We start from the raw sequence: 57,671 nt of genomic DNA, 5'->3' as shown, positions 1-57,671 counted from the left end.
CGCGATGGTATCGGCCTCGAACAGGTCGCTGGCGTAGGTCAGCGCGGCGTGCAGCTTGCCGCCCTTTTCCCAGGTGTCGAGGGTCAGGTCGAACTGGGTGGTGCGGCTTTGCCAGTCGATGCTGCCCAGCTCCAGGCCGGACGCAGTGCTGACCGAGGCCATGTCGGCCACATGCGGCTGGTGGTTGTACATCACCTGGAACAGCGGCGTGTGGCTGAGGCTGCGCTCCAGTTTCAGCGCTTCGACCAGGCGCTCGAACGGCAGGTCCTGATGGGCCTGGGCGCCAAGGGCGGTTTCCTTGATGGCGCGCAGCAGGTCGTCGACCCGGGTCTGGCCGTCCAGTTGGGTGCGCAGCACCTGGGTGTTGACGAAGAAGCCGATCAGGCCTTCGATTTCCGCGCGGTTGCGGTTGGCGATGGGCACGCCGACGCGGATGTCGGTTTGCCCGGTGTAGCGATGCAGTAAAGTGTTGAAAGCGCCGAGCAACAGCATGAACAGGGTGATGTTGTGCTTCTGTGCGGTGCTGCGCAGTTGCTCGGCCAGTTGCGCCTGGACCGCGAATTCGTAGCGGGTACCGCGATAGCTCGGCATCGCCGGGCGCGAATGATCCAGCGGCAGTTCCAGCACAGGATGTTCATCGCCCAATTGCGCCTGCCAGTACGCCAGTTGCCGCGCCTGCTCACCCGCCTCCAGCCAGCGGCGCTGCCACAGGGCGTAGTCGCTGTACTGGATAGGCAGCGGCGTCAGCTGCGGTTGCGTGCCGGCATCGAAGGCGTCGTAGCAGCGGATGAATTCGTCGATCAGCACGTTCATCGACCAGCCGTCGGAGACGATGTGGTGCAGGGTCAGCAACAGCACGTGCTCTTGTCCCGCGAGCTTGAGCAAGGTGACCCGCAGCAGCGGACCGGTCGACAGATCGAACGGCAGTACCGATTGCTGTTCGGCGGTTTCAGCCACGGCACGTTCGCGCTCCTCGGCGGGCAGTGCGCTGAAATCCACCTGCTCGATGACCAGCGGCGCGGTGGCCGGGACTTGCAACAGGCTGTCATCGGCCTGACGAGCGAACACCGTGCGCAGGGTTTCATGCCGCGCCACCAGGCTGGCGAACGCCTGCTCCAGCGCCGACAGGTTCAGGCACCCGGTCAGCCGCACCGCGCCCGGCAGGTTGTAGGCACCGCTGCGGGGATCCAGTTGCCAGAGGAACCACATGCGTTGCTGGGCGTACGACAGCGCCTGGCGATCCTCAGCCTCGATGCTGGCCGGAATCGGAAAACGGGCGAAATCCACGCCCTCCTTGTGCAAGGCCGCAAGGAACATTTGACGCTTTTCCAGGGGCAACCCGATAAACCGGCGAGCGAGTTTCAAGGAGTCTTCAGCATTCATCTATCGGCATCCGCATCAGTAGGCAGCAGGCGCAAGGGCGCGTCGTCCCTATAAAACGAATGCAGGCGGGAAAAATTAGCGGATGGGGACAAGTATCAGGAGGGGATGAAACGCGAAATTCTTGGCCGCTGAAAATCAAAAATGTGGGAGCGAGCTTGCTCGCGATAGCTGTGTGTCAGGCACCATTATTGCCGGCTGACACGACGCCATCGCGAGCAAGCTCGCTCCCACAGGGATCGGGTAGAATTTTGGAGTGGTGTTAACCCACGGCAGCCATGGAAAGCCGCCGATGATGCACCTCAAGCTGATCCTTGATCACCCGCAGCACCTTCGCTTCCTGCTCATGGATGAAGAAGTGCCCGCCAGCCAGCATGTCCACCGAAAAACTGCCTCGGGTTTCCTGGCTCCAGCCGATCAACTGTTCGGTGGTGGCGCGGTCGGCCTTGCCGCCGAGCACGTGCACCGGGCACCTGAGCAACGGGCGCTGCACCGGCTCGAAACGCCCGCACAGCAGGAAGTCCGCGCGCAGCACCGGCAGGGTCAGGCTCATCAACTCTTCATTGGCCAGGATCTCTTCGCTGGTGCCGTTGAGGGTGCGCAATTGCTCGATCAGTTCGGCGTCGGTTTTCGGCTCGGCATACTGACGGTCGTAATCGGCGCGCAGCGTCGGTGCGGCGGTGCCCGAGGCGAACAGCGCCACCGGTTCCGGGCAACCCAGCGAGCGAAATGCATGGGCCATCTCGCAGGCCAGCAGCGCCCCCATGCTGTGGCCGAACAACGCATACGGCGCCTTGAGCGTGGCTTTCTGTTCCTGGGCCAGTTGCAGCGCCAGACGGCGCATGTCGGTGTGCAAGGGCTCGCCGTAGCGCGCGCCCCGCCCCGGAAGTTCCACCGGTTGCAGCTTGAGCCACTCCGGCAGTTTTCGCCGCCAACGGCTATAGACCATGGCACTCGCGCCCGAATAGGGCAGGCACAGCAATGTCAGCGGGGTCACCGGGCTTTCCTCGAGAGTTGTCTGCTAAGAGAACGGATGAGGTGCCCAAAGAATTAGCCATGTGAGTAACCCTGTGGGAGCGAGCTTGCTCGCGATAGCGGAGTGTCAGTCGACATCATGAGTGCCTGACACACCGTCATCGCGAGCAAGCTCGCTCCCACAGGAGGCTGTTTCCAGCATTGAATCTCTATTTCAGATGACGATAGCTCGGGATCGCAGAACCGAGCACCACTGCCCCCGCCGCAATCGCCAGCCAGAACCCGCTGCGCGCGCCGAAGGCGTCCACCAGCCAGCCGGAGCCGGCGGCGCCGATCGCCACGCCGATGCTCAGGCCGGTGACCAGCCAGGTCAGGCCTTCGGTGAGTTTGGCCGGCGGTACGATCTGCTCCACCAGGGCCATGGCGACAATCAGCGTCGGCGCGAAAAACAGGCCGGCGACAAACACCGCCAATGACAAACCGAAAATGTTCGTCGCCAGCAGCAACGGCAAGGTGGTTACCGCCGTCGCCACCCCGCCGTACAGGAACAGGCGCGCCAGCGGCACTTTCGAGCGCAGTGCGCCGAACGCCAACCCGGCCAGGCACGAGCCGATGGCGTACACCGACAGCACGATGCTCGCCGCCGCCGGTTGGCCCTGATGCTGGGCGAAGGCGACGCTGACCACGTCCACCACGCCGACAATGGTGCCCATGGCGACCATCAACAGCATCAGCAACTGAATGTCGCGGGAACGGATGATCGAGCCCTGGTGATGCTCTTCATGGGGATGCACCGGCGGCTCCGTGCTGCGCTGCAGGACGAATGCGGTGACGCCGATGGCCAGCGCCAGCAAGGCCGCCAGCGGACCGGCCTCGGGGAATGCCACCACGCACAACCCCACCGACAGTGGTGGCCCGACAATGAAGCAGACTTCGTCCAGCACCGACTCCAGGGCGTAGGCGGTTTGCAACTCGGGGCGGCCGCGATACACCTCAGTCCAGCGTGCCCGCACCATCGCCGACATGCTCGGCATGCAACCGGCCAGCGCGGCGAAGAAAAACAGCGTCCAGTGCGGCGCCTGCAACCGCGTGCACAGCAACAACAGCAACAGTGCCCCACCGCCCAGCAATGCCGATACCGGTAGAATCCGCCCCTGGCCAAATCGATCCACCAGCCGCGACACCTGAGGCGCACAAAACGCCGTGGCCAGAGCGAACGTCGCCGCCACCGCGCCGGCCATTGCGTAGCCACCCTGCAACTGCGAGAGCATGGTGATCAGGCCGATGCCGGTCATGGAAATCGGCATGCGCGCGATCATTCCGGCCAGCACGAATGCGCGGCTGCCGGGGGCTTTGAATAACTCTCGATAGGGGTTTGCCATGGGACGGGTCTCATCAGGGGACTGCACGTTGCCATAACGGCTGATTGCGGGGGAAGCGTGGAATTGTTGGTTGAATGTGAAGGCCCCATCGCGAGCAAGCTCGCTCCCACAATGGCCGGCGTACACCAATCAACTGTGGGAGCGAGCTTGCTCGCGAAGAGGCCCTCACAGACACCTCACCCTCCCGCCAAATGAACTCTCGGCCACCCAAACCAGTCAGCTTATTAGGCCCCAGGTTCCCGGAGTTTCGCGACAATGGCTGATCACCCCGAACGCCAAAGCCCCATCGACGCCCACGGCATCATCGGCGATATGCGCAGCGCGGCGCTGGTCAATGACAAGGGCAGCGTGGACTTTTTCTGCTGGCCGGAATTCGACAGTCCGTCGATCTTCTGCTCGCTGCTGGACACCCCCGAGGCGGGGATTTTTCAGTTGTCACCGGATTTGCCCGACGCCCGTCGCGAACAAATCTACCTGCCCGACACCAATGTGCTGCTGACCCGCTGGCTCAGTGATCGCGCCGTGGTCGAGGTCACCGACCTGCTGCCCGTCGGTGACACCGAGGATGACCTGCCGCTGCTGATGCGGCGGATCCGTGTGGTCAGCGGCCGCGCCACCTTCCAGATGCGCTGCGCCGTGCGTCATGACTACGCTCGCGCCAAAACCCGCGCCCGCATGGATGAAAAAGACGTCACCTTCGACGCGGTCGATCAGCCGTCCCTGCGCCTGTCTTCGGATCAGGTTTTGCATATCGACGGCAATGCGGCGGTGGCCGAATTCACCCTCGAACAAGACCAGACCAGTCAATTCCTGCTCGGTGCCCTCGACGATCCGCGCTTAAAGGAAGGCGCCGCGCAACTGTGCCTGGAGCGCACCCTGAAATTCTGGCGCGACTGGATCGGCCAGTCCAACTACCGCGGCCGCTGGCGCGAAATGGTCAACCGCTCGGCCCTGGCGATGAAGCTGCTGACCTCGCGCAAGCACGGCGCCATTCTCGCCGCCGCCACCTTCGGCCTGCCGGAAAGCCCTGGTGGCTCGCGCAACTGGGACTATCGCTTCACCTGGATCCGCGACGCCTCGTTCACCGTCTATGCATTCATGCGCCTGGGCTTCGTCGAAGAGGCCAACGCCTACATGCGCTGGTTGCGGGGGCGGGTCAGCGACTGTCAGGGCAAGCCGATGAAACTCAACATCCTGTATGCCATCGACGGTCGCCAGGAATTACCGGAGATCGAGCTGACGCACCTGTCCGGCCATGGTGGCGCACAACCGGTGCGCATCGGCAATCAGGCCTATGAACAGGTCCAGCTCGATATCTTCGGCGAGCTGATGGACGCGATTTACCTGGTCAACAAATACGGCGAAGCCATCTCCCATGAAGGCTGGAAACACACGGTGGAGGTGGTCGATCAGGTCTGTGAAACCTGGGAGCAGAAAGATGTCGGCATCTGGGAAATGCGCGGCGAGCAATACCATTTCCTGCATTCACGGCTGATGTGCTGGGTCGCCCTGGACCGCGCCATCCGCCTCGCTTCAAAGCGCTCGCTACCGGCACCGTTCGCGCGTTGGGACCAGACCCGCCAGGCGATCTACACCGACATCTGGGAGAACTTCTGGTGCGAGGAACGCGGGCACTTCGTCCAGCACATCGGCGGCACCGGCCTGGACGGTTCGATGCTGCTGATGCCGCTGGTGCGTTTCGTCAGCGCCCGCGACCCGCGCTGGCTGGCGACCCTGCAAGCCATCGAAAGAAGCCTGGTACGCGACGGCATGATCTACCGCTACCGCAACGACGACAGCCAGATCGACGGCCTGCCCGGCAGCGAAGGCGCCTTTGCCGCGTGCTCGTTCTGGTACGTCGAATGCCTGGCCCGCGCCGGCCAGCTCGACAAGGCCCACCTGGAGTTCGAACAGTTGCTCAGGTACGCCAACCCGCTGGGGTTGTATGCCGAAGAGTTCGACAGCCATGGGCGGCACATGGGCAACACGCCGCAGGCATTGACGCACCTGGCATTGATCAGTGCGGCTTGCTTTCTGGATCGGAGGTTGAGTGGGGAGAAGAGGTTTTGGCAGCCGTGAATACGGCTAAAACAATGTTCGAACTCAGGCAAAAGGTGGCTCAGGACACCAGTGGATCTGCGCCGGCACTGACCGAAAACCGCTCCCGATAAGCCTGTGGCGTCACGCCCATGGCCCGCAGGAAACTGCGGCGCAGGGTTTCTTCGCTGCCGAAGCCGCATTGCACCGCTACTCGTTTGATCGGCACGCCGGTATCGCTGAGCAAACGTCGCGCGGTTTCGACGCGGATCAGTTCGATGGCCCGGGCCGGGGTCTGGCCGGTGTCGGCGCGGTAGTGGCGCACGAAGCTGCGTTCGCTCATGCCGGCCTGCAAGGCCAAGGTCGGAATGCCAAGGTCGTGGGCCAGATTTTCGCTGATCCACGCGTGAAGTTCATCGAAACGGTTGCCTTCCTGTTGCAGTGACAGGGTCACGCTGAATTGCGACTGGCCACCCGGACGTTTGAGAAACACCACCAGTTGCCTCGCGACTTCGAGGGCCATGGTGCGCCCCAGGTCTTCTTCGACCATGGCCAACGCCAGGTCGATGCCGGCGGTCACCCCGGCCGAGGTCCAGACCGGGCCGTCGTTGATGAAGATCGGGTTGGGCTCGACGTGCAGTTGCGGATGCTGCTGCGCCAGTTGCTCGCAACGGGTCCAGTGGGTGACCACGCGCCGGCCGTCGAGCCAGCCGCTGGCCGCCAGCAGGAACGCACCGGTGCATACCGAGGAAACCCGCCGGCAGCCACGGGCATGTTCGCGCACCCAGGCGACCAACGGCGCATCTTGCGCCGCTGCGTAAACACCCCAGCCACCGGCGATGATCAGGGTATCAGTGCCCTCATCCGGCAACGGTTCGGCCAACAGCGCCAACCCCGCCGACGACATCACCGCCCCGCCGCCACTGGTAATCACCGTCGGCGCATAGGGTGGCGGCAGGCCTTGCTGGCGGGCAATGTCGTTGGCCGAAGCGAAAACCTGCAACGGCCCGGTGACGTCGAGTATTTGCACGTTGGCGAAAGCGAGTACATGGATGGTTTTCGACATTTGGCGTAATTCGTGGGGATATTGGCGTATGCGCCAAAGCCTACGAGCCTAGAGTCAAACCGTCCACCCACTTCACGAGAAAAAACACCATGACGTTGCAGATCGGTTTTCTGTTGTTTCCACAGGTTCAGCAACTGGACCTGACCGGCCCTTACGACGTACTGGCCTCGCTGCCGGATGTGAAAGTGCATCTGATCTGGAAAGACCTGATGCCGGTCACCGCCAGCACCGGCCTGCTGTTGAAACCGACCACCACCTTCGATGATTGCCCGGCACTGGACGTGATCTGCGTGCCCGGTGGCAGTGGTGTCGGACCCTTGATGGAAGATGACCAGACTCTGGACTTTCTCAAGGCCCAGGCCGCCAACGCGCGGTACATCACGTCGGTGTGCACCGGCTCGCTGGTGCTGGGTGCGGCGGGATTGCTCAAGGGCAAACGCGCCACCACTCACTGGGCCTATCACGAACTACTCAAGCCGCTGGGCGCAATCGCGGTGCAAGACCGGGTGGTTCGTGACGGTAATCTGTTGACCGGTGGTGGCATCACCGCCGGTATCGACTTCGCCCTGACCCTGGCCGCCGAGCTGTTCGACCAGGCCACCGCCGAGTTGGTGCAACTGCAACTGGAATACGCCCCGGCCCCGCCGTTTACCGCGGGCAGCCCCGAGACGGCCCCGGCCAGCGTGTTGGGAGAGGCTCGCCAGCGGGCTGCCGGCTCGTTGAAACTGCGGGCGCAGATCACCGAGCGCGCGGCGGCGAAACTCGATCGACAGTGAAAAAATGGCGGCGGGAACCCGGTTCCTGCCGCCACGACTTTTCATGCGCGCAAAAAAAACCCGCCGAAGCGGGTTTTTCCAAGACCATGACGACTCCTTGTCGTAGCGTTCCTTGCATATGGTCGATCATCCATGATCCTGAGCACATCCTGTGCTTCAGTGGGTGAGGCCAGATTACGCTTCGGATCCAATTTGTAACAGGCGATATCGCTACCATCGCGTGTAAGACATTCGCTATAAACCACCCTCCGAAAACCCTTAGACGCCTCAGGTTTCGGGCCGACTTCAGCCACTCTGTTGCTCGTGGGCTTTGGCATTGTCGATCAAAAACTGCTCGATATTGTTCATTTGCTCTTCCCAGCCACGACTGTCCATGCGGAAAGCCCTTTCGCGACGGGCCTGGGGAATGTGATCGAAACCGGACTCGGAGACCTTGAGCAACGTGCCGTTGTCCATGTCTTCGAGCTCGAATTTCACCAGGGTGGTGGGTTCCTGGGAGTAATCGACTTCAGGGTTCACGGCATACGGGTGCCAGCGAAACGAAAGCAGCCGCTCCGGCTCGACCCGCTCTACCAGTACATTCCAGCGCAAATGTTCATAACCGGGATAGGTAACCTGCCCCTGGGTCCATTCGCCTGCCACAAAGCGCTTGCCTTCCAGCGCCACGCCAAACCACTGTCCGAACACTTCGGCATTGGCCAGCACACGCCAGACCTGTGAACGCTTGGCCTTGAGCAGGATTTTCCTTTCGATGCGATCAGATGCTGGGTTCATAAGTCACCTCCTGTACTTGAACAGTAGGTCAGTAAGACCACAAGACCAACTCTAAAGTTGTACCAATCGGGATAAGCAATCAACCATACCTGAGATATTCGGTTGCATTTGCGTGGATAAGTTCTGGGCAATCGCAAAGTCAGCGGGTCGAAACTGCTAACGTTCGCCCTCGAAACAGCATGGAAAAGGATAGCGACATGAAAAATCTGCGCGGCAGTTGCCTGTGCCCCTCAGCGCTACACTGCACCTCTCTTTCGGTCACAGCGAGCACTCCAGCATGAACCCACGCTTCTTATTGGCGCTGACACCCTTGTTGTTCACCTCCATGGCGTTCGCCGTGGACTGCGACAACGCCAGCGATCAGGCGACGATGAACCAGTGCGCGGCGCAGCAGAACGCGGCCGCCGACAAGGAATTGAATGCGCTGTACCAGCAAATCACTTCGCGGCTCAAGAGCAACCCGGACAGCAAGAAGCAGTTGGTGGGTGCGCAGCGGGCGTGGGTTGCGTTCCGCGATGCCGAGTGCAAGTTTTCGGCATCCGGGGTGGAAGGCGGGAGTGTGTATCCGCTGATTTACAGCAACTGCACCACGGAACTGACCAAGGCACGGGTTCAGACGTTCAAGAACTACCTGAAATGCCAGGAGGGGGATATGAGTTGCCCGGTGCCGGGGGTTTGATTTTTGCTGTTTTTGCGGTGTTTTTGAGGGCCCCATCGCGAGCAAGCTCGCTCCCACAGGGGATTAGGGTGTACTCGCAATGCCGGCGTCACCACAAAAACTGTGGGAGCGAGCTTGCTCGCGATGAGGTCGGCACATTCAACATTGATGTTGCCTGACATGCCGCTATTGCGAGCAGGCTCGCTCCCACAGGGTTCAGTGGTGTTCACACAATAGTGACCACACCAAAAATCCACTGTGGGAGCGGGCTTGCCCGCGAAGGCGTCAGTTCAGGCTCCGCAATTACCGGACAAAAATCTGCGCCGTGGTAATCGCCATGTCTCCGCCCGGCAACTTGATGCTGCCCGTCTGCTTCAGGCTGTCGGCATCAAAGATCGCCACGTCGTTGAACGTCCCCGCCAGGTAGATCTTGCTGCCGTCCTTGTTGAAGGAAATGCAGTAGTAGGAATGATCGAGCGTGGCGGACTGGAGCATTTTCTTCTGCTTGATGTCGTACTTGGCCAAGCGGTTGAGTACGCCAAACATCAGGTTCGGGTCCTTGGGCGAGCGCATACCGCTGAAGTAGATTTCGGTCAGAGGCCCGAAGTCGGTGGTTTCGGTCTTGCCGGTCTTCAGGTCGACGCTGAACAGGCCGTACAGGTATTCGGCGGTGGCCGGGTTCTGTTTCTTGTCCTTGAATTTCGCCGCGGTGTAGAGCAGCGAGAAGTCATGCCGGTAGGTCTGCTGGCTCCAAACGTAGAGCACGTCCGGCGCGCTGTAGTTCGGGCGCTTCCAGTGCCGGCTGGGGATCAGCACATCGAACTTGCCGGTCTGCACGTTGACCTTGTAGACATCCGCCCCCGCCACGTACAGCGTGCCGTCGTCACCGCTCTGCATGATGGTCAGTTGGCGCGGCGCCGGGAAACTGCGCAGCGGCTTGGCGTCCATGCCGGCATCGGTCGAATACACGTCGAGCCGGGGCTGCTGCACTTCGTAGCGATCGTTCATCATCAGCGTCGGGTTGGCGACGGTGTACAGCTCCTTGCCGTCGTGGCTGACCGTGAAGGCGAACATGGACCTGGCCTTCTCACCTGGCTTCTGGGTGATGCTGGCGTGGAACACCTGCTTGCAGTTGTCCAGTTCGACACCGTAGACATCCGCATAGTGATTGTTCAGCACGTAGGCGGTCTTGCGGTCCGGCGACAACTGCACGGAGCCGGGACCGAAGGCATCGGGCATCTTGCAGGTCTTGAACAGCGTGTCGGTGGCCAGGTCGATCACGTGCAGGTTGTTCGGGTAGTTGGTGGTCACCATGTATTCGTGACCGACTTGCAGCGCGGTATTTTCATCGGCCAGAACACTGACAGAACAGCTGCTGAGGACGGCGAACGCGGCCAGGCCGCAGGCTTTGATGTTACGCATGCTGGAATCCTTCTTCTGTGATCACTTGTCTTTGGGGAAGACAGTGCCGAGGTTGCGCCAGTTGTCGTTGGACGCCTGGGCATCCTTGTTCCAGTCCGGGTAGGTGCTCATCATGTCGGGCACCTGGGCCGGCCACCAGCAAGGGTCGGAGCACCCGTAGAGGTCGGCCTCCATCGGCTGGCACAGCGACGACACACCGCCAAACGCATCGATTTCCCAGCCCGGGTCGGTGGTCGAGGCACAGCCCGCCACGGAACTCATGGCCACCACTTCTTCTATGCGGTTTTCATCCGCGGCCTGATCCAGCTTCAATGCTTTGTTATTGATTGCCTTGAGATGTTTCATATCAGTGAGCCTTGCGCGGAGTGATGTAACTGCTGATGAACGCAGGGTTATTGGCCATGATCCGGGTGTAGACCTCGATGCCGAAGTCGACCCAGTCACGCATCAGTTCGCAGTAGTGATAGGTTGGGTGGGTCGGATCGCCATAGCGGGCGTAGCTCTCGTGGTAGCAGCCGCCGGAACACAGGTTGCGGATCTGACAGTCTTCGCAGCCGGTGTTGGTACGGTCCAGGCGCTGGGACAGGAAGTCGTTCAACTCCACCTGTTTCACACCGCTATGGACGTTGCCGAAGGTCGGCAGGCTCGAACCGGTAAAACGGTGGCACAGGTTCAGCTCGCCCTTGTGATCCACCGCCAGCATCTTCAGGCCCGCGCCGCATGGCAGGGCTTTCTTGTGGCCTTCGTGGATGTCGGTGATGAGCTGGTGCAGGTTGGAGAAACCGATGTTGCGGTGTTCCAGCGCCGCTTCCAGGTAACGACGACCCAGCGCCTTCATGTTGGCGAACACCTGCACCAGTTCATCGCTGGTGAGGTTGAAGCTGCTGATGTCGCCGGAGGTCACCGGGGCAAAGCCGACTTCGGCAAAACCCAGTTCGTTGAACAGGTGATCCCAGATGGTTTCGACGTCGGTCACGCCGGTGGTGAGCGTTACGCGAGCTCCGACCGGACGGCTGTTGTAGCGCGACAACAGCATCTCGGCCTTGCGCCGCACCACGTCATAGGTGCCCTGCCCGCCCACGGTGATGCGGTTGCGGTCGTGCACGGTCTTCGGCCCGTCGATGCTCACCGACAAACCGAAACGATGGGCATTGAGGTAATCCACCGTTTCTTCGGTGAGCAACGTGGCGTTGGTGGTCATGACAAATTCGACGAACTTGCCCGCCTCGCGAAAACGCTTCTCACAATAGTCGACCATGTACTCGATCAGCTTGCGGTTGCTCAGCGGTTCGCCGCCGAAGAACACCACGGTGAAACGCTCTTCGTCCGGGGATTCGCGCAGCAGCATTTCCACCGAGGCGATCGCCGTTTCGACGTCCATTTTCTTGCCCGCCGACGGCTTGTCGAGGTCTTCCTTGTAGCAATACGTGCAGCTCAGGTTGCAGCCGGTGTTGACGTTGAGCACCACGGTATTGATCGCCGTACGCTCGACCCGCTTGGTGGCGATGTCCGGGGTCAGCGGCGAGCCGTCGCTGACCAGTTCCAGGGCCATCAGCTCGCGCAGGGTCTCGGTGATTTCCTCGCCGTTGAAACGCGCGGCCAGGCGCTGGATCAGGTCGTCCGAGGAACAACCTGGCCCGCGCAAGGTGTCGATGATGGTGCCCGTCAGTTCATCGCTGGCGAACAGCGAACTGCTGGGGATGTGAAACAGCATGCGGTCAGCATCGACCTGCACTTCGTGCAGGTTGCGTTCGACCAGATTCAAGATAGCGCCCATGGCAAACCTCCTGTGCAGGCCCCGCTTGGCGGGGCTTGCGGTCATTCCGAAAAGTGTCTGAAGCCTGTGCCGTCAGCCAACTCACGGAATGGGTGGATTGTTCCAGCGTTGCACGGTCACGATCAGGTGGCCTTCGCCGGTCAGGGATTTCCCTGCGTCGTCGACGGCGGCGATCACCTTGAGGTTGCCGGCATTGTTGGTGGACATCTTGCGTGCCGGGTTCGGCCCGGCATCGCCCGGAGTGAACACGCCGGTGTCGGCCTGCATGGTGCCGGCGAACTTGACGTCTTCGTCTTCCCTGGCGCGGTCGTCGAAGGCCTCGACTTTCCACTGTGCCGGGAACACACCGATGCGGTACGGCTTGCCATCAGCGCCCTTGCCCCAGGCTTCCGCGTCGAAACGGCCCTGGACTTTCGGCGTCGAACCACCGCCCTCGCCGATCCGTGCCACCGAGAATTCCGGCACAACCTTGACCGAGGCGATCTTGCTGTACACCGACAGGCTCGGGCCCTTTAGCGTGCCGACGCTGACCGCGCGCACGCCCGGTTGGGCATTGGCCGCCGCCTTGAGCTTGACCTTGATCCGCTCAGGGCTCTGCTCGACCACTTCGAGCACTTCCACGCCTTTGCCGAAGTCCGGCTTGCCGGTCAGGCCGCTGCCGATCAGGGTCACTTCGGTTTCACTGCCGGCCTTCAGATAACCCGGCTGCACCGCCAGCAAACGGTTGGAGCCTTGCCTGGCGGCGACGAAGTCCAGGCCACGCTCGTCGTGCTCGGCCTCGAACATCCGGCCCTGCATCGCATTGCCCTGGGCGGCGAACACCTGGCGCATGGTCACGCCATCGATGGTCACGTTGCCGCGCCATTCGTAGCCGGTGTAGAGGATTGCACTGCCGTCGCCGTTGAACGGCGTGCCGTCGGCGTACTGGCCTTTGACGCTGACCTTGAAGGTGTCGCTGCCATCGGCACTCACGGTCATTACACCCGCCAGCTCACCCTTGCCCGGCAAGTGGCCGCTGAAGCTCCAGTCGCCCACCAGGGCATCGGCTTTCGGCGCGGCGCTCTGCCATTTTTTCCAGGCCGGGTTGTCCAGCGGATAACGCTTGGCCAGCAGCGGCACCATTTCTTTGCGGGCCATATCGAACCAGTCGCGGTCCCGGGACAGCGCCTGGTACTCCAGGGACGGCCACTGACCGAGGTGGAAATTCACCAGGCGTTCCCACTCCTGGGCCGGACGCCGTTGCAGGGCAACCCGCGCACCGGAGTGGCAGCGGCCGCACATCTGGCTGGTCTGGTCGTCGAACTGCTCGACGGTATTGAGCCGTCGTTCCAGCGCATAACGCACGCCGTCGGTTTCGCTCGGCGCCAGGCCCTGGGTGTCGGCCAGGTATTTGACCAGCGTGCGACGGTCGTCATCGCTGATCTGCAAACCGTGCATTGTCTGCATCCGGGCAATGCTCATCAGCCAGCCTTCCGGCGTTTTGCGCTGGTGGCTGATGCGGCTGAGGGCGTTATCGGCTTCGGGGGTGTGACAGCCCTGACAGGTTTCCTTGAGGATGGTCTGGGCGTCGCGGGCTGCCAGGCTATGAGGCGAATGCAGCGCTACACAAGCGGCTACGGCCAGCAGGCTGGCGCTCATGCCTGATCGGAGTTTTCTCTTCATCAACGTCGAACCTCGCACGGTGCGTTCTTATTGTTGTGGCTTATCGTTTTTATGGTTTCTGCCGCCGGCGTTGATCCGCTGACGGAGGCAAGAGAAACGTCTGCGATGAGCAATACACGGAGCGTGCCAGCTTATGAATATTTCAATGAATCAATGACTTGTGATTAATAACCGGTTTTTTTCGGGAGACGTCATGGGCGTTGCACGTTTAATTTCGCGACAACTGTTTCACTCTGAGACAAGCATAGTTTTCTGTAGGAGCGAGCCTGCTCGCGATGGTCGTTAACGATATCGCGTGCTTACAGGCTAAACGTGGTGCTCTTTCGTCCATCGCGAGCAGGCTCGCTCCTACAGGGTGTTGTGTTCGGGGCGTCTCACGTCGTCGCAATTTGCGACGTTTATCGATCTCACGGTGACCCGGAAAATATCTGTCACCCCACTAGATCGGGCCTTCGGGCCGAAAAAACACAACTGGCACAGGCATTGCGAAAGCCCGGTTCTCACGAACAACAAGAGGCCTCGCCAATGTCGCTCCCAAACCTGCTTCCCGCCACTTCGGCATTCATCCAGCGCGCCCCGCGCATGCTTATCGGCGGTGACTGGGTCGAGGCCGCCGACGGCCAGACCATGCCCCTGCACAACCCGGCCACCGGTGAGGTGCTGTGCGTGGTGCCACGGGCAACACCGGAAGATGTCGACCGTGCGGTGCTCGCCGCCCGCCAGGCGTTCGACGATTCGGCCTGGACCCGCACCCGTCCCCGGGAGCGGCAGAACCTGCTGTGGAAACTCGCCGACCTGATGCAGCGCGACGCCGAACTGCTGGCGCAGCTGGAATGCCTGAACAACGGTAAAAGCGCGGCGGTGGCCCAAGTGATGGACGTGCAACTGGCCATCGACTTCCTGCGCTACATGGCCGGTTGGGCGACCAAGATCGAAGGTTCTACGGTTGACGTGTCGGCACCGCTGATGCCCAACGACCAGTTCCACAGCTTTATTCGACGTGAAGCGGTGGGCGTGGTCGGTGCCATCGTCGCCTGGAACTTCCCGCTGTTGCTGGCCTGCTGGAAACTCGGCCCGGCCCTGGCCACCGGCTGCACCGTGGTGCTAAAACCCGCCGACGAAACCCCGCTGACCGCACTTAAACTTGCCGAACTGGTGCTGGAAGCCGGTTATCCCGAAGGCGTATTCAACGTGGTCACCGGCACCGGCATCACCGCAGGTTCTGCCTTGACCCACAACCCGCTGGTGGACAAGCTGACCTTCACCGGCTCCACCGCCGTCGGCAAGCAGATCGGCAAGATCGCCATGGATTCCATGACCCGGGTCACCCTGGAGCTAGGCGGTAAATCACCGACCATCGTCATGGCCGACGCCGACCTGAAAACCGCCGCGGCCGGGGCTGCCAGTGCGATCTTCTTCAACCAGGGCCAGGTCTGCTGCGCAGGCTCGCGGCTGTATGTGCAGCGCAAGCACTTCGACAATGTGGTGGCGGACATCAGCGACATTGCCAACGCCATGAAACTCGGCAATGGCCTGGACCCAAGCGTCGACATGGGGCCCTTGATCTCGGCGCGCCAGCAGGAACGCGTCTACGGGTACATCGAAAAGGGCCGGGAAAGCGGCGCGACCATCGCCTGCGGTGGCGAGCAGTTCGGGCCTGGGTTCTTCGTCAAGCCAACGGTAATTGTCGACGTCGATCAGAAGCACTCACTGGTGCAGGAAGAAATCTTCGGCCCGGTGCTGGTGGCCATCCCGTTTGATGACGAAGCCGATGCCCTGCGCATGGCCAATGACAGTCCGTATGGATTGGGCGCGAGCATCTGGTCCAATGACCTGGCGGCGGTGCACCGGATGATTCCGCGCATCAAGTCAGGATCGGTGTGGGTCAACTGCCACAGCGCCCTGGACCCGGCGCTGCCGTTCGGAGGCTACAAGATGTCCGGGGTCGGGCGTGAGATGGGGTATGCGGCAATCGAGCATTACACCGAGCTGAAGTCGGTGTTGATCAAGTTGTGATTCGTAGCGTCCTTCAGGCCGCCTTCGCGAGCAAGCCCGCTCCCACATTGGAATGCGTTCCCCTGTGGGAGCGGGCTTGCCCGCGAAGGCGCCCCCACAGCCACTACGCCACTGTTTCGCGGCCCTGTGGTTGACCCACCCCATATTTTGCGCCGGCCCGAAGCGCGTGACGAAGCTTCAGGGCCGGCCGTTCGACGCAGTAGTACGAAACGCCGCTGAGCAGCAACGACAAGGCCAGCACTGTTGCAACAACGGCCCCATCGTAGGCAACCGACCAGACAGCGTGCAGGAAGTACATCACCACATAGTGATTCAGGAACACGCCGTAGCTGATATTGCCGAGGAACTCGTCAATCCGGTGAAACCTGAGCTTTGTCAGCAGGTACACGGCGGGCACACCCAGCGCTATGCCGGCGGTCACTTCGGCATTGAACGGTCGGCGCTCTATCCATCCCGCCATGATGGCCGCAAACATCAGGGCCGCCACCACGGCGGTGCTGGCACCGATCGCCAAATCCTTCGGCTGCGCTTTGTACAGGTAGCTGCCGCACAGGAACATGAACAGCACACCCGGCAATAGACGGTAGCCGTACAGGTCGGTGTTGATGAAACCCAGGCACGCGGCCATGAAGACGACGACGGATAGAGCAAACGCAACGCCCCGCGCCCTATAGATGATCAGGAAAGGGATCATCAGGTAGAAGCACATCTCAAGCCCCAAAGACCAGGCCGGCGGCAAGATCCACGATCCCGCCGCGCCGAACATGTAGAAGCCGAGTGGCACGATAGCCAGGCTCGCGGCGATGTTGCGCAGCGTCAGCTCGGCGGCTTGAGGCGTGCCGGGCAGCAGGAAATAGATCACCGCACAGGAAACCACGAAGTAGAACAGGAATTGAGGATAGAGCCGCAGGGCGCGGTCCAGGTAGAACAGACCAACTTTCTCCGGCGCCTTGTAGTTGCGTTCGATCAGCGAAGTCATCACGAAACCGCTGATGATCAGGAAGGAAATCACGGCAATCACGCCGGGGTTTAGCCCCATGAACGTCTTGCCCATATGAGAAACGGCCACCAGAACGGCCAATAGCAGACGATAAGCTCCCACTTACACCCCAAAATTCCTTGTCGTTATGGCGCGTAAATTACGATGCTTTACGCTGGGAGAACAGGCTTTTTCGCCGTATCCGGACGTTCTTCATTCAGGGTTTGAAACCCTGGCCCAGCAACCAGCTGCGAACCATCCGCCCCTGCTCCACCGTCAGCCCGGCCAATACCCGATCCGCCGGCTCTCCCTGCTTTAACCTCTGCACCAACGCCGCCACCTCAACCCCATGCACATGCCAGATACCCAGCGGTTGATCCACCGTGATCACCACCTCGGCTTCATCGACCAGTCCATCACGCAACACCGGCGCCCGTTCAATCCTCAGCGCATTGAAATCCGCCTCGGCATGGGCCACCTCGGCATCCGGCCAGCTCCGCCGTGCCTGCCAGAACGGCTGGTCCGGCCAGCGTTGCTCATCGGCATAAAAATCCCGGCCGATCCGCGCAAACCGCAAAAACAACTGCCCCACCCGCTGCTGGTGGAAACGCTGGGCCAGAGTCGCTCGTTCGGGTTTGCACAGCAGCGTGTTGATCACCGCGGGCGCCTGCAACGCCGAAGACAAGGACTGAAAGATGCCATTGCCTGACAGAGGATCGACGGCCATTGCCGCATCGCCGACCCGAATCCAGTTTTCGCCACACACCTGCGGGCTCAGAATCGCCGTGCTACTGCGGGCGTGCAGTTGCAGATCAGATTCCGCTTCGCCCGCAAAAAATACGGCGGCCAACTTCGAACCCTGGCGCCGCTGTCGACAGTAATCGAGCAACATAGCCTTGCCCGGCAAGCCGGCACTGGCCACATCCACCGTCCATTGCCAGTAACACTGGCCGTCGGCGCGCCGCGCCATCCACGCCCAACCGTCCTCAAGGCTTTCCACGGCGCTGGCGGTGCTGCCCGGCGAACCCTGCCAGCGATTGAGCAAGCTGACAGTCTCGGGGCCACGCAAGCCTTTGCCGAAAGCGGGGGCCTGACGTCCACGGGCCTCTACGAGAAACGGCGCCAGCAGCGGTTCGCGGCCGTCGATTTCGATTCGGTGGCCATTGGTCGATGACTGAACCGTCAGCACCCGGCCTTCGATCAACTTGACCCCCGCCAGGCGCAAATCCTCACGCAGGCCTCGGTCAAACAGCGGACGGTCGAGCAAGTATTCGATGTTCTGCGCATGGTGCTGACCATTCCAGTTCACCTGGCGTTGAGAAGGCAGCGTCGCCTCCGCCAACGCCTGGTGCAGACCCGCGCTGCGCAAGGCTTCCAGAACCCGCACGGACACGCCTTCGAGCGCCGCAAACCGGCGCCATTCGCTGATCAGCGTGACGCCATGGCCCAGCCGCTTCAAACCCAACGCGACCGCGGCCCCCGCCGGGCCGGCGCCTAGAATGACGATGTCGTTCATGGCCCGAAGCGCCGTTCAGGGCCACGGTAACGGGCATGCTCGCGCAACCACTCGATGACTTGCTCATTGCTGGCACCAGGCTGTTCGACGAGGAACCCGGCAATGTGTCCGCTCAAGGCGGCACAACCGAGGCTCGCCCCGGATTGCCCCGGGTAGGTGCCATGCACACACGCGGCGAAATCCGCCTGGGCGCTGTTGAGCCACGACCATTCCTGCTCGGCGCACCGCGCATCGCCGGTCACCCGCAATACCTGCGGATAGTTCGCCGGAAACACCCCTTCCCCCTGGGCCGGGCTCGACGCACACAGCAGCACGCCCTGCGCCACCGCCGCCGCGCAGGCCGCGCGCAACAGGCTGCGATCCTGGCGCAGGCCAAGGCTCAAATTGATCAGTCGAACGTCCTGCGTCAGCAGCCAGTCAATCGCCGTGGCGATCTGCAAGGCGCTGGTGACACCCCGCTGGTCGAACACCTGAGCCACGCAAAACAGCGCCGAGGGTGCACGCCGGCCGATGGCCTCGATCACCGCACTGCCATGCCCCAGCGGGTCTTCGCGCAAGTCGCCCTCGGCCAGGCCGTCTTCGAGCAATGAAAAGCGTCGACCGGCGATCACTTGCACCCGTTGTGCCGCCGAGTGACCGCTGTCCACCACACCAATGCGCAACTCAGGTTTCATGCAGCACCGTTTTCGAGGTCAGTACGCCGTCGAGCAATTCGAAGCGCAGGTCGGCGTCGGCCAGGGTTGAAGGGCGATGGCTGATCAGGATGCGCGTACGCCCGGCAAACAGGCGGTCGATGGCGGCGATGACCTCGCGTTCGGTGGCTTCATCCACTGCGGACGTGGCTTCATCGAGCACCAGGATCAGTGGGTCCTGCAACAGTGCCCGGGCAATCGCGATGCGTTGTTTCTGCCCGCCGGACAACTGCTGGCCCCGCTCGCCCAAGGGACTGTCGAGACCTTCGGGCAAGGACTCGATCAGGCTGTCGAGTTGCGCCAGTCGCGCCACGTCGGCAATCGCCTCGCGGCTGGCGTCCGGTGCCGCGTAGGCCAGGTTGTCGGCGAGGCTGCCGCGAAACAGCACGATGTCCTGGCTGACGATGGCGATGCGCCGACGCAACTGGAACAGATCCAGTTCGCGCAGATCAACGTCACCCAGCAGTACCCGGCCCGATTGCGGATCGTGATGACGTTGCAGCAGGTCGATCAGGGTGGACTTGCCCACGCCCGAGCCGCCGCTGAGGGCCACTTTCATACCGTAGGGAATCCGCGCCTCGATGCCGCGCAGGGTCGATTGGCGGCCGGGATGGGCGAAGTGCACGTTGTCGAACCAGAGATCGCCGCCAGTGGGCATTGCCCTTGGCGTGGCGGGCGTCAACACCGTCGGTTGTTCGCCGCGCAATTCCATGACCCGGCCGAGGCTGACAGTCATCCGCTGGATCGCGACGTAGAGCCCGAGCAGGCTTTGCACCGGCCCCACGGCCATGCCCAGGTAGGTGGAAAAGGCAATCAGGGCGCCGAGCTGCCAGGTGCCCTGCACCACCCAGTAACCGCCGATCAGAAATGCGCAGGCGCGGGACAGCGAGGTCAGGGTACCGGGCACGGCCTGGGTGAAAAATTCGGTGACTTGCAGGCGCAGCAACTGGCTCATGTAGCCCTGCCCCAGCGTCTCGAGGCGCCGCGCTTCGCGCTGTTGCTGGCCGGCGGACTGGATGAATTTCATCACCGGCAATGTCTCGACCATGAACGACGACATGTCCGCCGAACGCTCGCGCAACTGCCGCACATCGCGCTCCACCTTGCGCCGCATCCAGCGCAGCCAGAGCACGTCGAGGGGAATCAGCACCAGCGCCAGCAGCGACAGTTTCCAGGACAAGGTCAACAGCATCGCTACCGCGACCACCAGGCCGATCACGCTGGACACCGCCGAGAACAGCGAGTCCACGGCGAACCGCTGGATTTCCGCGACATCGCCATCGAGGCGCGACATCAGGTCGCCGATGCGCCGCTGGCCGTAAAAGCTCGGCGACAGGGTTTGCAAATGCCGGTACAGGTCATCGCGCAGGGCAAACAGCATGCGCCCGGACAGTCGCGTGTGCAGGTAGCGGTTGATGCCCGAAAGCGCCGTGCCCAGTAACCCGGCAACGATCATCAGCCCGGCGATCATTACCAGCATCGGGAAATTGCGCGCCAACAGGCCATCGTCGATCAGCAGTTTGGTCAGCCACGGCTGCACCAGCACCAGCGCCGAGGCGCAGACCGACAAACCCAGCAGCCCGGCAATCGCCAGGCGATGAGGTCGCACGAAGCTGTACAGCCAACGCAATGCCGCTTGCAGGGCCTCGGGGTTCTGGCTGTCGATCAGCCGAACGATCAAGCGCTGCATCACGAACGCAACTGTTTGAGCTTGCGATAAAGCGTCGCGCGGCTGATGCCCAGAGCGTCGGCGGCGGCCGAGACATTGCCCTGGTGCGTGTCCAGGGACTGACGGATCAGCTCCAGTTCGTTTTCCCGGATGCTGCCGGCCTGGGGCCGTTCGCTGGTGGTCAACTCGTCGAGCATGCTGTCGGGCAAGTGGTCGAGGGTCAGCACGGTTTCGCCCGGTTCGCGCATGGCCAGCGCGGTGCGCAGGACCATCTCCAGTTGGCGGATGTTGCCTGGCCACTGATAACCGTTGAGCAAGCGATCGAGATCATCGTGCAGGACCACGGCGGGTGCGCCCAATGTCGTCAGCATGCGAGTGACGAGCGCGCCGAAATCTTCGCGTTCGCGCAGGGCCGGAAGCATCACGCTGATGCCATTGACCCGGTAGAACAGGTCCTCGCGAAAGTGTTTTTCTTCCACCAGACGCTTGAGGTCGCGGTGGGTGGCGCAGATCAGCGCGACGTCGATGTCCTGCTCTTCGCCTGCACCCAGGGGCGCGACCTTGCGATCCTGCAGCACCCGCAACAACCGGGCCTGCAAAGCCAAAGGCATGTCGCCGATTTCATCGAGGAACAAGGTGCCGCCATGGGCCTGCTGCAAACGCCCGACCATGCCGCCCCGGCGTGAACCGGTGAACGCGCCTTCACGATAGCCGAACAGTTCGGACTCGATCAGGCCTTCGGGAATGGCCGCGCAGTTCACCGCCACGAAGGGTTTGTCGCAGCGCGCTCCGGCCATGTGCAGGGCACGGGCGATCACCTCTTTACCAGTGCCGGTTTCGCCCAGTAACAGGACCGGCAGTTCATTGGCCAGGCCTTGGCGGGCCATGCGCAAGGCACGGGCGTAGCGCGTATTGCTGCCGGCGAGCGCTTCCAGGTCCGGTTGCGCCTTGGGCGGTTTCGCGACTGTGCGCGGCGGGCTGCTGACGTTGATCGAGCGTTGCGGCGCGCGCAGGGTTTTGTAGAAGAATTCACCCTTGGCGGTTTGCAGGCTGCCGACTCCACCCTGATGCAGACGCGCCAACAATTGCAGGCCGTCGACTCCGAGAAACTCTTCGCAGCGCCGACCGACCAGGGCCGAGCGCTCGGCGTGGAGCAACTGGCAGGCCTGGGCGCTGACCGCCAGGATCTGCCCGCCGAGGCTCACGGCCAGCAGGCCTTGCCACGGGGATTCCAGATATTGCCGACGGCTGTGGAAGGCCAGGACGATTTCGTCCGGATAACTGGCGTTGAACACCCGGCTTTCGATCTGGCTGACCGCCATGGCCAGCAGCGCAGTGCTGTCGTGGGCACGGCCGAGGGGGCCTTCGCGGGTCAGGTCGAGAACGCCGAGAATGTCGCCCTGGGGGCAATGAATCGGCACCGAAGTGCAGGAAAAATCACTGAGGCGATCCAGATAATGTTCGCCGCAATCGATCAGGGTCGGCCGGGCTTCCACCAGTGCCGTGCCCAGGGCGTTGGTGCCGCGAACCGCTTCGCTCCAGCAGGTGCCGAGGGTGATGTCCTGCAGGCCGCTGCCTTTGAGACGGTCGGCGCGGCCTTCGACGGCGAGGATGGTGGCGTCGGAGTTGGCGAGGATGATCAGCCCTTCCTTGCCCTGACGCTCGGCCAGGTAATCGATGGCCGGCAACGCAGCGTCGATCAACAAGCGGTTGCTGGACAGCAACACGTCGAGGCTGGCACTCGATTCCAGCGCCAGCTCATGCTTGGCATTGAAATGCACGCCATGGCTGAGACTGCGTCGCCACGAGGCATCGATCTCCGCACGCAGGACGCCATCCGGCACTTCGCCTTCCAGGTGCAACTTTTCCCGGGCCAGCCGGGCTTCGCGATGCAGTTTGGGGGAGTTTGTTTTTATTGGCGTCATCAAGCGCTCCGGGTCATCCACCCTGCGCCTTCATACGTCGGCGCCCTGGAGCAATCTTTACGTTAACGTCAGGGCTATGGCAAGTGCCGTAGGGCGCTTGTGTTCCGTCAGGTGGACCCCGTTATCGTTCATCGCGAGCAAGCTCGCTCCCACACTTGACCGAGGTGAACCGCATATTTGTGTTCAACACTGACCAGTGTGGGAGCGAGCTTGCTCGCGATAGCGATCTACCAGGCAGCAAAGATCTCAGAGCTGCCAAACCTCAGGGTCCACAAAAAACGCCCGGGCATTATCCTCCAGGCTCTCCAGGTGATACCCGCCCTCCTGCACAATCAGGCACGGCAACCCGAGACTGCGAATGCGCTCACCGAGCAGGGCAAACCCTTCGCGGGTCACCGCTACTTTGCTTTGCGGGTCCAGCTCGAAAATATCGAAGCCCAGGGACAGCACCAGCACCTCGGCGCCGAAGTCCTTCAGCGCCTTCAGCGCTACTTCCAATTGCCCGAGAAAAACCGCCTCGCTGGCGCCATGGGCCATCGGCAGGTTGAGGTTGAAACCCTCGCCTGCACCGACACCACGCTCTTCGGCAAAACCTGCGACCCCCGGATAGAAGTTGGTCGGATCGCCGTGCACCGACACGTAGAGCACGTCATCGCGGTCGTAGAAAATCTCCTGAATACCCTGACCATGGTGCATGTCGGTATCCAGCACCGCTACCCGCGAAAAACCGGCGCGCAATACCTGCGCCGCCACCGCCGCGTTGTTCACATAACAGAAACCACCCGCCGCTTCGGCCCGGGCGTGGTGACCCGGTGGCCGGCACAGGGCATAGGCTGCCGGCTCGCCATCGAGCAACGCCCGGGCACCGGCGATGGCGCTTTGCGCCGACCAGTAGGCCGAACGCCAGGTCTGCTCGCCCACCGGGCAACTGCCATCGGCCAGATAGCGCGCCGCTTGCGCGAGAATTCCGCGCAGGGCATTGGGTTCGCGGACAAAGATGTTCGACATCACCTCGTCGCCCCAATCCTCGGGAATCTCTTTCCAGCGCTGATGGGCTTCCTGCAAAAACCTCAGGTACGGTGCGCCGTGCACCGCCAGCAGCGGATCGAGCCCGGCATCGGCCGGTTGCTCAACGGCAAAGCCCAACGCACGGGACGCCTGCACCAGGCGCTGCGCACGCTCCGGCACTTCCTGCGGCGTACGCATCTGGCCACGGGAATAGTAGCTGCGTGGATGGTGGAGCAATTGTTCGGGATGGAAAAAACTGCGCATGGAGTGAATACCTGTCAGTTAACTTGGATCTTGAAACCAGCCGCATTCCACTGTGGGAGCGAGCTTGCTCGCGATGAGGTCAGCACATTCAACATTCATGGCGACTGATCCACCGCTATCGCGAGCAAGCTCGCTCCCACATTGACTGCGTTTATTCAGTTTTTACCGCGCGGGCCAACACGGCATTGAGCAACACATCGGTGCCCTGGCGCACATCCTCGGGCAGCACATCTTCCGCTTCGTTATGGCTCAGGCCGCCCACGCACGGGATGAACACCATCGCTGTCGGGCAGTACCGCGCCAGGTGGATCGCATCATGTCCGGCGCCGCTGACAATCGATTGTTGAGCGTAGCCCAGGGCGTCCACGGCCTGTTGCACCGCCGCCACGCAGTCCACATCGAACGGCGTCGCCGGGCTGATCCAGTGCGGGGTGATCGCCAGTTTCAAACCGCGAGCGTCGGCAATTGCCTGAAGCCGCGCACGGACCTGTTGTTCCATGGTCTCGATGGTTTCATCACGGTGATGACGCAGGTCGACGGTGAAGTTCACCAGCCCCGGAATGGTGTTGCGCGACGACTTGTTGATGCTCAATTCACCGACCGTGGTCAGGCCTTCGGGAGCGAAGTCCGCCGCCAGGCCTTCGATGGCCTGGATCATCTGCGCCACGCCGTACAAGGCGTCCTTGCGCAGCGGCATAGGCGTGGTGCCGGCGTGGGCCGCCATGCCTTCGACCCGTACGTCGAGCCAGCGAATCGCCTGGCCGCCACTGACGACGCCGATGCTCTTGGCGTTGTCTTCGAGGATCGGCCCTTGCTCGATGTGGGCTTCAAAGTACGCATCCACCGCGCCGCCGAGCGGGCGCTCGCCGGCATAACCGGTACGTTGCAGCGCCTCGGCGACGCTGATCCCATCGATATCGCGCACCGCCAGCGCAGCGTCCAGATCCATGATCCCGGTGAACACCGCCGAGCCGAACATCGCCGGGGTGAAGCGTGCGCCTTCTTCGTTGGTCCACACCGCCACTTCCAGCGGCTTGCGAGTCTGAATGCCCAGATCGTTCAGGCAGCGCACCACTTCCAGACCGGCGAGCACGCCGTACACGCCGTCGAAACGCCCGCCTTCGGGCTGGGTGTCGAGGTGGCTGCCCATCATCACCGGCGCTGCATCAGGATCGGTGCCGGCGCGGCGGGCAAACAGGTTGCCGATGGCATCCACGCTCAGGGTCATGCCGGCTTCGCGGCACCAGTGGGCAAAGAGTTCCCGACCGGCCTTGTCCTCGTCGCTCAGGGCCAGGCGGCAGCTGCCGCCACGGGCGGTGGCGCCGATTTCGGCCATCGCCATCAGACTCGCCCAGAGGCGTTCGCCATTGATCTTCAACATGTGTTTCTCCAGGAAAATTCAGGGGTCAGGCCTTGGCCAGTTCCAGGCGTTCAGCGCTGGCATGCCGACGGGCAAGGGACAGCACACACAGCAGCGAAGTCGCGGCGATCAGGCTGTAGAACACCGCCATCGGCCACCACTGGCCGACGAACCTGTGTGCCAGCAGCGTGCCGATCAGTGGCGTCAGGCCACCGGCCACAGCGCCGCAAATCTGGTACGCCAGAGAGATCGCGGTGTAGCGCACACGGGTCTCGAACATGCCGCTGACGTAGCCGGCGATCACTGCGTAGAACGACGCCATGCACACCACCGCCAACGCAATGCCGAGGATGATCAGCGGCGCCTGGGCCGAACTGACCAGCACGAACATCGGGTACGGCGAAGCCATCGCCAGCAGCGACACCAGGCACAGGAAGCGGGTGGCGCCAATCTTCTCGGCGACCCAGGCCGCCAGCGGTTGAATGCAGAACTGGATGATCGCGACGACAAACAAACACTCAAGGATCAGCGAACGCGGCAGTTCCAGTTGCTGAGTGGTGTAGGCGATCATGAAGGTGTTGGTGAAATACACCCCGGCGATCCCCAGGGTGTTGGCGCCGATGCACAGCAACAATGGACGCCACGCGGTGCGCAGCACTTCCATGACCGGCGCCTGCTCCTTGCGTTTGTTTTTGCTCGCCAATTCGCGGCTGGCAAGAAACTCCGGCGACTCATTGACCCCCAGGCGAATCGCCAGGCCCACCAGCAGCAACAGCGAACTGGCGAGGAACGGCAGCCGCCAGCCCCAGCTCATCAGGTCTTCTTCCGGCAGACGGGTGACGGCGCTGAAGGCCAGCAGAGACAGGATCAAACCCGCCGGGCTGCCCAGTTGCGCAAACGAGGCGAAGAAATTGCGCCGGCCTTTCGGCGCATGCTCGCCGGCCATCAGCACCGCCCCGCCCCACTCGCCACCCACGGCAATGCCCTGGACGATGCGCAACAGAATCAGCAGCACCGGGGCAGCGGCGCCGATTTGCGCGTAAGTCGGCAGCAAGCCGATGCACACCGTGACCACGCCCATCATCAACAAGGTGATGATCAGCGACTTCTTGCGGCCGATGCGGTCACCGATATGACCGAAGACAATCCCGCCCAACGGCCGCGCAAAGAAACCCACGGCGAAGGTGCCGAAAGCGGCCATGGTGCTGAACAGCTTGTCGTCCGAGGGGAAGAACAGCGCACCGAACACCAGCGCGGCGGCGGTGGCGTAGATGTAAAAGTCGTACCACTCGATCATGGTGCCAATGAAGGCAGCGGCGGCCGCACGGCGCGGCTGGGACGAAGCTTGAGGCTTCATGGGTCGGGCTCCTTTGGTTATTTTTCTGGCAGGAGAGAAACGGCAAATCCGCGGCGCTCTGGCGGCGCCGGTCTGGGGATGATTTTTCGTTCCCGGGCCATGATTAGTCAATTTTCTATTTATTATTCGAATTATTAACACAACTTATAATTGAGGGTGGCAGTCGAATGCGATGTGCAACGCACAGGCGTCGAGCAGAATGTAAACGGGGGGCTGCAATGTCAGTTACAGGTCGCGGCTCTTCTCGACAGGCAGCAATCGATCAAAAGCGAACCCTCATCGGCCCGGGGGTAGCTTGGGACTCCTCAAAATGATGTCGTAACAATGGCATCTCTCGCTAATAGCCAACGCAGACACGTTCTCGCCCATAAAATCCCTCCTGGCCAGCGCTATAAGTAGCAAGCTATTTGTTAATGAAAGTCTGAAGTATTCATTTGAACTTTCAGATTCTTTCAGCGCGCGGCCTGTGCCTAACATCGGCTCCACAGCGAACCTGCCTCTTGGCAGCCTGGCGCCGTCGAAGTGCTTTTGCAGTAGGCCTTGGGATTTTTGAGGATCACCGATGAAGCTGGAAATTTTTCGCACGCTGTGGGGTTACACCGCCAGCAAGGCCCAGGCTCTCGAGGAGTTGCTGCAAGCGGGCTTTGATGGCATGGAAGCACGCCTGCCACTGGACGCCCGTGAACGGACCGAGTTTGGCGCCTTTCTCCAGGCCAATCGCCTGGGCTATATCAGCACAGTCTTCACCGCGTATGACGTGCTGCCGGACCAGTCTGCGTCCCCCGCCATTCACCTCAATGACCTCGACCAGAAACTCGCCTGGGCCGCTGAACTCGGCCCACGCTTCGTCAACGTGCTGGCGGGCAATGACCGCTGGTCCTTGCCACAGCAAGTGGAGTTTTTCGGCGAGGCGCTGGATCTGGCGCGCAAACACGGCCAGGTCTGCAGTTTCGAAACCCACCGTTCGCGTTCGCTGTTCAACCCCTGGGTGACTCTGGAGTTGATCCGGCAATTGCCCGATCTGTTGTTCACCAGTGACATCAGCCACTGGGTCGTGACCTGCGAACGCCTGTTGAATGACCCGGCCGATGACCTGAGCGCTTTCATCGAGCGGGTTCACCATATCCAGGCCCGGGTCGGTTACGACCAGGGCCCGCAGGTTCCGCACCCGGCGGCTCCCGAATATGCAAGGGAACTGGCCTTCCACCAGCAGCACTGGGAAAGCATCTGGCGCTCGCAGCAAGCCCGCGGTTACCAGGTCAGCACCCTGACCCCGGAATTCGGCGCCGACGGCTACCTGCATCATTTGCCCTTCACCAATGTCCCGGTCGCCGACCTATGGTCGTTGAACGTGTGGATGGGCCAGACCGAGCGCGAACACTTCGACCGTTTCAGCCACTCAAGCCATCCTTAGGGAGCCGATGCGTCATGCCTGATAATAAAAACAACAGCGCCAGCACTGACACACACAAAGCCAACTTCAACAGCATCCCGGTGGTCAACATCGCCGGTCTGTTCAGCGTTGAACTGGAACACCGCCTGGCCGTGGCCGAACAATTGGGGCGCGCCGCCAGCGAGGTCGGGTTCCTCTACATCACCGATCACGGTATCGACCCGCAACTGATCGCCAACCTGCGCCAGGCTGCCAAGGACTTTTTCGACCAGCCCTTCGACACCAAGATGCAGCACTACATCGGCACCTCCCAAACCCACAAGGGATTTGTGCCCGAAGGCGAAGAGGTCTATTCCAAGGGCAAGCCGGACCACAAGGAAGCCTTTGACGTCGGCTTCGAAGTCCCGGCCGATGACCCGCTGGTGCTGACCAACACGCCATTGCTGGGGCCCAATGACTGGCCGCAGCTGCAAGGTTTCAAGGCGTCGGTGCAGGCCTACTATGAAGCCATCTTCGCCTTGGGCCGGCGCCTGTTCGGCGGCTTCGCCCTGACCTTGGGCCTGGAAGAAAACTATTTCGACAGCCTGGTCACCCGTCCCCCGTCCAAGCTGCGCCTCATCCACTACCCCTTCGACGGTGCCGCCCCTGACGCACCGGGTCTTGGAGCCCATACTGATTACGAGTGTTTCACCATCCTTTTGGCCGACAAACCAGGCCTTGAGGTGATGAACAACCTTGGCCAATGGATCGACGCACCACCGATTGCCGATGCCTTTGTGGTCAACATCGGCGACATGCTGGAAGTGATGACCGCAGGCGCATTCGTAGCCACCGCGCACCGGGTGCGCAGCGTGAAGGAGGAACGTTATTCCTTTCCGCTGTTTTATGCCTGCGACTATCACACCCAGATCAAACCACTGCCCGGGTTCGCACAGGCAGGCAACGACTACGAAGAAATCACCATCGGCGAACACATGTATGGCCAGGCGCTGCAGACCTATCAGTATCTGCGCCAGAGGGTGGCCAACGGGGAAGTTCAACTGCCAGGCAAGGCACGCAAGCCCGCCAGTTTCGGACATTTGAAAAATCAGGCTCAACCGTCCTGATTGAAGTTTTCAGCTAACCCCCTACCTACGCCGGAGTCAGTACATCATGAAAAACAATAAGAAAAACCTTTTGAGCCTGGCTGTATTGGCAGCCGGTATGTTCGGTGCCTCGGTGAGCGTGGCCGCGGCAGACACATTCAAGGTCGGCATGGAGATCACCTACCCTCCCTTTGAGTCCTATGACAAGGACAAAAACGTGGTGGGTTCGGACCCCGAACTGGCAACGGCACTGGCCAAACACATGAACGCCAAGGTGGAGTTCGTCGACACCAAGTTCCCAAGCCTGATCCTGGGCTTGAACTCCGGCAAGTACGACGCAGTCATTTCCGGCATGTACATCACGCCTGAGCGCCAGACTCAGGCCCAGACCATCGCCTACGCCAACACCGGTGCCGCGGTCATGGTGCCCAAGGGCAGCGAGATCAATGCGAAGAAGCCTGAAGACCTGTGCGGCCTGAAACTGGGCCTGGAACAGGGCACCACCTGGGTCAAGGAATTCAAGAAGCTCTCCGACGACTACTGCGTGCCGAACAACAAAGGCGCCATCACCGTCAGCGAGTACCCTTCGGCCCCCGAAGTGACCCAGGCCTTGTTGTCCAGGAACATTCAGGCCCAGGTTGAAATCGCCGGCGCGGCAAAAATGATCGCGGAAAAGACCAACGGCCGGGTAGTGATCACCACCGAGCATCCGATTTATCAGCAGACCCTGGGCATCTTCGTCAAGAAAGGTAACGACGAAACCTTCCAGGCCGTGCAAAAGGCCTTCGAGGAGAGCAAAAAGAGCGGTGAATACGCCGCAATTCTCCAGAAATATGGCTTGGAAGAACCGACTGCCAATTAAGAACCTGTCCTTGTAGTCTGGTCATCTGCCTCCCCTGCACCGGGGCGGCAGATCGAGGTGCCCCATGCAATTCGATTGGTCATATTTCCTGTCCCTGTTCTCCCTGCCGGACTTCTGGAAGGCCTGCGTAACGGTGGTCCAGCTCAGCGCCCTGGCCTGGTTCATCGGCATGCTGCTGGGTTTTGTCCTGGCCACGGCCAAGCTGTCCCACACGCCCTTGCTGCGCATTCCCGCAGCGGTCTACATCTGGTTCTTCCGCAGCATTCCGTTGCTGGTGCTGGTGGTCTTCGTCTACAACCTGCCGCAACTGTTTCCCGGTAGCGGACCGATTCTGTCCAACCCCTTCTACTCGGGCCTGCTGGCCCTGGTGGTCACTGAAGCGGCGTACATGGCGGAAATCCATCGTGGTGGCCTGATCTCCGTGGCCAAAGGCCAGAAGGAAGCCGGGCGCGCGCTGGGTATCGGCCTGTTCGGCATGCAACGCTTGATCGTGATCCCCCAGGCATTCCGTATTTCGCTGCCCACGCTGATCAATGAATACATCACGGTGGTCAAGCTGACATCGCTGGTCTCGGTCATCTCCCTGACCGAAATCCTCACGGTCGGCCAACGCCTCTATGCCACCAACTTTCTGGTCATGGAAACCCTGGCGGCGGTAGGCGTCTATTACGTGTTGATCGTCACCGTGTTCGGTTTTTTCCTGCAGCGCCTGGAGCGCTACCTGGACCTGAACTTCCGCAAGCCTCACACACTCGACGCGGCCGCCATAGCCAACTTCAGGGCCAGCGCCGAAGCATTGCCCGACACTGCGCGCAAAGCGGCAGGCAACAATGCGACGCCCATCCTGCAACTGAAGAACATCCAGAAAAGCTATGGCACCCACCAAGTGCTGATGGGCATCGACCTGAATGTCGAGTACGGCCAGGTGGTCTCGATCATCGGGCCATCCGGCTCCGGCAAGACATCGCTGATCCGCACCGTCAACGGCCTGGAAACCATCGATACCGGCGACATTCTGTTGTTCGGCGAAAAATTCATCGAAGCGTCGGACAAACCCAACAGCACCCGCCTGCGCAAAGGCGTGCGGCACATCGGCATGGTGTTCCAGAACTTCAACCTGTTCCCGCACCGCACCATTCTCGACAACGTCACCCTGGCGCCCCGTTACCATGGCCAGCCGGGCGAGCTGAGTGAACATCGTGCCTATGCGCTACTGGACAAGGTCGGCCTGCTGGCCCATGCCCACAAGTACCCGCACCAGCTCTCCGGTGGGCAGCAACAGCGCGTGGCGATCGCTCGAGCCCTGGCGATGGAACCGCAGATCATGCTATTCGACGAGCCGACCTCGGCCCTCGACCCGGAACTGGTCAACGACGTGCTGAACGTGATCCGCGACCTGGCCAAAGAAGGCATGACCATGCTGATCGTGACCCACGAAATGGACTTTGCCATGTCGATATCCGACCGGGTCGTATTCATGGAGAACGGTAATATCCAACTGGATGCCGCACCTGAAACCATACGATGCGATGCCGAAGGAGAACGAGTGAGGCGCTTCATGGGCATCAGTGCTCGATCGCCAAGCCGGTCTGCAACGGTGGATCATGCATGAATAGGCAACCACTTTCTTTGAGCATTCTTATTTCAGGAAAACGCACATGAATCTGGGAATAGCAGGACGCTGGGCGCTGGTATGCGCCGCCAGCAAAGGTCTGGGCAAAGCCTGCGCACAGGCACTCGTCCATGAAGGCGTGAACGTGGTGATCACCGCACGCGGCGAGCACACGCTCAATGAAACAGCCCGTGAGCTCAGAGCGCTAAATCCTGAAGTGACGGTCATCGCCGTAGCCGGAGACATTTCGACGGCCGAGGGTCGGGCGGCAGCGCTCATGGCCCATGAGCATTTCGATATCTTGATCAACAACGCTGGAGGCCCTCCCCCCGGGGATTTTCGCGAATGGAATCGCGACGCCTGGCTCAAGGCGCTGGATGCCAACATGCTGACGCCTATCGAGTTGATCAAGGCCACGGTAGACGGTATGGCGACACGTGGATTTGGTCGAATCATCAACATCACGTCGAGTGCCGTGAAGTCCCCTATCGAAAGCCTGGGCCTGTCCAACGGTGCGCGCAGTGGTCTGACAGGTTTTATCGCAGGGCTTGCCCGGCAAGAAAACATCGCCAGTCGCAATGTGACGATCAACAACCTGCAACCAGGCTCATTCGACACCGATCGATTGCGTGACAACCTGGTCGCTGCTGCCCAGGAGTCGGGGCAGGACAGCGAGGAATTCCTTGGCCAATGCCGTAGCGAAATTCCTGCCAAACGCTTCGGCTCACCCGAAGAGTTCGGTGCGCTGTGTGCCTTCGTTTGCAGCAACCATGCGGGCTACCTGACCGGGCAGAATCTGTTGATTGATGGAGGGGCCGTTCGCTCCAGCCAATAATGGGCAAGGGCTATGCAGGTGTACCCGGGCAATCAGGCTGGAGTTCGTGGCCTCGCCCGGGTGAGCATTGCTGATCAGGGTTTACGCGCAATGATCACCTGACTTTTCGCCACCACGGCATCCAGCGCCTGCTTGATCTGTGCGCCCCGTGGCGAAGCCAGGATCGCCTGCCAGGTATCCGCCCAGTGGTTAAGCAACGGATGGTCCGGGTTGCTGAAATCGACCTTGGCTTCCCAGAACAACAGCATCCACATCGACCAGTAGAACCCGTACTGGCTGTGGCTGATCACTTCCAGGCCGGCATCGCTGACCATGGCCTTGAACTGCTCTTCGCTGATGATGCGGATGTGGTTGGGCTTCTGGAAATACTCGGCCGCCGCGATATCTTTTTGCAGGTCCTCGGAGCTGGGGTGCGGGACGCTCAGCAGATACAACGCGCCCGGTTTGCCGACGCGTACCAGTTCAGCGAGGAACTGCGCCGGATCGTCCACGTGTTCGATGACCTCGGTCGACACCACCCGCGTGGCGGTCGCATCGGCAATCGGCAGCGGGTTGCAGTCGGTGACATGGCATTCGACGTCGCGGGCCGGTGTATCGCTCAGGCGCTGGCGGGTCGCTTCAACCTTGGCCGCGTCGATATCGGCGATGATGATCTTCGCCCCGCGCATCCCGCAGAAATGCACGTTGCCACCGTCGCCGCAGCCAACATCCAGCAGCGTGTCCTCGGGGGTCACCGGGAATCCGGTGAATAGTTCGCCGGTCTGCTGATTGAACCAGCCGCTGAGCATCGCATCGTGCAGGCCGAGCATGTAAGGGTCGACTTTCTCCGCCACTGGCGCTGCGGGCGGTGTCTCTGGCTGCACAGGCGCGGGCGTGCCCGCCGTGAGTTTCTTCAAAAGGCTCAGCATGAGGTGGCTCCAGAGGATGTGACGGCTGTTCGGGAAGTGCCCAGGCGTTTGACCAGCGAGGCGCCGCGGTTGCGCATGGGCATTTCGATGACGCGATAGTTGAGTTCGCTCAGCAGCACGATCAGGCCGCCAGCCATCAGCAACATCAAGATCGGATGGCCAGCCGGACTGGGCAGCCCGGCAGCCTGCAAACGGAAAATGAATTCACGAACCAGCAAGTAGGCCGGGATATGGATCAAGTAAATCCCGTAGGAACGGCTGCCGACCCACGTCATCAGGTTTTTGAACACGCCGCGCGGCAACAGGTAATCGCGGTTGTAAGAAGCGATCCAGACCAGCAGCGCGCACAGCACCGCAATCACGCCGATCCGGTAAGAGGTGAAGGTGAAACGATCCGTTGCCAGGAAGCTGAGCAGCAACGACAGCGCGATCGATGCGGCAACGCCCGCCCATGGACGACGCAAGAATTTTGGCTCCCAGCGCAGGTACGACGGTTGTGTACTCCACATCGCCAACAGCACGCCAAGGGCCAGCGCATCGGTGCGCACTACCATCAGGATCGGCGTGCGCAAGGTGAACAATTGCACCGCAACCAGCGCCAGCAACGCCCACACCAGGTGCTTGCGAAACAGCACGATCATCAGCGGAAACAGCAGGTAGAACTGCTCTTCCAGCGACAGGCTCCAGTACACGAAACTGGTGCCGTACTCGTAGTGATAAAAACTGTCGGCAAAGCGGAAATTGGCGTATTGGGCGATGCCGGCCAGGGTTGCCTGAATGTTCGCGTGCAGGGTGCCGAACGCGCCGGAGCGGTTGAGAAAAAGGCACGCCAGCAACATCAGCGCCAGCCATAACCAGGCTGAAGGGAGCAATCGAAAGGCCCGTCTCAACCAGAAATTACGCGTCTGTTGCCAATATTCCTGACGCGTTGTGCAACGGCGCAAGGCCGGGATCAGGCTGCGGGCAATGACGAAGCCCGAGATCGCGAAAAACAGATCCACGCCCCACCACGGCTGACCGTACAGCGTGATAACTTGCAACAACGGCACAGCCGCCGCGAACAGGCTGTCCTGCAGGTGATGAAACAGCACGCCAAGCACCGCAATGCCGCGCAACAACTCGATGTCCATGATCCGTTTTTCGTTGCTCATGCGCCCTCCTGGACATGAGGTTTGCGAGCAATGATCACCTGGCTCTTGGGCATGAACTGATCCAGCATCTGCTTGATCGCCAACCCGTCGGGCTGGGTCAGCAAGTCCTGCCAGGTTTTCGCCCAGCTCTCCATCAGCGGCGGATACGGCGCCTGAATCCGGTCGCGAACCGCGCCACCCAATTCACGCCCGGCAGCGCGCTCGCTGGCCCAGAAAAAAATCATGCCCATGACCCAGAAAAAACCGGACGCCTGGCGATGCTCGATGACCAGGCCCGCGTCTTCCACCAGTGCGGCGAATCGCTCGGGGCTGAAAATCTGTACGTGATTGGGCGATTGGAAATAGCTGGCCGGAGCGATGCCTTTCTGCAAATGTTCGCCTACCGGGGACGGTACGCTCAGCAGGTACAGCGCGCCGGGGCGACCCATGCGCACCAGTTCGGCCATGAAGGGTTCTGGCTGATCGATGTGTTCCAGTACTTCCATGCACACGACTTTGCTGGCGCAGCCCTTGGCCAATGGCAGCGGCAAACTGTTGCTGACCAGCCCCAGGCTCGGCTTGTCTGATTGCGCCGCCACTTGTCGGGCAAGCTCGCGGACCTTGTCGTGTTCACTGTCGGTGAAAATCACCGACGCGCCCTGGCGGACCGCGAACAAAGTCGCCACGCCTTCACCGCAGCCGACATCCAGCAAGGTGTCGTCGGCGGTGATGGCAAACCCCTTGAGCAATTCACCGCTGTCGCCGAGAAACCAGCCGTCGAGCAGGGCATCGTACAAACCGATGTCCCTGGGCGAGACCCGCGTTTCTGCTGGGGCGACCGCTACCGGTGCGGGCCGCAACTTCGCAAGCAGGCGCCGAATCATGTGCCCGACGCTTGTGCGCAGTTTGCTTCACGCCGTTGCAGCAACTGCTCGAACACCGCCTTCAGGCGCTGTTCGGCAACGGCCTGGCTGCAGAATTCCTGCAGGCTGCCCACGGCATGGGCCGACATTCGCTGATAGCGCTCGACGTCCTGTCTGGCGACGTCATGGCTGGCGGAAAATGCCGTACACAGTGAGTCCCAATCCGTGACGTAACGCAGGGTACGATACGCGGCGCGAGGATCGTGGGGCCAGGAGGTCAGTTCGTCGGTGCCTTCGACGATGAACGCGTTGTCACGGTCGATGTAGTCGGCCATGGCGGTGTTCAGCGGCGCAATGGCCGGCTTGCCGCAGGACATGAACTCCATCAACGGCAGGCATTGCCCTTCGCCGTAGGAGCAGTTGACGACGTAACTGGTGGCCTCGACCAGGCGCTCGTAGTCGATGTCGGACAGAAAGCCGTGGATCAGCACGATGCGGCACTGGTAGGACTGATTCTTGTAGACGTGGTGCAGCATGTCGTTCAAAGCGTTGGCGATGTCATGGTGCGTGAGCTTGAGCACCAGGGTCGCGTCGGGCGTGTCGCGAAAGGCAGTGCAGAACGCACTGATCATGTCCTTCCAGTTCTTGCGTCCGTCGTAGGGATTGAATACCGAGGTGTAGACCACGCCCTCGAGCACCAGCTCACAATCGCGCGGTGGTTGTTCGAAGGCGATCGGCGTGCCTTCGCGCAAACGTTCAGGGCCGTAGGGGCGCAAGTCCGTGGTACGACTGTCGATCAACAGCCCGCGCAGGTTCAGACGTGTGGGGCCCACGACCGGACGCTTGTCCAGAAGCTCGCCACGGGCGGCAAAACGGTCCCAGACAGGTGCTGCGATAGCGCTGATCGGGTAATCGGGGCCCATCACATCGCGTACGGCATTCACGGTAAAACTGGAGTGGGTGATCGCCGTCCCGCAGGAGCCCAACACCGTCCGCCAGTCATGCCGTGGTTCGCCCTGCCAGCTCTCGGTGGGAATGGTGCTGAACTCCCAGGCGAACACCGGAATCGTCGGGCACGCGTAGTGGACCGGCGTGCGATGCGGCGGGGAGAAGGACAGGAACACGCAGTCTTCGCCCCGGCTCAGGCAATCGAAATACAACCGATCGACCAGCTCGTCCGGGTTGCTGACCTCGATCACCTGCCCCAGCCGTTCGAGCACCGGGCGGAATTCCTTGAGGACGAAGTAATAGCTGTACTCGGGCCGCCCAAGATTCTGCTGGATGTTGCTCTTGTTGGTTTCCGAATGAATGATGATCAGCACGATGCAGCCCCCGTTTCGGCAACCACCGGCACGACGTCACGGACAGGTTCCTGTTTGAAGAACAGCGCCAGTCGCTGCTGCACCGGCGCGAAGCTGCAGTACTGGTGCATGCGTTCGCTGGCCGCGTCCGCCATGGCCTGCCAGGCGTCCGGCTGATTTTTTGCCATCGCGTAGCTGTTCTCATAAGCCGTTTTCAACGACCCCCAGTCCGGACGGTGGCGCAATGTGCGGTACAGGATGCGCGCGTCTTCCGGCCAGATCGTCGGCTCCTGGCTGGACTTGACGATGAAAGCCACACGCTCGTCGATGTAGTCGCGCATCGCCGTGTGGTTCGGGGCGATGACAGGCCGGGCGCAGGACATGAACTCCATCAGCGGCAGGCACAAGCCTTCGCAACGTGAAGCGTTGACGTAGTAGCTCGCCGCGCCATAAAGCCGGGCGAACTGCTCGTCCTGCAGATAACCGTGCATGACCACCACGCGACAGGCGAAGGGCGAGAGCTGGGACAGCAAGGTCATGAGCTCGACGTAATAGGTCGACAGGTCGTTCTGGGTCATCTTCAACACGAGCGTGGCGTCTTGCACATCACGCAGCGCCCAGCAGAACGCCGTGATCAGGTGATGCCAGTTCTTGCGCCCGTCATCGGGGTTGAACACGCTCACATAGATGACGCCATCGACCTCGATTTCCACCGTTTCGCTGGTGTCGGGGTAAGCCGCCTGCGGATGTTCGTCCTGCACGGGGGGTTCGCTGATTGCGGGCTCATCCGGCGCGGGCGCCTCGCCGACCGCGTGTTCAACCGGCAACGCTTGAGGTGTCCGAAATCTGGCCAGCCATGGGCGAACCGCATCCGGCACCAGATCGCGTACGGCTTCGCGATACCACAACAGCAGGTAGTGTCTGGTTATGAAGAGGCGTCGACGCAGGGTCAACGGCGGCACCGGAGGTTCAGGTTCGGGTTCCGGCTCGGGCTCGGGCTCGGCGATTTCCTGCGGCGGTTGCTCGATGATCGGCGCGATCAAACCATCGGCGGACAACCCCATCGAGCGACTGTCCAGGATGCAACCCTTGATCTGCAACGTGGCACCCGCGTTCACCGGCGTACCGGGATATTGCTGGCGGATACCGGCGAAGCGTTCCCACAAAGGCGTCGGCAGCACCAACACCGGGAAGTCGTCGCCCAGGGTCCGGCGGATGGCTTCGGCGGTGTGGGTGGACAAGGTGATCACTCGTCCCAGACGCGCCAGTGTCTGGCTCCAGTCTTGACGCGGATTGTTGTCCCAGTGCTCGGCGGGAATGCTGTCGAACTCCCAGGCAACCACGCACACCATCGGGCATTGCAAGTCGGTGGGGGTCTTGTGCGGTGGCGCGAACGAAATGAACAGGCCGTCCTGACCGGCCTGCTGCAACTGCCGATACAGCGGGTCGACCTCGGCGGCCGATGACACCACATGCACCGGCCCGAGGCTTTCGAACAACGGTCGGTACGCCTTGAGCACGAAGTAGTAACTGTATTCTGGACGGCCGAGACTCTGGCTGATGGAGCTGTCGTTGACGTCGGAGTAAAGAATAAAATTCATGGCATCCCACGGTGACGCCGCCATCCCGGCAGCCTCACGCTATGACGGGGAGGATACGGTTCGAGTCCGTGTTTACTGGCGCTCGTCCATCGTCTTCCTGCCCGTCTTCGTTCTTGTTTTAGTGGTCAGTTTCTCGCAGTTTCGAAGCGACGCTGCCGAACCCCGGGTAATCGTGACGAGGGGCATTCTAACCACATCCGTTGAGGATTCGTGAACCGCCCGACGAGAATAAATCAGGCTACGCAGACGAGAACTGATCAGTCACGGTTGGACCTGTTGAAATTGCCGAGCAAATGGCACAGATTGGCTACCAAACAACTACAACAAAACATTTCATCTGTCTTACGAGCGATCCTGTTGATTCGTGAGACCCTTCCATTAAGCCAGTAGCAAATGGATGAAATGTATGACCGGGGGGTCGCTGTTGAAAAAACGTCTGTTTGTCACGGGTCTGACTGGATTCGTAGGACAACACATCCAATCGCGTTTGCAGGCTGACGCCTCGGAATGGGAACTTCTGCCTGTTCCCGGCCGCTACGATCTTGCCGCGCCGGACAGCCTCGAAGGCTTGTGGCCGGTCATGCCCGATGCGGTGATCCACCTGGCCGGCCAGACGTTCGTCCCGGAGGCTTTTCGTGATCCGGCCGGTACCCTGAATATCAATCTGCTGGGCACCCTGAACCTGCTGCAGGCCCTCAAGGCGCGCGGCTTCAGCGGCACGTTTCTGTACGTCAGCTCCGGCGATGTCTATGGCCAGGTCGCTGAAGAGCAACTGCCCATCACTGAATTGCAACCAGCCTGCCCGCGCAATCCCTATGCCGTGAGCAAACTGTCGGCCGAGTTCCTGAGCTTGCAATGGGGCCTGAGCGAGGACTGGCCCGTACTGGTCGCCCGCCCGTTCAACCACATCGGTACCGGGCAGAAAGACAGCTTCGTCATCGCCAGCGCCGCCCGTCAGATCTGCCGGATCAAGCAAGGCCTGCAAGGGCCACAACTGGAGGTCGGGGACATCGACGTCACGCGCGATTTCCTCGATGTCGGGGACGTGGTCTCGGCCTACCTGGCCTTGCTGGAAAAAGGCACACCGGGGCAGGTCTACAACATTTGCTCGGGGCGCGAGCAGAGCATTCGCAGTTTGATCGAACAACTGGCAGATCTTGCCCAGGTCGACCTGCAATTGGTCCAGGACCCTGCGCGACTTCGCCGCGCGGATCAGCGACGTGTGTGTGGCAGCCCTGCCAGGCTGACCCAAACCACCGATTGGAAGCCTGAAATCACAACACAACAATCCCTGCGGGCGATCCTGTCCGACTGGGAGAAGCGAGTACGACAAGAATGACTAAAAGTGCATTGATCACAGGTATCACCGGCCAGGATGGCGCTTATCTGGCGAAACTGTTGCTCGACAAGGGCTACAAAGTCCACGGCCTGGTGGCGCGTCGCAGCAGCGACTCGCGCTGGCGCCTGCGCGAGATGGGGGTCGAGGCGGACATCGTCTACCTGGACGGCGACATGGCCGATGCCTGTTCAGTGCAGCGCGCGGTGATCAAATCGGCGCCGGACGAGATCTACAACCTTGCCGCACAAAGCTTTGTCGCGGCTTCCTGGGATCAACCGGTGACCACCGGCATCGTCGACGGCCTGGGCGTTACCCACCTGCTCGAAGCGATCCGTCAGTTCAGCCCGCACACGCGTTTCTACCAGGCGTCCACCAGCGAAATGTTCGGCCTGATCCAGGCCGAGCAGCAGGACGAGAACACCCCCTTCTATCCGCGCAGCCCTTATGGCGTGGCCAAGTTGTACGGCCACTGGATCACCGTGAACTACCGCGAAAGCTTCAACCTGCACGCCAGCAGCGGCATTCTGTTCAACCATGAATCACCGTTGCGCGGCATCGAGTTCGTGACGCGCAAAGTCACCGACGCCGCCGCCCGCATCAAGCAGGGCAAGCAGCAGGAACTGTGCCTGGGCAACATCGACGCCAAGCGCGACTGGGGCTTTGCCGGGGACTACGTCGAAGCCATGTGGCTGATGCTGCAACAGGACAAGCCCGATGACTTCGTGGTGGCCACCGGCGTCACCACCACCGTGCGCGAGATGTGCCGGATCGCCTTCGATCACGTGGGCCTGAACTACCGCGACTTCGTGAAGATCGACCCGGCGTTCTTCCGCCCGGCCGAAGTCGAAGTGCTGCTCGGCAACCCGGCCAAGGCCCAGCGTGTGCTGGGCTGGAAACCAAAAACCGACCTGGATACCTTGATCCGCATGATGATGGATGCGGACATGAAACGCGTCGCCAAGGAGTAGGCCATGCTGATTCCCGTGATTCTCTCCGGCGGTGCCGGGACAAGGTTGTGGCCGGTGTCGCGTGAAGGCCATCCCAAACCGTTCATGGAATTGCCCGACGGCCAGTCGCTGCTGGGCAAGACCTATCGGCGTGCCGCGGACCTGCTCGACGGCTGGGGCGATATCGTCACGGTGACCAACCGCGAGTACTACTTCCAGAGCAAGGATCACTTTCGGGACGCGCACCTTGGCCGCCATCGCGGACACTTCCTGCTGGAGCCGACGGGGCGCAATACGGCACCGGCCATTGCCGCCGCCGCCCTCTCCCTCCAGGCCCTGCATGGCGACGACGCGATCATGCTGGTCATGCCCGCCGACCACCTGATCGTCAATGTCGACGCACTGAAGGACGCGGTCGAGCATGCCGTGGCATTGGCCAGGCGCGGTCACCTGGTGACCTTCGGTGTCGTGCCGACCGCTCCGGAAACCGGGTTTGGCTACATTGAAGCCGGCACATCGCTGGACGATAAAGGCGCTGCCAGTGTGCGGCGCTTCGTCGAAAAACCCGACCTGCAAACCGCGACGCATTACGTGGAAAGCGGCAACTTCCTGTGGAACTCCGGGATGTTCTGCTTCTCGGTCGCCAGCCTGCTGGCCGAACTGCAAACCCATGCTCCCGACTTGCTGGAGCAGGCGCAGACCTGCATGGCCGCCAGCGCCGCGGTGGAAAACGCCGGAAGCCTGCAACAGGAACTGTCACCGGTCCTGTTTGGCGAAATCATGGATATTTCCATCGATTACGCGTTGATGGAGCGCTCCGACAAAGTGGTCGTGGTGCCGGCCCGTTTCGACTGGAGCGACATCGGCTCCTGGGGGGCGGTGGCCGCGCTGGTTCCAGCGGATGCACAGAACAACCGCACCGTCGGCGAATCGATTTTCATCGACAGCCACAACAACTTCGTCCAGAGCGAAAACCGTCTGGTAGCGACCGTGGGCGTGGATAACCTGATCATCGTCGACACCGCCGACGCGGTGTTGGTGGCCCACGCCGACCGTGCCCAGGATGTGCGCCGGGTGGCCAGGCAACTCAAGGATAAAGAGCACGAAGCCTATCGCCTGCACCGTACGGTCAGCCGGCCATGGGGCACCTACACCGTGCTCGAGGAAGGTCCGCGCTTCAAGATCAAACGCATCGTGGTCAAGCCCGGCGCCAAGTTGTCGTTGCAGATGCACCACCATCGCAATGAACACTGGGTGGTGGTCGAAGGCATGGCCAAGGTCACCAACAATGGCACCGGCACGCACCTGGTGGCCAAGAACGAATCGACCTTCATTGCCGCCGGTCACAAGCATCGCCTGGAAAATCCCGGCGTGATCGACCTTGTGATCATCGAAGTGCAAAGCGGCGAATACCTGGGAGAGGACGACATCGTCCGCTTCGAAGATCAATACGGCAGGACGGTTTGAATGCTGCGTAATCTTTACCAATCGCTGTGGAGTTACCGGGGATTCATCCTCGGCAGCGTCAAACGGGAGTTTCAGGCGCGTTATCGCAACTCGCTGTTCGGTGCCCTGTGGACCGTGCTCAATCCGCTGTCGATGATCCTGGTCTACACGGTGATCTTCTCCACCATCATGCGCGCCCGCTTGCCGGGCGTGGACGACGGGTTGGCCTACAGCGTCTACCTGTGCGCCGGCCTGCTGACCTGGGGCCTGTTCGCCGAGATCACGACGCGCAGCCAGAGCATGTTCCTGGAAAACGCCAACCTGCTGAAGAAAATCAGCTTCCCGCGCATCTGCCTGCCGGTCATCGTGCTGCTCAATGCCGGGATCAATTTCGCGATCATCCTGGGGTTGTTCCTCGGTTTCCTGCTGATCAGCGGACGGCTGCCCGGCATGGCGCTGCTGGCGCTGGTACCGTTGCTGGTCCTGCAAGTGATCTTCGCTGCGGGGCTGGGGATGATTCTGGGCGTGCTCAACGTGTTCTTTCGCGACGTCGGGCAGTTTTTCGGCATCTGCCTGCAATTCTGGTTCTGGCTGACGCCGATCGTTTATCCGCTGTCGATCCTGCCGTCGGGCATCCAGCGCTTTATCGAGCTGAACCCGATGACGGCACTGATGAACAGCTACCAGAACCTGTTTCTCTACAACCAATGGCCAGACTGGAGCTCGCTGGTCCCGTTGCTGGTGATCGGCCTGTTGTTCTGTGGGATGGCGCTGCGGCTGTTCCGCCAGCGTGTCGGTGAAATGGTGGACGAACTCTGATGGGACATATACGTGTCAGTGGCCTGGGCAAGGCCTACAAGCAGTACCCGAATCGCTGGAGCCGGCTGTTCGAATGGCTGGTGCCGTTTTCCCGCACCCGGCATCACCTGCACTGGGTCCTGCAAGGGGTCGATTTCGAGATTCAGCCGGGTGAAGCCGTGGGCATCGTCGGGGTCAACGGTGCGGGTAAAAGCACGCTGTTGAAGATGATCACCGGCACCACCCAGCCCACCTGCGGCGACATCCACTTGCAAGGACGTGTGGCGGCGCTGCTGGAGCTGGGCATGGGCTTCCACCCGGACTTCACCGGTCGGCAGAACACCTTCATGGCCGGCCAGTTGCTCGGCATGCAGGTCGAAGAAATCGAAGCGCTGATGCCAGAGATCGAGAGCTTCGCCGAAATCGGCGAGGCCATCGACCATCCGGTTCGCACCTATTCCAGCGGCATGCAGATGCGCCTGGCGTTCAGCGTGGCCACCGCGCGGCGGCCGGACATCCTGATCGTCGATGAAGCGCTGTCCGTGGGTGACGCCTACTTCCAGCACAAAAGCTTTGATCGCATCCGCAACTTCCGCAAGGCAGGTACCACGTTGCTGATCGTGTCCCATGACCGTTCGGCGATCCAGTCGATCTGCGACACCGCCATCCTCCTGGAGAACGGGCGCATGGCCATGCGCGGCAAACCTGAAGAAGTGATGGACTACTACAACGCCATGCTCGCCCAGCGCGAGGGCCAGACGGTGCGTCAGGAAATGCTCGCCAACGGGCAGGTGCAAACCATTTCCGGGACAGGCGAAGCGGGCATTCTCAGCGTCCGCCTGCTTGACCCCAAGGGGCGTTCGGTGGAGGTGGCTGAAGTCGGCCAGGCGATGGTCCTGGAAGTGCAGGTCGAGGTGCGCCAGGACATCGAGCGACTGATTCTCGGCTTCATGATCAAGGATCGCCTTGGCCAGCCCATGTACGGCATCAATACCCACCGGGTGGACAAAGCCCTCACCGACCTGAGTGCCGGCGAACGCGTCACCTACCGTTTTGCCTTCGACATGCGCCTGGGCAAGGGCAATTATTCGGTGGCCCTGAGCCTGTCGCGGCTGGATTCGCACCTGGATCGCAATTTCGAATGGCGTGACTACGGGCTGGTCTTCCACGTGATCAACAATCGCCAGGAAGACTTCGTGGGTTGCTCCTGGCTCGAAGCGCAGACCAGCGTGACCCGTTCCAGTGAGAATCGGGTGGAATCCATTGGGGAAACACGATGACCAGACTGTTGGTGGAATGTACCTACGTCTTCGAACACCCGGATGCCAACTCGGGCATCCAGCGGGTCGTTCGCAATGTGATTCAGCAATTGCCGGCCGCGAACGCCCGGCGCGAATGCGTTCCGGTGGTGATGATCAATGGCGCGTTGTTCGAGGTGAAAAGCCTGGCGCCCTTGCCGACCGTCAAAGTGGATCTGGTGAGCCTGCGGGTGAAGCTCGAACAGTTCGCCAATCAGTTCTGGCTGCGCCACCGCGCGCTGGAGCGACGCCGTCCTTTCAGCCAATCGAAGTTCGCCCGCCGGGTGCTTTACGTCGGTTGCCGTCTGACCGCGTTCGCCTGCCTGAGCCTGCCGATGCGCCTGCTCGATCGGGCACTCAAGGGCCAGAAGGTTCCCGAGCGTTGCGTGCCGTTGCAGCATCGTGCCGGCGACCAATTGGTGCTGCTGGACTCGTCCTGGCACGCCAACTTCTTCCCCCTGGCCGAACAACTCAAGCGTGACGGGGTCGGCATCGTTTCGGTGATCTACGACCTGATTCCCCTGACCCACCCGCAGTTTTGCGACGCAGGATTGGTGAAGGTCTTCAACGAATGGTTCGACTGGATCGCCCGCACCGCTGATGGCTACGTGGCGATCTCGACCACCATCCGCGACCAGGTCCGCCAGGAGATGACCCGCAGGATCGGTACCGCGCAGGTTCAGCAACGCTGGTTCGACTATTTCCACCTCGGCTCCGAACTCGACCTGACCGATGCCCGGTCTACCGTCGACCCGGGGCTGCTGCAGATGTTCAAGACGCCGGACCCTGTGTTCCTGATGGTCAGCACCATCGAGCCGCGCAAGAACCATGCGTATCTGCTGGACGCGTTCGAGCGCGCCTGGGCGGCCGGCTCCAAAGCCCGGTTATGCATCGTCGGCAAGATTGGCTGGAAATGCGAGACGCTGATCGAGCGTATACGCCAGCATCCGCAATTGAACCTGCGTTTGTTCATGTTCAACAACCTTTCGGACAAGAGCCTGGAACACGCCTATTCCCACGCGACATCGCTGGTGTTCCCGTCCTACGTCGAAGGGTTCGGTTTGCCGCTGGTGGAAGCCATGCAGCGAGGCCTGCCGGCCATGGCCAGCGACATCCCGGTGTTCCGCGAAATCGGTGGCGAGTACATGGCGTATTTCGACCTCTCCGACCCGCAGAACCTGGCCGATCTGGTCATCGACATGGAAAGCGGCGGCGCATTTCCCGCGCCCCTCAACCTGGATAACTGGCGTTGGCTGAGCTGGCGCGAGGCGAGTGCGCAACTGGTCGAACGCATCCAGCGCAATCTGCACAGCGATACGAAGGTGCCTGAGAGTCAGCATGCGAATTGCCCTTAACGCCCGCATCCTCCAGGCACCGCGCACGGGCATCGGTCAGTACGTCGCCGAACTGGCGACGGCCCTGGCCCGCGAATCGGACGTCGAGTTGTCGTTGTTCCACGGCTGGGGCTGGAGTTCGACTCTGCCTGAGGCGGCGATGCCCGGTTACTCGCGTCTGACGCCGTTGCTGCGACAGATTCCGGGGGCCTATCAGGCGCGGCGCTGGCTGGAGCAGAAGCGTTTTGATCAGCGCCCCGCCCAGGCCATCGATCTGTATCACGAGCCAAGCCTGTGGCCGTTGTCGTTCAACGGCCCGACCATCATCACACTGCATGACCTCACGCACCTGCACTATCCCGACACCCAACCACCGGCACGCCTGCGCGAAATCGAGCGGCGACTGGCCGACGGCGTACAGCGGGCGCGGCTGATTCTGACGGACTCGCAGTACATCGCCGAGCAAGCGCAGGCCTGGTTCGCACTGCCGGCCGAGCGCTTCGTGGTGGCACCGCTGGGTGTGGCCGCGCGCTTCCACCCCCGTGAACCCGAGGCCATCGATCAGGTCCTCAAGGCCCACGGCGTCGAGGCGCGGGAGTATTTCCTTTGCGTCGGTACCCTGGAGCCACGCAAGAATCTGACCCTGGCCCTGCGCGCCCATGCCCGGCTACCGGAAACCGTGCGCCAGCGTTTTCCGTTGCTGATCGCCGGCATGGCCGGCTGGCAACGTCAGCAGTTCAACGACGAATTACGTTCGGCCCTCGCATCAGGTCATGTGTGCCTTCTGGGGTACTTGTCGGACGACGATCTGGCGCAGCTACTGGCCGGAGCCCGGGCGCTGGTTTTCCCTTCGTTGTACGAGGGGTTCGGCCTGCCGGTGCTGGAAGCCATGGCCAGTGGCACTCCGGTGATTCTGACGGGTGAGTCGGCGATGCCGGAGGTCGCTGGCGATGCCGGCAACTACATCGAGGCGCACGACCCCGACTCCTTGCGCGATGCCTTGCTGCGGTTGATCGACGACCCGGCGCATTGGCAGGTCTGTCGCGAGGCAGGCTTGCAGCGAGCGAAGCTTTTTTCCTGGGAGCGTTGCGCGACGGTGACCGCCCGCGCCTACCGCCAGGCAATGGAGAACTGATATGCGCGTTCTGCACTTTTATAAAACCTACTTGCCCGACTCCATGGGTGGCATCGAACAAGTCATTTTCCAGATGAGCGAAAGTGGCGCGCGCCATGGTGTCGACAGCACTGTGCTGACCCTGAGCAATAATCCGGCACCGGGCGTGTTGCAGATCCGCGAGCACCAGGTGCATCAGGCCAGGATGGATTTTCAACTCGCCTCCACCGGTTTTTCCTACAGCGTGTTCAAGCAGTTTCGAGAGCTCGCGGCTGAAGCCGACGTGGTCAACTATCACTTCCCCTGGCCCTTCATGGACCTGGTGCATTTTGTCAGCGACATCAAAAAGCCCAGCGTGGTGAGTTACCACTCCGACATCATTCGCCAACGCCATCTGCTCAAACTGTACCGTCCGTTGATGCGTCGGTTCCTGGACAGCGCGGATCGAATCGCCGTGGCGTCCCCCAACTACTTTCACACCAGCGACGTGCTCAAGGACTACCACGATAAGACCCGTGTCATCACCTATGGCCTGGACAAGTCGGGTTATCCGACGCAAGACGCGGCGCGGACCGAGCGCTGGCGCCAGAAGCTGGGGGACAAGTTCTTCCTGTTCGTCGGTGTGATGCGCTACTACAAGGGGCTGCACATCCTGCTTGAAGCGATGCAGGGGCTGAACTATCCCGTGGTGATCGTGGGCGCCGGCCCGCTGGAAGCGGAGCTGCATGCCCAGGCCAGGGCGCTGGGCCTGCGGAACCTGCACTTTCTCGGGTTCCTGGGCGACGAAGACAAGGTCGCCTTGCTCGAGTTGAGTTATGCGGTGGTGTTCCCGTCGCACCTGCGCTCCGAAGCCTTTGGCATTTCGCTGCTGGAAGGCGCGATGTATGGCAAACCGATGATCTCCAGTGAAATTGGCACTGGCACCAGTTACATCAACATCCATAACGAGACCGGGCTGGTGGTGCCACCGAGCAATCCATCGGCGTTTCGCGAGGCGATGCGCACGCTTTGGGAAAACCCGGTGCTGGCGGCGCAAATGGGCGAGAAGGCGCAGGCCCGTTATCAAAATCTGTTTACCGCGGACGAAATGGGTCGCAAATGGGCAGCGCTGTATGAGGAACTGCTGGAAGAAAAAGCCCTCGCCTACGCATGAGGTTTTTTTGCAGATCCGAGTTGTCTCTGCTGCTGCGCTCCAACAGTGTTACGATCCCGCGACTGTAGATTTTCCATGGCTTGCGCAGGATGTGTGCAAGCCGTCGACTCTCCCTATTGGCCCCCCCGACTTTCTGCTGACCGCCTATGCAACGCCTGCTCAATGACCGCCTGGACTGGAACCTGCTGCGCACCTTTCGGGTGATTGGCCAGGAGCAGAGCATCAGCCGCGCTGCCGCCCGCCTGCACCTGACGCAACCGGCAGTGAGTCAGGCGCTCAAGCGCCTGGAGGAACAACTGGGCCGCCAATTGATTGCCCGTCGCGGGCCACGTTTTGCCCTGACTGAAGTCGGCGAGCAGATCTTCGCCCTGGCCGGGGAAATCTACGGGCAAATGTCCCAGGTCAGTAGCGTGCTGGAACAACCGGCCGACGAAGTGATCGGCAAAGTGCGGTTGCTGATCATCAGCCGGATCTTCTCCGAGCGCTTTGATGACTTTCTCGCCGACTTCCATCGTCAATACCCGCGAGTGGACCTGGAAGTCGATGTGATGCGCAGTTCCGACATCGTCAGCGCCCTCCAGGAAAAAACCGCGACCCTCGGCCTGAGCCTCAATCGGCGCCCGCAGCCACGCCTGGAGCAGCGCTTGTTCCTGCGTCAACGCTATGCTTTTTTCTGCGGCAAGCACCATGGGATGTTCGGCCAGCAGGACGTCGCCGAAGGGGATTTGCAACGGGAGAACTTCGTCAGTTTCACCAGTGACCAGATCGGCGGCATGCTCTCGCCGCTGACGATTTTCCGCGATCAGCAGGGTTTCAGTGGTCGCATCGTCGCGTCCTCACCGAGCCTGGAAGAAGTCCGGCGACTGGTGATCGCCGGCTTCGGTATCGGCTGTCTGCCCGAACACGTGGTGGCGGCCGACGTCGACGCCGGATTGCTCTGGCGCCTGCCGCCCCACGAGGGGATTGCCGATGTGGACATTCATTTGCTGTGGAACCGCGAACAGCGCATGAGCCGTGCCGAGACGATCTTTCTCGAAAGCCTGCAACAACGGCTGACGGACTAAACGCGCAAGACTTGCGTCACCGGTTCACCGGCCAGCAAGCGTTCGAGCAAGCGCGGCTCGCTGCGATCCGAAGCCAGCGCCTGATCGATGACTGCCACCGCCGATGCCGTGTCGAGAAACAACACGCCGTTGTCGTCCGCCAGCACCCAATCCCCCGGCTGCACCGTCACGCCGGCGCAGTGGATGGGCTGATTGATGACGCTGTCGCCACGACCGTGCAGCTTGGTGGTCAACAGGCTGGTGCCTCGGGCGAACACCGGCAACCCGGCTTCACGCAGCTCCAGCAGATCGGTCACTGCACCATCCACCACAATACCCACAGCCCCGGCACAGCGCGCTGCGCAACTGGTCACCGCACCGACCGGCGCGTGCCGATGATCGCCACCGGTGTCGATCACCAGCACGTCGCCCGGCCTGATTTGCGCCAGGGCCCGGTTGACGGCAATGGCATCGGCGCCCACCAGTTTCAGGGTCAACGCACGGCCAACGACTTTCACATTGGGCACCATGGCCCGCAGTTGCGGATCGGCAAAACCCTCTTCGAGAAAGTGCCCGAGGGTCGGAAAGCTCACGGCCTTGAGCTGTTCGATCAGTTGCGACTCATCCATGCTGCGGCTCCCCGGCAATCAGTTCGGCAACACAGTCGATCTCCAGCGATACTCCCCACAATGCCACGCACACCGTGGTGCGCGCCGGTGGCGCATGGCCCAGGAACTCGCGGTACACGGCATTGAACGGCTCCAGTTGCGCGGGGTCGGTCAGGTAGGTATTGACCTTGATCACATGGCTGAAACCGGAGCCCGCCTCGATCAGGATCGCTTCGAGATTGCGCAAGGTTTGCCGTACCTGCTCGGGGAAATCAGCAGGCTGTTCGTCGAGGCTGCCGTGGGCCGGAATCTGCCCGGCGGTGAACACCAAGTGGCCGCTGACCACGGCCTGGGAGTAAGGCCCGACCGGGCCGATGTAGCCCGGGGCCGATTGAATTCTGCGCATGTTGTAGAACTCCAGATGTCAGGCCGTAGCCGATTTGAAGGGTTTACCGGGGGCCGGATCGTCTGTGGGGACGACGCTGGGGATCTCGCTGATGTCCTTCTTGAAGGTCTCGGTCAACAGCAACAGTGCCACCAGGGAAATCAACGCCGCACCGATCATGTACCAGGCCACCGACGAACCTTTGCCCGTCGCGGCCAGCAATGCCGTGGTGACGATGGGCGTCGCCGCGCTGCCGAGCAGGCCGGACAACATGTAGCTGATGGACAAACCGGAATAACGCACCCGGGTGCCGAACAGCTCGGCGAGGAAGGTCGCGATCGGCCCGTAGTTGGCGGCGAACGCGGTCATCAACAACAGATAACCGAACACCACCATCGACAGCTCCTTGGTGTCCATCAGCCAGAACATCGGGAACGCCACCAGCGCTTCGGCGATGATGCCGCCGACAATGATCGGTTTGCGTCCGAAGCGGTCCGAAAGCGCACCGAACACCGGCAACATGACAATGCACCAGGCGCAGGACAGCAGCACCACACCGAGCATCACGCTGCGGCTGAAGCCGAGGTTCTGTGTGCCATAGGTCAAGCCGAACGCCACGATAATGTTGAACGAAGCGCCCGTGGACATGGTGGCAATACCCCCCAGCAGCACTTGCTTCCAGTATTTGCGGAATACTTCCGCCAACGGCATTTTCACTTGCACTTCGGCTTCCTTGACCTTGTTGAAAGCCGGGGTTTCCGAGATGTTCAGGCGGATATACAAACCGACGGCGATCAGCAACACGCTGGCCAGGAACGGAATACGCCACCCCCAGGCCAACAGATCCTCCGGGGACAGCCACGCCGCGATCAACAGGAATGCCAGGTTGGCAATCATGGTCCCGGCCGGCACACCGATCTGCACCCAGGAGCCGTACAAGCCACGCTTGTTGGCCGGCGCATGCTCCACCGCCATCAGCACCGCCCCGCCCCATTCGCCCCCCAATGCCAGGCCTTGCACGACCCGCAGCAGCAACAACAGGATCGGCGCCCAGATACCGATGGTTGCAAAGTCAGGCAACAAGCCGATGGCGAAGGTGGCCGCGCCCATGGTCAGCAGCGAGATCAACAGCATCGACTTGCGCCCCAGGCGATCACCGAAATGCCCGAACAACGCCGCGCCGACAATCCGTGCCAGATACGCCGAAGCGAAGGTGCCGAAAGCCAGTAGCGTTCCGATCAGCGGCACGAAATCCGGGAAGAACACTTTGTTGAACACCAGCGCTGAAGCCGTGGCAAACACGAACAAGTCGTACCACTCCACGGTGGTGCCAATCACACTGGCCACCGCGACTTTTTTCATACTGATTGCAACTTCCGGTGGTGCGCCGGACTTTTCTGCGGACGATAGATCGCTCATCACTGTCTCCAGGAATTTATTTAATTGTTTTGACTGGCAGTAAAACGGTTGAGGCGAAGGTTGTTGTTATGACTTACGGGAAGCTGGTCCCTGTAGGAGCGAGCCTGCTCGCGATGAACTCAAGAACACCGCGTTTAACCGGCAAACACGCGAAATCGTTAACGACCATCGCGAGCGAGCTCGCTCCTACCGGGGGTGTGTTAGTTCAATATCCCAATACTCGGTCGGCACAGTTGAGTAACGGCTCGCCAGCATTCAGGCGACGGAAGTTCTCCGCTACTTGTTCGGCAATACAGTCATGGGACGCCGCCGAAGCCATATGCGGGGTGATGGTGACACCGGGCATTGTCCAGAGCCGGTGATCGACCGGCAGCGGTTCCTGCTCGAACACATCCAGCAAGGCGCCGCGCAAATGTCCGCTCGCCAGGGCCTGTTCGAGATCGTCGATGTTCAAATGACCGCCCCGGCCACAGTTGATCAGTGCCGCGCCGCTGGCAAGCTGTTCGAAAGTGGCTCGTCCGAGAATCCCGCGGGTTTCGCTGGTGAGTGGCAACAGGTTGATCAGCAACTCGACGCCGTCGAGAAAAGGATGCAACGCATCACCCCCGGCGAACGTGCGCACACCGGGCAAGTCCTTGCTGCGCCGCGCCCAGCCGCGCACGTCGTAACCGGCTGCGACCAGATCCAGAGCAATCGCACTGCCCAGCGATCCGAGCCCCATCACACCGACCTTGAACTGCCCCGCCGCCCGTTGCAGCGGCCGCTCCCAGCGTTGCTCCCGCTGGTGCGACAACACCTGATCGAAACCGCGGTGATAGTGGATCACCGCCCAGCGCACGTACTCGGTCATCCCCTGGCGATGGCCCGGGTCGACCACACGGCAAACCGGCAGGTCCGGGCACGACGGATCGTGATCGAGGTGATCGATACCGGCGGCCACCGAGTGAATCACCTGCAGGTTCGGCAATGCGCCGAGACTGCCCGGCAAGGGAAACCAGCACGCCGCCATCTGTGCATTGGCGGCCCGGGAATCGTCGGCCAGCACGGCGGTGAGCTGCGGCGCACTGCGGGCAAACGCCGCCTGCAATTGCTTGAGCAGTAAGGTGTCGCGGGACAGCAGAACCACAGTGTTGATGACGGCGTTCATGACAAATATGACTCGCGCTGGGATTCGATCAACGTCAGGGCGGCCTCCCAGGCCAGGTCGATGATGTTGTCCTGCTCATCACGGTCGAACTGCTCGGCGGTGTGCGCGCAGACTTCCGGCGACGGGTAATGCAGTGCCGAACCACCGGCCAGCGCCTGCACCTGGGCCTGACAGGCCCGCTCCAGGAAGTGGATTTCCTGGAACGCCTGGGCCACGCCCGATCCACCCACCAGCAAACCGTGGTTGCGCAGGATCATCGCCCGGTGCGGACCGAGGTCGGCAATCAAGCGCTCGCGCTCATCCAGCGACAGCGCGATGCCTTCATAGGTGTGATAGGCCAGCTTGCCGTAGAACTTCAGCGCATGCTGACTGATCGGCAGTAGGCCCTGCTTCTGCGCCGCGACCGCCATGCCGGCCGCCGTGTGGGTATGGATCACACAGTTCAGGTCCGGACGCGCCATGTGGATCGCCGAGTGAATCACGAAGCCGGCAGCGTTGACCCGATGGCCCGCGTACTCCGGGTCGACCACCCGCCCTTCCTGATCGATGCGCACCAGGTCCGAGGCGCACATGCGGTCGAAGATCACCCCGTAGCGGTTGATCAGGAAGTGATGCTCAGGCCCCGGAATCCGCAGGGTGATATGGGTGTCGATCAGGTCGGTCATGCGAAAGTGCGCGACCAGTCGATACAGCGCAGCCAGTTCGCAACGGGCTTGCCATTCAACCGGGTCGATGTGTGCAGGTTTACTCACGAATACACCTCTTTAGCAGCGTGGGTGACGACCGGGTTGGCGCGCAGGCGGGCCAGGCCGCAAACACCGATCAGGGACAGGGCCGAGAGCAAGGTGAAGAACACCGCCAGCGGCAACCATTGTCCGGAAAACTTGCTGGCCAGCAGGGTGCCGATCAGCGGCGTGGTGCCGCCGGCCACGGCGCAAGCCAATTGGTACGCGATGGAAATGCCCGAGTAGCGCAGGTGCACCGGGAAGGCCTGGGTCATGTAGCCGGCGATCACCGCGTAAAGCGCCGAGAGAATCACAACTGCCAGGGCAATGCCGGCAGTCATGAACACAATGTTCTGCGTGCCTACCAGCAGGAACATCGGGTATGGCGTGACCATGCAAAGCAACGCGACCCATTTGAGAAAACGACCTTCGCCGATACGTTCGGCGATCAGCGCCGAGAGCGGTTGTGAGAGCAACTGGATGACGGTCACCAGAAACAGGCAATCGAGAATCGTCGATCGGGCAATGCCCTGATATTGGGTGACATAGGTGATCATAAAGGTGTTGGTGAAGAAGAACCCGGCCGAGCCGATGGTCACGGCAGCGGCGGCGAACAGGATCTGCCGCCAGCAGGTACGGATCACGTCCATCACCGGGTATTTGGCGGTCTCGTTGTTGTCCTTGGCCTTGGCGAATTCCGGCGACTCGTGAACGCCGGAACGGATCAACAGCCCGACCATCATCAACACGCCGCTGGCGAGGAACGGCAAGCGCCAACCCCAGGCGAGGAAATCCTCTGGCTCAAGGGACGTCACCAGACGGAAAGCGATCAGTGCCAGCAACAAACCGGCGGGACTGCCGAGCTGGGCGAACGATGCGTAGAACGTCTTGTGCTTGGCCGGCGCGTGTTCGCTCGCCATCAACACCGCCCCACCCCACTCACCACCGACCGAAATGCCCTGAATGACACGCAGCACGATCAGACCAATGGGTGCCCAGATGCCGGCACTGGCGTAGCTCGGCAACAGGCCAATACCCGCCGTGGCAACGCCCATCAAGGCCATGGTCACCAACAGCATTTTCTTGCGCCCGAGACGATCGCCCAGATGACCGAACACCATCCCGGCCATGGGACGGGCAATGAAGCCGACCGCGAAACTGCCGAACGCCGCCAGGGTACTCATGACCGGGTCGCTGCTGGGGAAGAACACTTGCCCAAGGACCAGCGCCGCCGCGGTGGCGTAGATGTAAAAGTCGTAGAACTCGATGGTCGTGCCAATGAAGGCAGCGGCCGCGGCTCGGCGCGGTTGGGGAGTAGTGTGCATGCAAGGACCCTGTGTACTTATAGTTTTTGGGCAGGTGTTAAGGCTGATGACGGTTGCGCTCTGTGGCACTTGTGGGCTTTATCGCTTCCATGCCAGGATTAGTCAATTTTCAATTCCTTATCTTTACTATTAGCACCGCTACTGCATGAGGTTTTATGCCTTCTAATTCCAACCCGTGGGTCGGGCGTCGCTTTCTCAATGACCGCCTCGACTGGAACCTGCTGCGCACCTATCTGGTCATCGGCCAGGAAGGCAGCATGAGCCGCGCCGCCGCGCGACTGCACATCACCCAGTCGGCCGTCAGCCAGGCGCTGAAACGACTGGAAGAACAACTGGAATGCGTGTTGATTGCCCGCAGCGGACGACGCTTTGATCTGACGGAAACCGGGGAAGAAGTCCTGCGCATAGCGGCGGATATCTACGGAGATATTTCACGCCTGGGGACGGTAGTGGAGAGTCGCCACGACGACGTGGTGGGCAAGATCCGCATCCTCACCGTCAGCGGTGTGCAGGCTCGGCATTACGATGACTTCCTCGCTGATTTCCATGAAACCCATCCGAAAATCGAGCTGGAAGTCGAGGTGATGGGCAGCTCGAACATCATCAGTTCGCTGCTGCAAAAAACTGCGACAGTCGGCGTTGGCCTGTGCCGCTTGCCACAGCCACGACTGGAACAACGGGTACTGTTTCGCGAGACCTATGCTTACTTTTGTGGCCAACGTCACCGGCTGTTCGGGCAACAGAATCTGACCCTGGAACAACTGGCGGCGGAAAACTTCGTCAGCTTCACCAGCGATCAACTCGGCGGCAATCTTTCACCCCTGACGCTGTTCCGCGACCAGCAAGGCTTCACCGGCAAGATCGTCGCCTCCTCCACCAGTTTCGAAGAAATTTACCGCTTGATCTGCGCGGGTTACGGCATCGGCGCCTTGCCCACCCATCTGGTGCGCCGGGATGTCGAGCAAGGTCTGCTCTGGCGCTTGCCGCCGGAAGACGGGGTGGTGGATTTCGATATCCAGTTGCTGTGGAATCGCGAACAGAAGATGAGCCAGGCCGAAACGGTGTTCCTCGAGAGCTTCCAGCACATGCTCAGCATCCGTGAGCCTGTGCTGTGAAGCCATGAAGGTTCAGACGTGAGGATCGCCCGGTGCCTTGCTCGGCGCTGCGTACTGCGGCTTGAGGTGCCCGTCCTGATCAAGTAGCCAGGCGTCCATGATCTCCCGCACGACCGGTCCAGCGACGCGACCACCGGCCTCGCCGTTTTCGATCATCACCGAAATCACGATTTTCGGGTGCTCGGCCGGGGCAAAACCGACAAACAAGGCGTTGTCGCGGTTACGCTCGCGGGTTTTCTCCCGGTTGTAACGCTCACCCTGCTTGATCGCCACCACTTGCGCGGTACCACTCTTGCCGGCGATACGGTACTGCGCGCCCGCGGCTGCGGCCCGGGCAATCCCGCGGGCATCGTGCATCACCATCTGCATGCCATGGTTGACCTGCTCCCAGTCGCGAGGATCCTTGAGCAGAATGTTCGGCATCGGATGCTCATCCACCGGCGCGACACCGTCCACGGTTTTGGCCAGGTGCGGGCGATTCCACACGCCTTTGTTGGCAATCAGCGCCGTCGCCTGGGCCAACTGCAGTGGCGTGACCTGCATGTAGCCCTGGCCGATACCGAGAATCACCGTCTCGCCCGGATACCAGGCCTGACGACGGGTAGCGCGTTTCCAGGCTTGGGATGGCATCAGGCCGGGGGACTCTTCATTCATGTCCAGGGAAACTTTCTCACCTAGTCCGAACATGGCCATGTAGTCGTGCAGACGATCGATACCGAGCTTGTGTGCCAGGTCATAGAAGTAGGTGTCGTTGGAACGCATGATCGCCGCATCCATATCCACCCAGCCGTCGCCGCTGTGGTTCCAGTTGCGGTATTTGTGATCGAAATCCGGCAGCTGGTAATAACCGGGGTCGAACACACGGGTCTGTGGCGTGACGACACCGGCATCGAGGCCAGCGATTGCCATTTCCGGCTTGATGGTCGAACCCGGCGCATAGAGACCGCGCAGCACACGGTTGAACAGCGGTCGGTCGATGGAGTCCCGTAGCGTGGAGTACTCCTTGGAACTGATACCGGTGACGAACAGATTCGGATCGAAACTCGGGTTGCTGACCATGGCCAACACTTCACCGGTCGAGGGATCCAGTGCGACCACCGAGCCACGGCGATCGCCCAAGGCTTGCTCGGCGGCTTCCTGAAGCTTGACGTCGAGGCTCAGGACAATGTTTTCGCCTGGCACCGGGTCAGTGTGCTTGAGCACTCGCAGCACGCGGCCCTGGGCATTGGTTTCGACTTCCTCATAACCGACATGGCCGTGCAGTTGCTTCTCGTAGAATTTTTCAATCCCGGTCTTGCCGATGGATTGGGTGCCTCGATACTCCACGGTATCCAGAGCCTTTGACTCTTTCTCGTTGATACGTCCGACGTAGCCGACCGAATGGGCGAAGTGCTCGCCCAATGGATAATGCCGAACGAACTGAGGCTCGACATCGAGGCCCGGCAAGCGGAACTCGTTGACGGCGAGTACGGCAATTTGCTCTTCGCTCAGTTCATAGAACAACGTCACGGGTACGAAGGGGTGACGTGCCTGCTTCATCGCCTTGTCGAACTGCGAGCGGTCTTCAGCGGGCAAATGCAGGAGATTGACTACCTCGTCCAGCTCTTCGTTTACATCGGTAGCACGTTCGCGGGTGATGGTCAGGTTGTAGCTGGGACGGTTATCCGCGAGGAGTACGCCGTTGCGGTCGTAGATCAACCCGCGAGTCGGTGTAATTGGCAGGACATGTACGCGATTGTTTTCGGAGATGGTCGAGTGATAGTCGAACTCGACTACCTGCAGGACATACAGGCGCACTACCAGCGCACAGGTGACAGCGGCAACGAACAAGCCGCAGGCCATCAGCCTTTTATTGACCAGGCGTGTCTCATTCTCGTGGTCCTTGATGGGTATCGGTTCGGGCATTTCTACAGCAACTCTTTGAAAAGAATGCCGATCCGTGGGCGCAAACTCAGTCCATTAAAAATGAGCTGCACCTTAGCAAAAGCGCGGAGTCAGGTTTATGTGATTTTTTTTACAATGACCTTGTAGGAGCGAGCTCGCTCGCGATGGACGCCAACGATGACGCGGGAAACCTGACGCCCCGCAGCGCTCGCGGGTTTTTCGCGAGCGGGCTCGCGCCTACAGGGACGCCAAAAACAAAACCCCTACCTGCATACGCAGATAGGGGTTTCGGAATTTAATCTTGAC

At 61.3% G+C, this 57,671-nt stretch carries 48 protein-coding genes (1 of these 48 running past the window's edge); 19 read left to right on the top strand and 29 right to left on the bottom strand.

Annotated elements, in window-relative coordinates; translation table 11 throughout:
* The 3 genes from AC1RP7_RS11645 to AC1RP7_RS11635 form a co-directional block, all read right to left on the bottom strand.
* A protein-coding gene (locus tag AC1RP7_RS11645; RefSeq protein WP_493180684.1) for an amino acid adenylation domain-containing protein crosses the window boundary here: on the bottom strand, positions 1 to 1,383 show its 5' end (the start). The gene continues 7,854 nt to the left of window position 1, outside the view; the window shows 1,383 of its 9,237 coding nt (coding positions 1-1,383); it begins with the start codon at positions 1,381 to 1,383; its stop codon lies beyond the left edge, outside the window.
* A gap of 259 nt (positions 1,384 to 1,642) precedes the next feature.
* On the bottom strand, positions 1,643 to 2,377 hold the full coding sequence (locus AC1RP7_RS11640) for a thioesterase II family protein (RefSeq protein WP_057713933.1): 735 nt from the start codon (positions 2,375 to 2,377) through the stop codon (positions 1,643 to 1,645).
* A gap of 187 nt (positions 2,378 to 2,564) precedes the next feature.
* Positions 2,565 to 3,737: an MFS transporter gene (locus tag AC1RP7_RS11635; RefSeq protein WP_057713932.1), complete on the bottom strand. Its 1,173-nt coding sequence runs from the start codon at positions 3,735 to 3,737 to the stop codon at positions 2,565 to 2,567.
* A 255-nt stretch (positions 3,738 to 3,992) separates the two neighbouring features.
* Between AC1RP7_RS11635 and AC1RP7_RS11630 the strand changes: the two genes are divergently transcribed.
* A complete protein-coding gene (locus AC1RP7_RS11630; protein ID WP_090456926.1) occupies positions 3,993 to 5,816 on the top strand; it encodes a glycoside hydrolase family 15 protein in 1,824 nt (607 codons plus the stop codon).
* Between the two features lie 40 nt (positions 5,817 to 5,856).
* Here AC1RP7_RS11630 and AC1RP7_RS11625 read toward each other — a convergent pair whose 3' ends face one another.
* Positions 5,857 to 6,840, bottom strand: a complete 984-nt coding sequence (locus AC1RP7_RS11625; RefSeq protein WP_340316070.1) for a GlxA family transcriptional regulator — start codon at positions 6,838 to 6,840, stop codon at positions 5,857 to 5,859.
* An 89-nt stretch (positions 6,841 to 6,929) separates the two neighbouring features.
* Between AC1RP7_RS11625 and inhA the strand changes: the two genes are divergently transcribed.
* The gene (gene inhA, locus AC1RP7_RS11620; RefSeq protein WP_218498055.1) at positions 6,930 to 7,616 is read left to right on the top strand and encodes an isonitrile hydratase; all 687 of its coding nucleotides are present in this window, start codon (positions 6,930 to 6,932) and stop codon (positions 7,614 to 7,616) included.
* Positions 7,617 to 7,901: 285 nt separating this feature from the next.
* Here inhA and AC1RP7_RS11615 read toward each other — a convergent pair whose 3' ends face one another.
* Positions 7,902 to 8,390 (bottom strand): SRPBCC family protein, encoded by a 489-nt coding sequence (locus AC1RP7_RS11615; RefSeq protein WP_057713927.1) that lies wholly within the window; start codon positions 8,388 to 8,390, stop codon positions 7,902 to 7,904.
* Positions 8,391 to 8,667: 277 nt separating this feature from the next.
* Here AC1RP7_RS11615 and AC1RP7_RS11610 point away from each other — a divergent pair, with 277 nt between their 5' ends.
* Entirely contained in the window at positions 8,668 to 9,069 is a 402-nt protein-coding gene (locus AC1RP7_RS11610; protein WP_090456932.1) for a lysozyme inhibitor LprI family protein, read from the top strand.
* 282 nt (positions 9,070 to 9,351) lie between these two features.
* On the opposite strand, the gene peaD is transcribed toward AC1RP7_RS11610, so the two are convergent.
* The 4 genes from peaD to peaA form a co-directional block, all read right to left on the bottom strand.
* Positions 9,352 to 10,470 (bottom strand): quinohemoprotein amine dehydrogenase subunit beta, encoded by a 1,119-nt coding sequence (peaD, locus tag AC1RP7_RS11605; protein WP_493180683.1) that lies wholly within the window; start codon positions 10,468 to 10,470, stop codon positions 9,352 to 9,354.
* 21 nt (positions 10,471 to 10,491) lie between these two features.
* Positions 10,492 to 10,815 carry a quinohemoprotein amine dehydrogenase subunit gamma gene (qhpC, locus tag AC1RP7_RS11600; RefSeq protein ID WP_008016081.1) on the bottom strand — a complete coding sequence of 108 codons (324 nt, stop codon included), beginning with the start codon at positions 10,813 to 10,815 and terminating at the stop codon, positions 10,492 to 10,494.
* 1 nt (position 10,816) lies between these two features.
* Complete coding sequence (gene peaB, locus AC1RP7_RS11595) at positions 10,817 to 12,247, bottom strand: quinohemoprotein amine dehydrogenase maturation protein (protein WP_008056152.1); 1,431 nt, start codon at positions 12,245 to 12,247, stop codon at positions 10,817 to 10,819.
* An 81-nt stretch (positions 12,248 to 12,328) separates the two neighbouring features.
* Positions 12,329 to 13,909, bottom strand: coding sequence for a quinohemoprotein amine dehydrogenase subunit alpha (gene peaA, locus AC1RP7_RS11590; protein WP_493180682.1), 1,581 nt, complete (start codon positions 13,907 to 13,909; stop codon positions 12,329 to 12,331).
* A gap of 525 nt (positions 13,910 to 14,434) precedes the next feature.
* Between peaA and AC1RP7_RS11585 the strand changes: the two genes are divergently transcribed.
* Positions 14,435 to 15,925: an aldehyde dehydrogenase family protein gene (locus AC1RP7_RS11585; protein ID WP_057713922.1), complete on the top strand. Its 1,491-nt coding sequence runs from the start codon at positions 14,435 to 14,437 to the stop codon at positions 15,923 to 15,925.
* Between the two features lie 103 nt (positions 15,926 to 16,028).
* Here the strand turns inward: AC1RP7_RS11585 and AC1RP7_RS11580 are convergent, their stop codons facing one another.
* The 8 genes from AC1RP7_RS11580 to AC1RP7_RS11545 form a co-directional block, all read right to left on the bottom strand.
* A complete protein-coding gene (locus AC1RP7_RS11580) occupies positions 16,029 to 17,027 on the bottom strand; it encodes an acyltransferase family protein (protein ID WP_493180681.1) in 999 nt (332 codons plus the stop codon).
* A gap of 94 nt (positions 17,028 to 17,121) precedes the next feature.
* On the bottom strand, positions 17,122 to 18,420 hold the full coding sequence (gene qhpG, locus AC1RP7_RS11575) for a flavin-dependent monooxygenase QhpG (RefSeq protein WP_493180680.1): 1,299 nt from the start codon (positions 18,418 to 18,420) through the stop codon (positions 17,122 to 17,124).
* A complete protein-coding gene (gene qhpE / locus AC1RP7_RS11570; protein ID WP_154861497.1) occupies positions 18,417 to 19,094 on the bottom strand; it encodes a subtilisin-like serine protease QhpE in 678 nt (225 codons plus the stop codon). Before qhpE ends, qhpG begins: the two co-directional genes overlap by 4 nt.
* Positions 19,084 to 20,802 (bottom strand): ABC transporter ATP-binding protein, encoded by a 1,719-nt coding sequence (locus AC1RP7_RS11565; protein ID WP_493180679.1) that lies wholly within the window; start codon positions 20,800 to 20,802, stop codon positions 19,084 to 19,086. The genes qhpE and AC1RP7_RS11565 overlap by 11 nt, the downstream gene beginning before the upstream one ends.
* Positions 20,802 to 22,706 (bottom strand): sigma-54-dependent Fis family transcriptional regulator, encoded by a 1,905-nt coding sequence (locus AC1RP7_RS11560; RefSeq protein WP_493180678.1) that lies wholly within the window; start codon positions 22,704 to 22,706, stop codon positions 20,802 to 20,804. The genes AC1RP7_RS11565 and AC1RP7_RS11560 overlap by 1 nt, the downstream gene beginning before the upstream one ends.
* Before the next feature lie 246 nt (positions 22,707 to 22,952).
* Positions 22,953 to 23,978, bottom strand: a complete 1,026-nt coding sequence (locus AC1RP7_RS11555; protein WP_493180677.1) for a histone deacetylase family protein — start codon at positions 23,976 to 23,978, stop codon at positions 22,953 to 22,955.
* Between the two features lie 151 nt (positions 23,979 to 24,129).
* On the bottom strand, positions 24,130 to 25,359 hold the full coding sequence (locus tag AC1RP7_RS11550; RefSeq protein WP_218498046.1) for a Zn-dependent hydrolase: 1,230 nt from the start codon (positions 25,357 to 25,359) through the stop codon (positions 24,130 to 24,132).
* A gap of 25 nt (positions 25,360 to 25,384) precedes the next feature.
* Positions 25,385 to 26,695, bottom strand: a complete 1,311-nt coding sequence (locus AC1RP7_RS11545; protein ID WP_057713914.1) for an MFS transporter — start codon at positions 26,693 to 26,695, stop codon at positions 25,385 to 25,387.
* 562 nt (positions 26,696 to 27,257) lie between these two features.
* Here AC1RP7_RS11545 and AC1RP7_RS11540 point away from each other — a divergent pair.
* From AC1RP7_RS11540 to AC1RP7_RS11520, 5 genes are all read left to right on the top strand, one after another.
* Complete coding sequence (locus tag AC1RP7_RS11540) at positions 27,258 to 28,109, top strand: sugar phosphate isomerase/epimerase family protein (RefSeq protein WP_493180676.1); 852 nt, start codon at positions 27,258 to 27,260, stop codon at positions 28,107 to 28,109.
* Positions 28,110 to 28,123: 14 nt separating this feature from the next.
* Positions 28,124 to 29,194 (top strand): isopenicillin N synthase family dioxygenase, encoded by a 1,071-nt coding sequence (locus AC1RP7_RS11535; RefSeq protein ID WP_493180675.1) that lies wholly within the window; start codon positions 28,124 to 28,126, stop codon positions 29,192 to 29,194.
* 46 nt (positions 29,195 to 29,240) lie between these two features.
* Positions 29,241 to 30,035: an ABC transporter substrate-binding protein gene (locus AC1RP7_RS11530; protein ID WP_493180674.1), complete on the top strand. Its 795-nt coding sequence runs from the start codon at positions 29,241 to 29,243 to the stop codon at positions 30,033 to 30,035.
* Between the two features lie 64 nt (positions 30,036 to 30,099).
* Positions 30,100 to 31,647, top strand: a complete 1,548-nt coding sequence (locus tag AC1RP7_RS11525; protein ID WP_057713910.1) for an amino acid ABC transporter permease/ATP-binding protein — start codon at positions 30,100 to 30,102, stop codon at positions 31,645 to 31,647.
* Between the two features lie 46 nt (positions 31,648 to 31,693).
* Positions 31,694 to 32,482, top strand: a complete 789-nt coding sequence (locus AC1RP7_RS11520) for an SDR family oxidoreductase (protein ID WP_102671056.1) — start codon at positions 31,694 to 31,696, stop codon at positions 32,480 to 32,482.
* A gap of 74 nt (positions 32,483 to 32,556) precedes the next feature.
* Here the strand turns inward: AC1RP7_RS11520 and AC1RP7_RS11515 are convergent, their stop codons facing one another.
* From AC1RP7_RS11515 to AC1RP7_RS11495, 5 genes are read right to left on the bottom strand one after another with little or no spacing between them, the layout of a single operon-like run.
* On the bottom strand, positions 32,557 to 33,390 hold the full coding sequence (locus tag AC1RP7_RS11515) for a class I SAM-dependent methyltransferase (RefSeq protein ID WP_493180673.1): 834 nt from the start codon (positions 33,388 to 33,390) through the stop codon (positions 32,557 to 32,559).
* Complete coding sequence (locus tag AC1RP7_RS11510) at positions 33,384 to 34,541, bottom strand: acyltransferase family protein (protein ID WP_493180672.1); 1,158 nt, start codon at positions 34,539 to 34,541, stop codon at positions 33,384 to 33,386. Before AC1RP7_RS11510 ends, AC1RP7_RS11515 begins: the two co-directional genes overlap by 7 nt.
* Entirely contained in the window at positions 34,538 to 35,404 is an 867-nt protein-coding gene (locus AC1RP7_RS11505) for a class I SAM-dependent methyltransferase (protein ID WP_493180671.1), read from the bottom strand. Before AC1RP7_RS11505 ends, AC1RP7_RS11510 begins: the two co-directional genes overlap by 4 nt.
* The gene (locus AC1RP7_RS11500) at positions 35,401 to 36,705 is read right to left on the bottom strand and encodes a glycosyltransferase (protein ID WP_493180670.1); all 1,305 of its coding nucleotides are present in this window, start codon (positions 36,703 to 36,705) and stop codon (positions 35,401 to 35,403) included. Before AC1RP7_RS11500 ends, AC1RP7_RS11505 begins: the two co-directional genes overlap by 4 nt.
* Positions 36,699 to 38,285, bottom strand: a complete 1,587-nt coding sequence (locus tag AC1RP7_RS11495) for a glycosyltransferase (RefSeq protein ID WP_493180669.1) — start codon at positions 38,283 to 38,285, stop codon at positions 36,699 to 36,701. Before AC1RP7_RS11495 ends, AC1RP7_RS11500 begins: the two co-directional genes overlap by 7 nt.
* Positions 38,286 to 38,709: 424 nt before the next feature.
* Between AC1RP7_RS11495 and AC1RP7_RS11490 the strand changes: the two genes are divergently transcribed.
* The 9 genes from AC1RP7_RS11490 to AC1RP7_RS11450 all read left to right on the top strand — a co-directional run bounded on the left by AC1RP7_RS11490 (position 38,710) and on the right by AC1RP7_RS11450 (position 48,778).
* Positions 38,710 to 39,624, top strand: coding sequence for a GDP-mannose 4,6-dehydratase (locus tag AC1RP7_RS11490; RefSeq protein WP_493181007.1), 915 nt, complete (start codon positions 38,710 to 38,712; stop codon positions 39,622 to 39,624).
* Positions 39,621 to 40,592, top strand: a complete 972-nt coding sequence (gene gmd, locus AC1RP7_RS11485; RefSeq protein WP_057713902.1) for a GDP-mannose 4,6-dehydratase — start codon at positions 39,621 to 39,623, stop codon at positions 40,590 to 40,592. Before AC1RP7_RS11490 ends, gmd begins: the two co-directional genes overlap by 4 nt.
* A gap of 3 nt (positions 40,593 to 40,595) precedes the next feature.
* Positions 40,596 to 42,038, top strand: coding sequence for a mannose-1-phosphate guanylyltransferase/mannose-6-phosphate isomerase (locus AC1RP7_RS11480; RefSeq protein WP_489338994.1), 1,443 nt, complete (start codon positions 40,596 to 40,598; stop codon positions 42,036 to 42,038).
* The gene (locus AC1RP7_RS11475) at positions 42,039 to 42,836 is read left to right on the top strand and encodes an ABC transporter permease (RefSeq protein WP_493180668.1); all 798 of its coding nucleotides are present in this window, start codon (positions 42,039 to 42,041) and stop codon (positions 42,834 to 42,836) included.
* Positions 42,836 to 44,095: an ABC transporter ATP-binding protein gene (locus tag AC1RP7_RS11470; protein ID WP_090456967.1), complete on the top strand. Its 1,260-nt coding sequence runs from the start codon at positions 42,836 to 42,838 to the stop codon at positions 44,093 to 44,095. Before AC1RP7_RS11475 ends, AC1RP7_RS11470 begins: the two co-directional genes overlap by 1 nt.
* Positions 44,092 to 45,468: a glycosyltransferase family 4 protein gene (locus AC1RP7_RS11465; protein WP_493180667.1), complete on the top strand. Its 1,377-nt coding sequence runs from the start codon at positions 44,092 to 44,094 to the stop codon at positions 45,466 to 45,468. Before AC1RP7_RS11470 ends, AC1RP7_RS11465 begins: the two co-directional genes overlap by 4 nt.
* A complete protein-coding gene (locus AC1RP7_RS11460; protein WP_489338996.1) occupies positions 45,452 to 46,582 on the top strand; it encodes a glycosyltransferase family 4 protein in 1,131 nt (376 codons plus the stop codon). Before AC1RP7_RS11465 ends, AC1RP7_RS11460 begins: the two co-directional genes overlap by 17 nt.
* 1 nt (position 46,583) lies before the next feature.
* Positions 46,584 to 47,714, top strand: a complete 1,131-nt coding sequence (locus tag AC1RP7_RS11455; RefSeq protein ID WP_090456972.1) for a glycosyltransferase family 4 protein — start codon at positions 46,584 to 46,586, stop codon at positions 47,712 to 47,714.
* A gap of 146 nt (positions 47,715 to 47,860) precedes the next feature.
* Complete coding sequence (locus AC1RP7_RS11450; RefSeq protein WP_046043224.1) at positions 47,861 to 48,778, top strand: LysR family transcriptional regulator; 918 nt, start codon at positions 47,861 to 47,863, stop codon at positions 48,776 to 48,778.
* Here AC1RP7_RS11450 and AC1RP7_RS11445 read toward each other — a convergent pair.
* The 6 genes from AC1RP7_RS11445 to AC1RP7_RS11420 all read right to left on the bottom strand — a co-directional run bounded on the left by AC1RP7_RS11445 (position 48,775) and on the right by AC1RP7_RS11420 (position 54,366).
* Complete coding sequence (locus AC1RP7_RS11445; protein ID WP_493180666.1) at positions 48,775 to 49,386, bottom strand: RraA family protein; 612 nt, start codon at positions 49,384 to 49,386, stop codon at positions 48,775 to 48,777. The genes AC1RP7_RS11450 and AC1RP7_RS11445 overlap by 4 nt on opposite strands.
* On the bottom strand, positions 49,379 to 49,771 hold the full coding sequence (locus AC1RP7_RS11440; RefSeq protein ID WP_493180665.1) for a RidA family protein: 393 nt from the start codon (positions 49,769 to 49,771) through the stop codon (positions 49,379 to 49,381). Before AC1RP7_RS11440 ends, AC1RP7_RS11445 begins: the two co-directional genes overlap by 8 nt.
* An 18-nt stretch (positions 49,772 to 49,789) precedes the next feature.
* Positions 49,790 to 51,169, bottom strand: a complete 1,380-nt coding sequence (locus AC1RP7_RS11435; RefSeq protein WP_057713892.1) for an MFS transporter — start codon at positions 51,167 to 51,169, stop codon at positions 49,790 to 49,792.
* 205 nt (positions 51,170 to 51,374) lie between these two features.
* Positions 51,375 to 52,316, bottom strand: a complete 942-nt coding sequence (locus tag AC1RP7_RS11430) for a 2-hydroxyacid dehydrogenase (RefSeq protein ID WP_191622268.1) — start codon at positions 52,314 to 52,316, stop codon at positions 51,375 to 51,377.
* Entirely contained in the window at positions 52,313 to 53,068 is a 756-nt protein-coding gene (locus AC1RP7_RS11425) for a class II aldolase/adducin family protein (protein ID WP_493180664.1), read from the bottom strand. Before AC1RP7_RS11425 ends, AC1RP7_RS11430 begins: the two co-directional genes overlap by 4 nt.
* The gene (locus AC1RP7_RS11420) at positions 53,065 to 54,366 is read right to left on the bottom strand and encodes an MFS transporter (protein ID WP_493180663.1); all 1,302 of its coding nucleotides are present in this window, start codon (positions 54,364 to 54,366) and stop codon (positions 53,065 to 53,067) included. Before AC1RP7_RS11420 ends, AC1RP7_RS11425 begins: the two co-directional genes overlap by 4 nt.
* A 155-nt stretch (positions 54,367 to 54,521) precedes the next feature.
* Here AC1RP7_RS11420 and AC1RP7_RS11415 point away from each other — a divergent pair, with 155 nt between their 5' ends.
* Entirely contained in the window at positions 54,522 to 55,481 is a 960-nt protein-coding gene (locus AC1RP7_RS11415; protein ID WP_057713890.1) for a LysR family transcriptional regulator, read from the top strand.
* 12 nt (positions 55,482 to 55,493) lie between these two features.
* Here the strand turns inward: AC1RP7_RS11415 and mrdA are convergent, their stop codons facing one another.
* Entirely contained in the window at positions 55,494 to 57,386 is a 1,893-nt protein-coding gene (mrdA, locus tag AC1RP7_RS11410) for a penicillin-binding protein 2 (protein ID WP_493180662.1), read from the bottom strand.
* Between the last annotated feature and the right edge of the window lie 285 nt (positions 57,387 to 57,671).

It is taken from the genome of Pseudomonas sp. GW822-FHT01E03 (assembly GCF_058802985.1).
This window is presented reverse-complemented; position numbering and strand designations above follow the sequence as displayed.

Coding starts and splice junctions, on each gene's coding strand:
- AC1RP7_RS11560 (WP_493180678.1), bottom strand. CDS start 22,706: ATGACGCCAATAAAAACAAACTCCCCCAAACTGCATCGCGAAGCCCGG.
- AC1RP7_RS11585 (WP_057713922.1), top strand. CDS start 14,435: ATGTCGCTCCCAAACCTGCTTCCCGCCACTTCGGCATTCATCCAGCGC.
- AC1RP7_RS11435 (WP_057713892.1), bottom strand. CDS start 51,169: ATGAGCGATCTATCGTCCGCAGAAAAGTCCGGCGCACCACCGGAAGTT.
- AC1RP7_RS11515 (WP_493180673.1), bottom strand. CDS start 33,390: ATGCTGAGCCTTTTGAAGAAACTCACGGCGGGCACGCCCGCGCCTGTG.
- AC1RP7_RS11555 (WP_493180677.1), bottom strand. CDS start 23,978: ATGCGCAGTTTTTTCCATCCCGAACAATTGCTCCACCATCCACGCAGC.
- AC1RP7_RS11480 (WP_489338994.1), top strand. CDS start 40,596: ATGCTGATTCCCGTGATTCTCTCCGGCGGTGCCGGGACAAGGTTGTGG.
- AC1RP7_RS11530 (WP_493180674.1), top strand. CDS start 29,241: ATGAAAAACAATAAGAAAAACCTTTTGAGCCTGGCTGTATTGGCAGCC.
- qhpE (WP_154861497.1), bottom strand. CDS start 19,094: ATGAAACCTGAGTTGCGCATTGGTGTGGTGGACAGCGGTCACTCGGCG.
- AC1RP7_RS11445 (WP_493180666.1), bottom strand. CDS start 49,386: ATGGATGAGTCGCAACTGATCGAACAGCTCAAGGCCGTGAGCTTTCCG.
- AC1RP7_RS11460 (WP_489338996.1), top strand. CDS start 45,452: ATGCGAATTGCCCTTAACGCCCGCATCCTCCAGGCACCGCGCACGGGC.
- AC1RP7_RS11510 (WP_493180672.1), bottom strand. CDS start 34,541: ATGAGCAACGAAAAACGGATCATGGACATCGAGTTGTTGCGCGGCATT.
- AC1RP7_RS11470 (WP_090456967.1), top strand. CDS start 42,836: ATGGGACATATACGTGTCAGTGGCCTGGGCAAGGCCTACAAGCAGTAC.
- AC1RP7_RS11525 (WP_057713910.1), top strand. CDS start 30,100: ATGCAATTCGATTGGTCATATTTCCTGTCCCTGTTCTCCCTGCCGGAC.
- AC1RP7_RS11415 (WP_057713890.1), top strand. CDS start 54,522: ATGCCTTCTAATTCCAACCCGTGGGTCGGGCGTCGCTTTCTCAATGAC.
- qhpC (WP_008016081.1), bottom strand. CDS start 10,815: ATGAAACATCTCAAGGCAATCAATAACAAAGCATTGAAGCTGGATCAG.
- AC1RP7_RS11615 (WP_057713927.1), bottom strand. CDS start 8,390: ATGAACCCAGCATCTGATCGCATCGAAAGGAAAATCCTGCTCAAGGCC.
- qhpG (WP_493180680.1), bottom strand. CDS start 18,420: ATGAACGACATCGTCATTCTAGGCGCCGGCCCGGCGGGGGCCGCGGTC.
- AC1RP7_RS11625 (WP_340316070.1), bottom strand. CDS start 6,840: ATGTCGAAAACCATCCATGTACTCGCTTTCGCCAACGTGCAAATACTC.
- AC1RP7_RS11505 (WP_493180671.1), bottom strand. CDS start 35,404: ATGATTCGGCGCCTGCTTGCGAAGTTGCGGCCCGCACCGGTAGCGGTC.
- AC1RP7_RS11465 (WP_493180667.1), top strand. CDS start 44,092: ATGACCAGACTGTTGGTGGAATGTACCTACGTCTTCGAACACCCGGAT.
- peaD (WP_493180683.1), bottom strand. CDS start 10,470: ATGCGTAACATCAAAGCCTGCGGCCTGGCCGCGTTCGCCGTCCTCAGC.
- AC1RP7_RS11630 (WP_090456926.1), top strand. CDS start 3,993: ATGGCTGATCACCCCGAACGCCAAAGCCCCATCGACGCCCACGGCATC.
- AC1RP7_RS11540 (WP_493180676.1), top strand. CDS start 27,258: ATGAAGCTGGAAATTTTTCGCACGCTGTGGGGTTACACCGCCAGCAAG.
- AC1RP7_RS11430 (WP_191622268.1), bottom strand. CDS start 52,316: ATGAACGCCGTCATCAACACTGTGGTTCTGCTGTCCCGCGACACCTTA.
- peaB (WP_008056152.1), bottom strand. CDS start 12,247: ATGGGCGCTATCTTGAATCTGGTCGAACGCAACCTGCACGAAGTGCAG.
- AC1RP7_RS11475 (WP_493180668.1), top strand. CDS start 42,039: ATGCTGCGTAATCTTTACCAATCGCTGTGGAGTTACCGGGGATTCATC.
- AC1RP7_RS11495 (WP_493180669.1), bottom strand. CDS start 38,285: ATGAATTTTATTCTTTACTCCGACGTCAACGACAGCTCCATCAGCCAG.
- inhA (WP_218498055.1), top strand. CDS start 6,930: ATGACGTTGCAGATCGGTTTTCTGTTGTTTCCACAGGTTCAGCAACTG.
- AC1RP7_RS11565 (WP_493180679.1), bottom strand. CDS start 20,802: ATGCAGCGCTTGATCGTTCGGCTGATCGACAGCCAGAACCCCGAGGCC.
- AC1RP7_RS11550 (WP_218498046.1), bottom strand. CDS start 25,359: ATGTTGAAGATCAATGGCGAACGCCTCTGGGCGAGTCTGATGGCGATG.
- AC1RP7_RS11450 (WP_046043224.1), top strand. CDS start 47,861: ATGCAACGCCTGCTCAATGACCGCCTGGACTGGAACCTGCTGCGCACC.
- AC1RP7_RS11610 (WP_090456932.1), top strand. CDS start 8,668: ATGAACCCACGCTTCTTATTGGCGCTGACACCCTTGTTGTTCACCTCC.
- AC1RP7_RS11440 (WP_493180665.1), bottom strand. CDS start 49,771: ATGCGCAGAATTCAATCGGCCCCGGGCTACATCGGCCCGGTCGGGCCT.
- AC1RP7_RS11455 (WP_090456972.1), top strand. CDS start 46,584: ATGCGCGTTCTGCACTTTTATAAAACCTACTTGCCCGACTCCATGGGT.
- gmd (WP_057713902.1), top strand. CDS start 39,621: ATGACTAAAAGTGCATTGATCACAGGTATCACCGGCCAGGATGGCGCT.
- AC1RP7_RS11520 (WP_102671056.1), top strand. CDS start 31,694: ATGAATCTGGGAATAGCAGGACGCTGGGCGCTGGTATGCGCCGCCAGC.
- peaA (WP_493180682.1), bottom strand. CDS start 13,909: ATGAAGAGAAAACTCCGATCAGGCATGAGCGCCAGCCTGCTGGCCGTA.
- AC1RP7_RS11420 (WP_493180663.1), bottom strand. CDS start 54,366: ATGCACACTACTCCCCAACCGCGCCGAGCCGCGGCCGCTGCCTTCATT.
- AC1RP7_RS11635 (WP_057713932.1), bottom strand. CDS start 3,737: ATGGCAAACCCCTATCGAGAGTTATTCAAAGCCCCCGGCAGCCGCGCA.
- AC1RP7_RS11535 (WP_493180675.1), top strand. CDS start 28,124: ATGCCTGATAATAAAAACAACAGCGCCAGCACTGACACACACAAAGCC.
- AC1RP7_RS11545 (WP_057713914.1), bottom strand. CDS start 26,695: ATGAAGCCTCAAGCTTCGTCCCAGCCGCGCCGTGCGGCCGCCGCTGCC.
- mrdA (WP_493180662.1), bottom strand. CDS start 57,386: ATGCCCGAACCGATACCCATCAAGGACCACGAGAATGAGACACGCCTG.